This is a genomic window from Desulfosporosinus sp. (genome assembly GCF_014237355.1).
Taxonomy (GTDB): domain Bacteria; phylum Bacillota; class Desulfitobacteriia; order Desulfitobacteriales; family Desulfitobacteriaceae; genus Desulfosporosinus.
On sequence record NZ_JABZFS010000055.1, the window covers coordinates 1 to 47,875 of the forward strand.

Annotated in this window: 36 protein-coding genes; 11 read left to right on the forward strand and 25 right to left on the reverse strand. The window is 40.9% G+C overall.

From position 1 onward, the window contains the following. Nucleotides 1-346 precede the first annotated feature (346 nt). Nucleotides 347-673, forward strand: a complete 327-nt coding sequence (locus HGJ98_RS11660; RefSeq protein WP_291351558.1) for a DUF1992 domain-containing protein — start codon at nucleotides 347-349, stop codon at nucleotides 671-673. 7 nt (nucleotides 674-680) lie between these two features. Here the strand turns inward: HGJ98_RS11660 and HGJ98_RS11665 are convergent, their stop codons facing one another. The 3 genes from HGJ98_RS11665 to HGJ98_RS11675 form a co-directional block, all read right to left on the reverse strand. Beyond that, a complete protein-coding gene (locus HGJ98_RS11665) occupies nucleotides 681-1,661 on the reverse strand; it encodes a metallophosphoesterase (RefSeq protein WP_291351560.1) in 981 nt (326 codons plus the stop codon). 94 nt (nucleotides 1,662-1,755) lie between these two features. Then, nucleotides 1,756-1,905 (reverse strand): hypothetical protein, encoded by a 150-nt coding sequence (locus tag HGJ98_RS11670; protein WP_291351562.1) that lies wholly within the window; start codon nucleotides 1,903-1,905, stop codon nucleotides 1,756-1,758. Between the two features lie 114 nt (nucleotides 1,906-2,019). Continuing rightward, nucleotides 2,020-2,514 (reverse strand): rubrerythrin family protein, encoded by a 495-nt coding sequence (locus tag HGJ98_RS11675; RefSeq protein ID WP_291351564.1) that lies wholly within the window; start codon nucleotides 2,512-2,514, stop codon nucleotides 2,020-2,022. A gap of 396 nt (nucleotides 2,515-2,910) precedes the next feature. Between HGJ98_RS11675 and HGJ98_RS11680 the strand changes: the two genes are divergently transcribed. Further along, nucleotides 2,911-3,720, forward strand: coding sequence for a ParA family protein (locus HGJ98_RS11680; protein ID WP_291351567.1), 810 nt, complete (start codon nucleotides 2,911-2,913; stop codon nucleotides 3,718-3,720). An 84-nt stretch (nucleotides 3,721-3,804) separates the two neighbouring features. Here the strand turns inward: HGJ98_RS11680 and HGJ98_RS11685 are convergent, their stop codons facing one another. The 6 genes from HGJ98_RS11685 to HGJ98_RS11710 form a co-directional block, all read right to left on the reverse strand. Continuing rightward, nucleotides 3,805-4,251, reverse strand: coding sequence for a response regulator (locus HGJ98_RS11685; RefSeq protein ID WP_291351569.1), 447 nt, complete (start codon nucleotides 4,249-4,251; stop codon nucleotides 3,805-3,807). Between the two features lie 18 nt (nucleotides 4,252-4,269). After that, a complete protein-coding gene (locus tag HGJ98_RS11690; protein WP_291351571.1) occupies nucleotides 4,270-5,589 on the reverse strand; it encodes a PocR ligand-binding domain-containing protein in 1,320 nt (439 codons plus the stop codon). Between the two features lie 7 nt (nucleotides 5,590-5,596). Beyond that, entirely contained in the window at nucleotides 5,597-6,913 is a 1,317-nt protein-coding gene (locus HGJ98_RS11695) for a diguanylate cyclase (RefSeq protein ID WP_291351573.1), read from the reverse strand. Nucleotides 6,914-7,093: 180 nt separating this feature from the next. After that, the gene (locus HGJ98_RS11700) at nucleotides 7,094-10,159 is read right to left on the reverse strand and encodes an efflux RND transporter permease subunit (protein ID WP_291351575.1); all 3,066 of its coding nucleotides are present in this window, start codon (nucleotides 10,157-10,159) and stop codon (nucleotides 7,094-7,096) included. Then, on the reverse strand, nucleotides 10,159-11,244 hold the full coding sequence (locus HGJ98_RS11705) for an efflux RND transporter periplasmic adaptor subunit (RefSeq protein ID WP_291351577.1): 1,086 nt from the start codon (nucleotides 11,242-11,244) through the stop codon (nucleotides 10,159-10,161). The genes HGJ98_RS11700 and HGJ98_RS11705 overlap by 1 nt, the downstream gene beginning before the upstream one ends. Further along, complete coding sequence (locus tag HGJ98_RS11710; protein ID WP_291351579.1) at nucleotides 11,241-11,816, reverse strand: TetR/AcrR family transcriptional regulator; 576 nt, start codon at nucleotides 11,814-11,816, stop codon at nucleotides 11,241-11,243. Before HGJ98_RS11710 ends, HGJ98_RS11705 begins: the two co-directional genes overlap by 4 nt. A 259-nt stretch (nucleotides 11,817-12,075) precedes the next feature. Between HGJ98_RS11710 and HGJ98_RS11715 the strand changes: the two genes are divergently transcribed. Both HGJ98_RS11715 and HGJ98_RS11720 read left to right on the forward strand, forming a co-directional pair. Continuing rightward, nucleotides 12,076-13,956: an LTA synthase family protein gene (locus HGJ98_RS11715; protein WP_291351581.1), complete on the forward strand. Its 1,881-nt coding sequence runs from the start codon at nucleotides 12,076-12,078 to the stop codon at nucleotides 13,954-13,956. Between the two features lie 60 nt (nucleotides 13,957-14,016). Beyond that, entirely contained in the window at nucleotides 14,017-15,285 is a 1,269-nt protein-coding gene (locus tag HGJ98_RS11720) for a M48 family metallopeptidase (protein WP_291351583.1), read from the forward strand. A 244-nt stretch (nucleotides 15,286-15,529) separates the two neighbouring features. On the opposite strand, the gene HGJ98_RS11725 is transcribed toward HGJ98_RS11720, so the two are convergent. Next, nucleotides 15,530-16,795: an MFS transporter gene (locus HGJ98_RS11725; RefSeq protein ID WP_291351585.1), complete on the reverse strand. Its 1,266-nt coding sequence runs from the start codon at nucleotides 16,793-16,795 to the stop codon at nucleotides 15,530-15,532. Nucleotides 16,796-17,272: 477 nt separating this feature from the next. Here HGJ98_RS11725 and HGJ98_RS11730 point away from each other — a divergent pair, with 477 nt between their 5' ends. After that, nucleotides 17,273-17,446: a DUF3787 domain-containing protein gene (locus tag HGJ98_RS11730; protein WP_291351587.1), complete on the forward strand. Its 174-nt coding sequence runs from the start codon at nucleotides 17,273-17,275 to the stop codon at nucleotides 17,444-17,446. Nucleotides 17,447-17,504: 58 nt separating this feature from the next. Here HGJ98_RS11730 and nifJ read toward each other — a convergent pair whose 3' ends face one another. Next, complete coding sequence (nifJ, locus tag HGJ98_RS11735; RefSeq protein ID WP_291351588.1) at nucleotides 17,505-21,032, reverse strand: pyruvate:ferredoxin (flavodoxin) oxidoreductase; 3,528 nt, start codon at nucleotides 21,030-21,032, stop codon at nucleotides 17,505-17,507. Nucleotides 21,033-21,322: 290 nt separating this feature from the next. Here nifJ and HGJ98_RS11740 point away from each other — a divergent pair, with 290 nt between their 5' ends. Beyond that, complete coding sequence (locus HGJ98_RS11740) at nucleotides 21,323-21,769, forward strand: demethoxyubiquinone hydroxylase family protein (RefSeq protein WP_291351590.1); 447 nt, start codon at nucleotides 21,323-21,325, stop codon at nucleotides 21,767-21,769. A gap of 179 nt (nucleotides 21,770-21,948) precedes the next feature. Continuing rightward, a complete protein-coding gene (locus HGJ98_RS11745) occupies nucleotides 21,949-22,539 on the forward strand; it encodes a VTT domain-containing protein (protein WP_291351592.1) in 591 nt (196 codons plus the stop codon). A gap of 203 nt (nucleotides 22,540-22,742) precedes the next feature. Here HGJ98_RS11745 and HGJ98_RS11750 read toward each other — a convergent pair whose 3' ends face one another. The 9 genes from HGJ98_RS11750 to allE all read right to left on the reverse strand — a co-directional run bounded on the left by HGJ98_RS11750 (nucleotide 22,743) and on the right by allE (nucleotide 34,862). Beyond that, complete coding sequence (locus HGJ98_RS11750; RefSeq protein WP_291351620.1) at nucleotides 22,743-24,344, reverse strand: hypothetical protein; 1,602 nt, start codon at nucleotides 24,342-24,344, stop codon at nucleotides 22,743-22,745. A 360-nt stretch (nucleotides 24,345-24,704) separates the two neighbouring features. Beyond that, nucleotides 24,705-27,119: a cyclic nucleotide-binding domain-containing protein gene (locus HGJ98_RS11755; RefSeq protein WP_291351594.1), complete on the reverse strand. Its 2,415-nt coding sequence runs from the start codon at nucleotides 27,117-27,119 to the stop codon at nucleotides 24,705-24,707. 844 nt (nucleotides 27,120-27,963) lie between these two features. Then, on the reverse strand, nucleotides 27,964-28,155 hold the full coding sequence (locus HGJ98_RS11760) for a ferredoxin (RefSeq protein ID WP_291351596.1): 192 nt from the start codon (nucleotides 28,153-28,155) through the stop codon (nucleotides 27,964-27,966). Between the two features lie 160 nt (nucleotides 28,156-28,315). Further along, nucleotides 28,316-29,266, reverse strand: a complete 951-nt coding sequence (locus tag HGJ98_RS11765) for an ADP-ribosylglycohydrolase family protein (RefSeq protein ID WP_291351598.1) — start codon at nucleotides 29,264-29,266, stop codon at nucleotides 28,316-28,318. A gap of 90 nt (nucleotides 29,267-29,356) precedes the next feature. Continuing rightward, nucleotides 29,357-29,989, reverse strand: a complete 633-nt coding sequence (locus tag HGJ98_RS11770) for a LysE family transporter (RefSeq protein ID WP_291351600.1) — start codon at nucleotides 29,987-29,989, stop codon at nucleotides 29,357-29,359. A 42-nt stretch (nucleotides 29,990-30,031) separates the two neighbouring features. After that, entirely contained in the window at nucleotides 30,032-31,642 is a 1,611-nt protein-coding gene (locus HGJ98_RS11775; protein ID WP_291351621.1) for a gamma-glutamyltransferase family protein, read from the reverse strand. Nucleotides 31,643-31,652: 10 nt separating this feature from the next. After that, complete coding sequence (locus HGJ98_RS11780; protein WP_291351602.1) at nucleotides 31,653-32,000, reverse strand: cupin domain-containing protein; 348 nt, start codon at nucleotides 31,998-32,000, stop codon at nucleotides 31,653-31,655. Between the two features lie 373 nt (nucleotides 32,001-32,373). Then, nucleotides 32,374-34,050, reverse strand: coding sequence for a PucR family transcriptional regulator (locus tag HGJ98_RS11785; RefSeq protein WP_291351604.1), 1,677 nt, complete (start codon nucleotides 34,048-34,050; stop codon nucleotides 32,374-32,376). Between the two features lie 50 nt (nucleotides 34,051-34,100). Then, nucleotides 34,101-34,862 (reverse strand): (S)-ureidoglycine aminohydrolase, encoded by a 762-nt coding sequence (gene allE, locus HGJ98_RS11790; protein WP_291351622.1) that lies wholly within the window; start codon nucleotides 34,860-34,862, stop codon nucleotides 34,101-34,103. Between the two features lie 263 nt (nucleotides 34,863-35,125). Here allE and HGJ98_RS11795 point away from each other — a divergent pair, with 263 nt between their 5' ends. Next, complete coding sequence (locus tag HGJ98_RS11795) at nucleotides 35,126-35,647, forward strand: ureidoglycolate lyase (RefSeq protein WP_291351605.1); 522 nt, start codon at nucleotides 35,126-35,128, stop codon at nucleotides 35,645-35,647. 237 nt (nucleotides 35,648-35,884) lie between these two features. Here HGJ98_RS11795 and HGJ98_RS11800 read toward each other — a convergent pair whose 3' ends face one another. Next, a complete protein-coding gene (locus tag HGJ98_RS11800) occupies nucleotides 35,885-37,114 on the reverse strand; it encodes a Zn-dependent hydrolase (protein ID WP_291351607.1) in 1,230 nt (409 codons plus the stop codon). 265 nt (nucleotides 37,115-37,379) lie between these two features. On the opposite strand from HGJ98_RS11800, the gene allB (HGJ98_RS11805) reads away from it, so the two are divergent. From allB (HGJ98_RS11805) to HGJ98_RS11815, 3 genes are read left to right on the forward strand one after another with little or no spacing between them, the layout of a single operon-like run. Next, nucleotides 37,380-38,738, forward strand: a complete 1,359-nt coding sequence (allB, locus tag HGJ98_RS11805) for an allantoinase AllB (protein WP_291351609.1) — start codon at nucleotides 37,380-37,382, stop codon at nucleotides 38,736-38,738. A 22-nt stretch (nucleotides 38,739-38,760) separates the two neighbouring features. Next, nucleotides 38,761-40,113 carry an allantoinase AllB gene (allB, locus tag HGJ98_RS11810; RefSeq protein WP_291351611.1) on the forward strand — a complete coding sequence of 451 codons (1,353 nt, stop codon included), beginning with the start codon at nucleotides 38,761-38,763 and terminating at the stop codon, nucleotides 40,111-40,113. Between the two features lie 49 nt (nucleotides 40,114-40,162). Continuing rightward, nucleotides 40,163-41,551 (forward strand): NCS1 family transporter, encoded by a 1,389-nt coding sequence (locus HGJ98_RS11815; protein ID WP_291351613.1) that lies wholly within the window; start codon nucleotides 40,163-40,165, stop codon nucleotides 41,549-41,551. A 128-nt stretch (nucleotides 41,552-41,679) separates the two neighbouring features. Here HGJ98_RS11815 and HGJ98_RS11820 read toward each other — a convergent pair whose 3' ends face one another. The 4 genes from HGJ98_RS11820 to rarD all read right to left on the reverse strand — a co-directional run bounded on the left by HGJ98_RS11820 (nucleotide 41,680) and on the right by rarD (nucleotide 47,723). Beyond that, nucleotides 41,680-41,892 (reverse strand): LysM domain-containing protein, encoded by a 213-nt coding sequence (locus HGJ98_RS11820; RefSeq protein ID WP_291351615.1) that lies wholly within the window; start codon nucleotides 41,890-41,892, stop codon nucleotides 41,680-41,682. Between the two features lie 181 nt (nucleotides 41,893-42,073). Continuing rightward, nucleotides 42,074-43,423, reverse strand: a complete 1,350-nt coding sequence (locus HGJ98_RS11825; protein ID WP_291351617.1) for an APC family permease — start codon at nucleotides 43,421-43,423, stop codon at nucleotides 42,074-42,076. A 258-nt stretch (nucleotides 43,424-43,681) separates the two neighbouring features. Further along, nucleotides 43,682-46,648, reverse strand: a complete 2,967-nt coding sequence (locus HGJ98_RS11830) for an FAD-binding and (Fe-S)-binding domain-containing protein (protein ID WP_291351618.1) — start codon at nucleotides 46,646-46,648, stop codon at nucleotides 43,682-43,684. Between the two features lie 148 nt (nucleotides 46,649-46,796). Further along, on the reverse strand, nucleotides 46,797-47,723 hold the full coding sequence (gene rarD / locus HGJ98_RS11835) for an EamA family transporter RarD (RefSeq protein WP_291351619.1): 927 nt from the start codon (nucleotides 47,721-47,723) through the stop codon (nucleotides 46,797-46,799). Between the last annotated feature and the right edge of the window lie 152 nt (nucleotides 47,724-47,875).

The window sequence follows — 47,875 nt, forward strand, 5'->3', positions numbered from 1 at the left end:
CAAACTCTCCAAAAAAAGTTATTTCACTTCTAGAAGAAGATGATTGACTCATGATTTATTTTGAAACTCTTTCGAGTCTCTCTCATTGGCTGTCCTTGTTGTTTAGTTTTCAAAGACCATCATTTTCAAGACCGATTCACATATTAGCATTTTCAACTCGCGTTGTCAACTACTAATTTTGGTTAGCTACTCAGTCAAGGTGCGTCGTTTTGGCGCTTTGTTAGAATACACTTTTTAGCTCAGCTTGTCTACTGTTATTTTTATCCATCATTCTCTTACACGTAGTTAAAAGCTTATGGTATACCGATATTTATTGAGATATATTATAGGTAAGGAGTTGAGGCTTATGTCTAGCATTTTTGAAAGAATCGTTGAAGATAGAATTCAAGAAGCCATGAGAAACGGCGAATTCGAAAATCTCCCTTCTCAAGGCAAACCTATCAACCTTGACTACTGGGCAAGCCTTCCGGAGGGAATACGCGCAGGATACATCTTATTAAGGAATGCTGGTTTTGTACCAGAGGAAGTTCAACTTTTAAAGGACATCGATGAATTACGTGAGCAGTTAGCCTGTTGTCACAGTCTAGAAATAAAAGCTGCTATTAGTAAAAAGCTTGAAGAGACCAAATTGAAATACAATTTAATTACGGAACTGAAGAAACGAGAAAAGTAATCCAGTCTTAGCGAGGGAATTTGAGTATAACTTCGACGATCTCAGAATTTGTGCCAATTCTTAACGGTGGCCCCCAAGTCCCATAGCCGGAGGACACGATAAGATGATAACTACCCCTGGTAAGCAATCCCCAGTCTATGGCATAAAGTTGGCGAGTTATAATATGACTAGGAAAGATCTGCCCCATGTGGGTATGTCCAGATAATTGAAGATCGATTCCATTTTTTTCAGCTTCTTCTAAATTAATAGGCTGATGATCCAATAATATGAGGGGCAGAGATTGGTCAACTCCTTGCATTAACTCTTCCAAACCTTTACGTCCCTGATCACGTCGATGCCCTGGATCATCCCTCCCTATGATGTAAAAACTATCTCCCACGTTTATATGTCGGTCTCTGAGAACTACTATCCCCGCTTCCTCCAAATCACGGACCGAATCAACGCTGCTTATCCAACGATCGTGATTGCCTGGAACAATGTAGGTCCCAAAGTTTGAGTTCATTTGTTTAAGGATGTCGATGAGTTTTTGAAATTCCTCCTGATTAACCCTCCCATCAACGATGTCGCCTGCCATTACAATGACATCTGGCTGAAGTTGGTTGATTGCTTCAAGCATTCCATTCAAACGAGGTTCATCAATAATCTCTCCGTAGTGAATATCGGAGACCATTACAATCCGAAGTTGCTTCAATGTACTAACTTCTTTATCGATTGAAAGTTCATAGTGCGTGATATCAGGATGACGAGCATTCCAAGAACCATATATAAGGGTAACAATAATCAAGCCAAGGATTAACAAGGCCACTGCTTTCGGAGTCCGGTCGTGATCCCTAATGATTCTAGGAACAATGGGAATACGTCTATCCAGCAACCTCACTGAATCAACGATCATCAGCAAAAAAAACAGGTATACTACTGCAATCATGGCGTACCAACCAGTAATACTAACTCCCGGAGCGAATGTTTGAGGAAGCCAATTTTGTACCATTTCTGTCATGGGAAACGCAAAGATTAACAATCCGAGAACTATTCCATAAATAATCTTGCTTCTGGTTTTTGTCTTACCAAGTATCTGCCAACCCCTACGTCCAATATAAAAGCTCATTAGACAATAAATCACTAAGAAAGTCGTTGTGATCAAACCCCACACGCTTAGTATCCTCCGTTCCTATCAAAACAAAACCTATATAAGTATTTTCTACTTCATCATTAAAAAATCCTTCTATACCCATCTTTAACTCCCAATCAGAGATCTTCCTGACAGTAGAGCTGCATGATTGACTCGAAAAAATAATCCCCACCTTTGCCGAATAGGTAGGGATTATTTAAAGGAATTCAATTCAATTCTAATACTTGATGAATTTCGTTCCCGGAACTCCGCAAATAGGACACTTTTCAGGTACTACTTTCTCAATGTTTCCGCAAATAGGGCAAAGATAGTAAAATACTTCTTCCTCTTGATCTAGATTATCTAGTGCCTCTTGATATAATCTTGCATGGACCTCTTCAGCCTTTAGAGCATATGTAAATGTTCTCACGGCAGCTTGATTTCCATCTTCTTGAGCCACTTTCAAAAACTCTGGATACATACTTTGATATTCATGATTTTCTCCCATGATTGCATCCTTCAAGTTCTCAACTGTTGACATGATCTTACCCGCAACTTCAAAATGCTTTTGAGCATGAAGGATTTCGGCATCAGAAGCTGCTTTAAAAAGCTTTGCGGCATTCTTTTTACCATCGGCTTCTGCTTTTTTAGAGTAAGCGGAGTATTTTCGATTTGCCTGTGATTCACCCGCAAAAGCTGCCATTAAATTTTCTAAAGTTTTTTGGTTATCCATAATAATCCCTCCATTATCGTTTGTTCTAATCGTTAAGCAGTTCCAATGACGTCTGGCCAACATTAAATTCAGTTACCGCCTAAGATTGATGGTCATTGATTACTATAATATACCATAAAAGAAACCTTATTCAAGCAGGTTCATTCGAAAAAGCCGGTTTATAGTAACACCTCATGTTGACTTAGAACGAGCCAAGTAAAAATAAGATTAAAAGTCATAACTAAAATTATATAGAAGGTTGAAAATCTCTTCCGATTATGGCGCATTACTCTATTTAATTATGCTAAACGACAATAAATGTCGTGTTATCAAACAACGCCTAGTATATACTCTTTTGGTATTATATGGTAATATTTAATTAAATATTACATATTTTTGAGAAAGGGTTGTTGTAACATGGCTAAACGTAATAAAACTATCAATGCCGCTAGAAATACTCAAACTGCACGAATCATTGCCGTTGCTTCACAAAAAGGTGGAGTTGGCAAAACGGCAACCGTTACAAACATGGCCGTAGGGTTAGTTAGTCTTGGATATAAGACGGCGATCATCGACATGGATGCTCAAGGACACATTGCCTTATCCTTCGGCATTAAGAAGACTGATTTAAAGAAAACAATTTATGATGTTTTAATTGGTGAAGCGAGAATGAAGGATATTAAGCAGCATGCTTACGGGGTTGATCTCTACTTATCAAATGGATCACTTTCGGATCTCAGCCCAAAAGTCACAGCTCAGACAAATTCGAAGCTATTCCCAGCCCGTAAATACCTTCTAAGAAGAGCCATCAGTGAGATAAAAACACAATACGACTACATTCTCATCGACACTTCTCCAAGCAATGACATTCCAACTATGAATTCCCTGTTAGCCTCTACAGATATTATCATTCCTGTCCTTCCAGAGGGTCTATCCATCGATGGTATTTATGAAACAATTGGTCTAATAAAAAGCATTCAGGAAGAAGGTACTAAGGTCAATATTTTAGGAGTACTGCCCACTATGGTTCAAGACCATACTAATCTTCATCATGTAAAGCTCCAAGAACTGCGAAAAGAATTTGCTGAAACCCCAGACATAAAAGTATTTGAAACTGTTATCAAACGTGCTATACGTCATGGATTAGCGCAGACTCATGGTGAACCCGACATCAATAAAGCACCCGAATACCTTACGTTTGTAAAGGAAGTTTTTGCAATAGCATGAAGGGAGTCCTCGCATTCTGTTACCTCATTAATTCCTGCTTTGACAGTACAAAGCAGGAATTTGTTACTTTTATTTTCTTTTTAATTATCCTTGAGTGGGTAATATAGCAATCTCAAACCAATATTCTTTGAGCTTTTTTATTGCAAGAGTGAAACCCTCAAAGCTGACTGGTTTCTGAATATAACTGTTTGCACCGAGTTGATAGCAATTTTCGATATCTCTGAGATCGTTTGAAGTAGTTAATACAACAACTGGAATCTTCTTTAAGTTTACATCTGATTTTATTATTTTGAGCACGTCTTTCCCACCTGTTCCGGGTAAGTTTAAATCAAGCATGATAAGTCCTGGCAACTCATTCCTTTTGCCCTCATATTCTCCTCTTCCCATTAAATAATCTAAACACTCATCACCCATTTCAAATCTAAGAATGTTGTTTTTCATCCCTGCTTTTTTGAACGCTCTTAATGTAGTGTCAAAGTCTTCAGGGCTGTCCTCCACAATAATAATCAATGAAGTTGGACCATTTTTCATTTGCAGCCTCCTCGGAAATCATGAAAACGTTCCTTCTGTGACAGTAAAGTAAAACGTTGTTCCCTCATTTAATTTTGATTCTATCCATATTTTACCTCTTTGTAAGGTGACACACTTCTTAGCAATGGTTAGTCCTGCACCTGTGCCCCCTCCATACTTGTCTCTGGGATGCAGTCGTTTAAAAATCATAAAAACATTGTCAAAATGTTTTTCTTTTATGCCTATTCCATTATCTTTAACATAGAAGAATGGTTCATTAGATTCAGTGAATAAACATCCTACTTCAATATGCCTTTCAGGTTTATTATTATATTTCAAAGCATTTCCAATCAAATTCTTAAAAACCTCAGTTGTTCTGAATGGATCGCAGTTAACGACAGGTAAATTCTCATTAACGGTTATAACCGTAGGCCTTTCTCTTATGGATAGCTCTAAGGAATTGATTGCATCATCGATAATATCCTTTATTGAGACAGCTTTTTGATCGGTGGATGTTCTACCAAGTCGTGAAAAAAATAAGAGAGAATCAATAAACTGGTCTAGTCTATGAGTGAGTTTACTTACGGTCATAAGCATACTTTTTCCTTCATTATCTAGCTTATCCGCATAGTCTTCTAACAAAAAATCGGAATAATTGTTGATACCCCGCAAAGGTTCTCTTAAGTCATGTGAAGCAATATATGCAAAATCATCAAGTTCTTTATTACTTTTTTGCAATTCTTCCGTTAATCTTTCTAACTTTTCTTTTTCCTGGACTAGCTCTTGGTTCAATGTCTCTTCTATCTCCAACAAATCCGATATTTGTTTGTTTCTTTCCAACTGTTGCTTCTTTGCTAATCCCAAGTTACCAATCATCTTTGCTAATTTTAATAAAAACTCCATTGTCTGTTTAATCTTTTCTTCTGTAAACACTGGCATTTTATTTAATGCCTCAAGATAGAAGGATTCATTAAACCCAAATTCCTTAGCTTGCTTTTTAAAATATTCTACATTAGGAACTTCAAACAAGATTTGTCCAATGAAGAGGTTTCCCATATGAGTTCCTTCAATAATAATCGGAACTGCCACATCAATCAAACCGTTTTTGCACTTGTAGATATTATAATGTTCCCCTCTATTAAGTTGAGCTGCCAATACAGTGTCACTTTCCGTACACCGTTTACTCGTTATCGGATGAATTCTATGAAATTTCGTACATACATCTGACCAACCAGCGGACGTCAGAATTTTCCCTTCTAAGTCAAGTATGGCAGTCGAAAATTCCGTTGCTATAGTAAAGCTCTCCATAAGTGACTGGAGCTCTTTTATGTCGAAAAGCTCTGAAAATTTATATTCCATTAATACATTAACCCTCCTCGCCTTCCTCCTGGTTATTATCATAAACACTCAAACACCTTATGGTGTTTCTACCATTTTTCTTGGCCTCATATAATGATTGATCTGCATTCCTTAAACACTTATCAACAGTATCATTAATATCACTCATTTCTGCTATTCCTTGACTAAGGGTTACAACATCACTCACTGCAGAAGCCACATGTTTAATCCCCCTATTAATGATGTTTTGTCTAATTCTTTCTGCCACTCGATATGCTCCATTTAGTTTCGTATTAGGAAGAATCACCACAAACTCTTCTCCGCCATATCGTACGGCTATATCAGAAGGACGTAGTAAGGATAGTTTAATTTCCTGTGCGACGTTATGTAGACAATTATCCCCCTCCTGATGCCCATAAGTATCGTTATAATTTTTAAAAAAATCTATATCGAGCATTATTAAACATAATGGCTCATTTTTTCTCTTGCATTTTTTCCATTCAATCTCAACGTACTCATCAAAATAACGTCTATTGAAGATCCCAGTTAGAGAATCGTAATAGGTCTTGGAGGTTAATTCTGTCTCACGTTCTTTAATCTCAGTTATATCGTTGACTATTCCAATAATACCACTTACGTTTCCTAAAGAATCACGATAGGTGACCTTCTTGAAAATGACATATTTCCTCATATTATTAGGGTTAACGTACTCATGTTCATAGGTTTGTGTCGTGCCCGGATTATCCAATAACTGTCGATCCCTATTTGCATACGTTTCTGCATCATTTTTCTCGGAGATATCATAGACTGTTTTGCCAATAATCTCATCTTTGTTTAAACCAATGAACTCTTCGAAGGCCTTATTACACCCAAGATAGATTCCGTTTTTATCCTTATAGAACAAAGGCACGGGTATAATATTAGTCATTGTCTTAATGAACTCATTGTAGGATCTTTCTTTACGGTCTAAATCACTCTTTAGAATTCCTTTAAGAATACAGTTATGTAGTGATTCTCCTGAGATTTCACTCTTGATAATGTAGTGAAAGGCTCCCGCCTGAATAGATTCAGCAGCTACATTTTCATTTCCTTGCCCTGTCAGAAATATGATGGGAGTATCATCATTATAGCTCCTAAATTCTTTTATGAACTCAAGTCCATTCATCAATGGAAAATAATAATCTAAAATAATGCAATCAACCTTATCTTGCCTTAGTTTAACTAGAGCGTCTTCGGGATCTGTAAAGTCAACGATTTTATAATCACTATTCTGTTTCAAGATCATTTTCTTAATTGCAAAAATGTCATCTTCGCAATCATCAACAATTGCTATTATATTGTTCATTTCGACTTCCTTTCCCGGATATCCGCATCAATTTAACTTGAACTTACCTTTCTCCGAATTTTGCCCGTTTCCTTCTTTATAAATAAAGTATTTTCAAAAAGCAATTAAAAACGCTTTAATAATTAATACAACCAAACCTCCTAGACTTATTATACCTAGGAGGTTTGGTTTAGATGATATCTAAATTGTCGCATTTCCTGTAGTAATGGATACCTCTCTCTTTTCAAACCAAATGCTATAAACTACGGGAATAATCACTAAGGTCAGTAAAGTTGAGGCTATTAATCCACACATAATCGCTACAGACAACGGTTCAAACAGGTCACTCCCAGAGAGGGCTAAAGGAACAAGACCAATGACTGTCGTCATGGCGCTCAGAAAAATGGGTCGATAGCGTTTGCTCACGGCGTCAAAGCAGGCTTCCGTTACTGACATCCCTTCTTTGCGGGCGATGTTGATATATTCTATCAATAGAATGGCATTTTTAATCACAATTCCCATGAGGCTGACAACCCCAACTAGTGCAGTAAATGAAAGGGGCTGGCCGAAAGCAAACAGACCGATGATAACACCAAAGAGTGAGAGGGGGATCGTGATAAAGATGATGAAGGGCTGCAAGAAAGAGCGAAACTGGAGCATAAGAATGACATAAATAGCTAAGAGGGCAAATAAAGCTGCTGTTCCCAGATCGCCGAAATTATCACTGATATTTTTCGCTTCCCCCTTATAGGAAAGGCTGACCCCTTTTAACACCTCTGGGTTTTGGGCAAGGATTTGTTTGAGGTTATTTTCGATGGTAACAGCACTGTAGCCTGGTTTAACCTGGGAAGAGACAGTGATGGCCAGCTCACGGTCGTATTTGCGAATCGTGGGAATAGATGCTTCCAGGCTAAATGTTGCAATTTGTTTGAGCAGGACTTTCTGGTCACTAAGCGAGGATTTGATGACCAGGTTTTCCAAGGCTTCTTTGGACTGAATATCACTCGTTACTAAGATGGGGTATTCATTACCAGCTTTACGCAAAACGGTTGCTTCTGCTCCCTTTAGAGCAATATTAATTTGGCGTTCTATGTCGTATTTGGTGATACCCGATTGAGAAGCTTTATCATGATCAATATTAACCTTAAACTGATATTCAGAACTGTCTAAGTCATCCTCCACATTCAAAGTCCCTGGGATAGCTATCAGTTGATCATGGATATAGTTAACTGCCTTGGTCAGGGCCTGCTGATCGTTACTGTTAATTTGGATACCTATGGGGGTACCAGGGAAAGCCTTTTCCAGCAACTCAACCCGAGCCGTTCCACCAATCAAGCGTTCGTTCAAATGTTCTTGCATATAAACGGCCATTTCCTCATTGGACTTAAACCGACCGCCTTTGGCTAAGTCCACTTTCAGCAGAACCTGGGCAAAATCTTGGGATTGAGTTGATTGTTCCACTGTTAAATAGAATTTAGGAAGTCCTTCCCCTACGGAGGTTGTATAATCCAAGACTTCTTTTTGGGCAGAAACTAGCTTCTCTACCTGTTGAGCTACGCGGTCTGTGTTGTCCAGATCAGCAGAAGTTTCAGCATGGATATTTATATAGAACATATTAACGTCTGCCTTTGGAAAAAACATTACTGGTAGCTTAAGGGCTAAAAGAGCAGTAAGCCCGAATATGGAGAGGGCTATAAGAAGGGTCAGTTTCTTATACTTCATGCTGATAGCCAGAAAGCCCTGATAGAAGTTTTTCACCGGGGATCGCTTGTAAGTTTTCCTCTGTTTGAGTTGATCAAAAAAGATATAGGCTAGGACGGGAGTGACAAAGATAGCGACGATAAACGAGGCAGCAACAGCTAGAATCACAACCTCAGGCAAGGAATGCAGGAACTCTCCCGCTGGACCTGGTACAAAAAGCATGGGAGCAAAAGCTGCCCCAGTGGTTAATGTAGCCGTAAATACAGGTAAGACAGCTCGCTTTGTGCCGTTTACACAGGCGGACATTTTTTCCATTCCCTCGTCGATCAGGACCTGAATGGAATCAATAATTACGATAGCATCGTCGACCAGTATACCTAAGGAAATGATCAATGCGGCAATGGAAATCTCATGCACTTTAATTTCAAGGAGATACATGGCAGAAAAAGCAATTAGAATAGAAAGTGGTACGGCGGTCGAAGCCACAATAGCATTTTTTAGACCCATCCCAAGGAAAACCACGGCCAGTACCAAGGCAATCCCTTCCAGCAGGTTTTCAAAGAAATTAGTCACACTTTTATCAACATTAGCCGGTTGATAAGTGACCTCATCAACAATTAAGCCCGGGGGCAATTGTTGTTTCAACTGATGAAGTATTGTCTGAACCTCGTGACCAATCATGACAATATTATCATTTTCAGAGAAGAATGCGCTTAACAAAATAGCATTATTTCCATTTTCTCTGATGCGGGTCGTGGAATCTGCTAATCCCCAGGATACCTTGGCGATATCCTTTAAATAAACTATAGCTCCCGTAGCTTTTGAAATAGATACTACACAATTTTCAATGTCCTGAAGGGAGTTAAAACTGCCAGAGATACTGACATTGATCTTGGAAGTTCCATCACTTAGGGAACCCGAAGGAATGTTGACATTTTGAATTTTTAAGGCATTGACTATATCCTCTAAGGACAGGGCAAGTTGATTGAACCTTGAGGTATTGACTTCAACTTGAGCTTCTTTTGTTTGTACCCCGTCAACTTCAAAACGGGTAATGCCCTTGATTTTGCTTAACTCATTTTTATACTGATCAGCAAAATCGGAAAGCTGTTCATAAGAATATTGATCGCCAGAAAGGCTTAGGATCATGCCGGGAGTATCTGCTAAATCTGTTTGAACCTCAATCTTTTGGCACTCAGATGGAAGAGTGCTTTGGAGATCATCCATATAGCGCCTCAAATCCAGCCAAGCTTTATCAACATCTGCGTCATTTTGTAGCTCTAAGACGACGATGGAAACGCTGTTTCGGGAATATGAAGAGGAAGTTTTATAACCTGGGACTTCAATGGTTTTATCTTCGATAACTTTAGTGACGAGTTTTTCTACATCCGCAGGTTCTGCGCCTGGATAAATCGTCTGTATAATGGCAAAGGGGGCGTTCACCTTCGGGCTTTCCTGTTTAGGTATGACATAAAAACTATAAATTCCCAGCAATAAGGCTATGAAGGTGAAAAAAAGGGTAAACCGGCGATTATGGATGACTTGGTAAATTATCCCCTTATCCATCATTGTCCTCCTGCCGTCTGAGTCATCGTAACCGTCATGCCCTCACTCAATTCCTTCATACCCGAAGTAACCAGGTTATCTCCCGGCTTGAGCCCTTCGACCCGAACATTAAATCCTTGACTGTTTTTTAGGCTGATATTTCTCTTGACAGCCCGATCACTTTCGACGATAAATACGTAATCTTCACCGTCATTCATCACCGCAGAAATAGGGATCCAGATTCCTTGCTCTGTACCAGAAGCCAAGGAAACATCGGCTGTGGCACCAATAAAATAGGCCTCGGCCGGAATTTCTTTCGATAATTTAATCTCGGTGTTATAGGTACGAGTCTCGCTATCCGGCAATTGATCAATGTGGGTTACTTGACCCTCTCCCGTAAAGTTACTAACTTTAACCTTAACTCTTGTCCCTAACTTAGTCTTCGCAGCATCGGTCTGGTCAAGGCCGACATTGATCACCTGCTCTTGGCTGCGGACGACGATGACAGGGTATCCTGCGGCTAGATTTTCTCCTTCCTTATACAGGATATCTGTCACATAACCGGCCATATCCGAATAGAGTTTCGTATCGGACAAGGCATTTTGTTTAACTTCTACATCGAGTTGAGCCTTCTGGTAAGTGGACTCCTTTACGTCCATATCCAGTTTGGCTTTATCCAGATCCAACTGAGCCAAGGCTCCAGCCTTAGCGAGTTCCAGATACTTAGTATATTGATTTAAGGCATCCTGATAGACTTGTTCAGCCTGAGAGAGATTAATTTGCGAATTACGCAAAGCTAGGGAAAGATCCGTCTGATCTAGGCTAGCCAACAGTTCTCCCTGCTGAATGGCTTTCCCTTTATGTACATTCAGCAGAACCAGTTTTCCTGTGACTTTAAAACTGTACTTTTTTAATTCCCCATAGCCGATAACGCCTAGGTACTCCGACTGGACTGGCTGGGACTGTTCGCTCAACGAAGAAACCGTTACTGGTCGGGTAATCTCCACCGGATTCGTATCCGTCGGCTGAGAACCACAGCCGGTTAATAAGGCGGGAAGCAACAGAAACGCTAGAATGGTAATAGACAGTTGCTTACGTTTCATCATTTGTTTATCAAATCCCCTTCACAACGATTTAGGATGCCATAAAATAAAAGCTTTTTCATTTGCTCAAGGAGTTGATGAATCGTGATATCATTAGCATTTAGAAATTGGTCTTCCATTGGTGACAGAACTGTCTTAGTAAATGTCAGCAACATAATAGCCGGATCAAGATCATCCCGAATGTCCCCTCGGGAGATACCCTCTTCTAAGGCGGCCATAGCCATTTGTTCCCGAAAACGGCGAATTTCATCAATCGTCTTTTGTTCCGCAGGAAAGTAACGCTGCAGTTCATTGAGGGTTCGGAAGGGAATGGCCGGATAAGAGTATACAGAGAGGATAGCATTCAGCTTTTCAAACCATGTTGGACAACGATCAACTTCTTGTAACACTCGTTGTTTTTCGATTTCAGCAGCTCTTTGCACGATTTCTGAGATCAGTTCATTTTTAGAGGTAAAATACTTATAGATGGTTTTTTTACTCATGCTAAGTTCGCCGGTAATGTCATCTAATGTAAAGCCTCTTAACCCATATTTTTTGATAGACTCTGTAGCAGCCTGGACAATTCGCTCACGCATGATTTAACCCCCTGATTCCCATTCGCTGGCACAGCTTACGGTTACGAAGGAAACTATACCAGTATCTTTAGTTTACTATTAGTAAGACATAGGATCAAGAGAAAAAAACTCAGCCACTAGTTCCGGCGGGTACATACCTGAAGTCTGTATGTCATAGTATTACCTTAGTTACAAACTAGACAATTAAACGAAAGGAACTATGTACATGCGTCTTCCTCATTTATACCCCCTATTGAGGGGAAGAGTTACAATATTTATAATGATTGTATTGCTTAAAATCTTCCTCCTGCGCAGCTTTGTATTCCCTCAGACGACGAATATACAAGTTCTTCTCTGGGAATTAGCGTCCTTAGTAATAATTTTCGGCCTATTAGAGCTAACCAAACCTCGTACAACCGCTTTGTTTTGGATCATTAACCTTCTACTATCTACTTACTTTATGGCCAATGTTATATACTATAGTTATTTTGGTCAGCTCCTTAATTTCCATGCCATCCTGCAGTTCCGTTTAATCAACGAACTTAATACAAGCATTTTTGATCTGTTCTCCCCGGCCTACTTTGTTTTCTACGTTGATTTTATTCTTTTATTTATTCTGCAGCCTTTCATCAGTCTCTCAAAAAGAGTACTTCCCTTTTCTAGATTCGAAAAATCGCCTAAAGTGACAACCTTCTTCCCCTCCCTTACACATCGTCACAAAACCACCTCTGCTTATTACCACAAAACTATCCTTATAGTTATTTTACTAGCTTTGTTTCTTTCTCTCCTGAATATCGGCTTTTATTCTACCAAAGATAACAGGATGGCAATGACCCGCGATGTTGGATTGTTTAATGCCCAGGGTTACGAGCTTTACAAGTATTTAAGCAAAAGCAACGAGACCTCCTTGAAATCGGAACAGTTCAACCAAGCTGCTGTTAACCAGCTTAAGCAAATCGAGCCCATCCTCTGGCCAAAGTATTTCGGTTCAGCTTCAGGTAAAAACGTCATCTTAGTACAATTGGAGTCAACCCAAAACTTTCTCATTGGCCTATCCGTTAATAATCAAGAAATCACCCCCAATCTAAACAACCTCGTAAAACAAAGTCTGTACTTTTCTCATTTTTATAGCCAGATCGGCCAAGGAAACACCTCTGATGCCGAATTCATTACTAACACTTCGATCTATCCCCTGCAAAAGGGAGGTATTTCTACTGATTATGTTGATATAGACTATCCCTCTTTACCACGTCTTCTTAAAGCTAAAGGCTATACATCGTTCACCTTCCATCCCAACGATGTAACTTTCTGGAACCGAGATAACCTTTACCCTGCTCTTGGATTCGATAAATACTTTGATAAAGATTACTACCGAGACGAAGACCGTCTTGGTCAATGGGGTTCTTCTGACGAAATACTTTTTAAAAAAGCTCTGCCGATTTTGATTGATTACCGGAATAGGAATCAACGGTTTTACGCCAGTCTTATAACCCTTACCAATCACCATCCTTATGTCCTACCCCAACACAAAAAACAAATCATGCTTCCATCTAAACTCGAAGGAACTACTATAGGGAACTACCTATCCTCCGTGAATTATCAGGATTATGCTTTAGGGAAATTTATAAACGATCTTAAAGTAGCTAACCTCTGGGAGGATTCAATCTTTATCGTCTTTGGGGATCATTTTGGGGTTACCAAGGTCATGGAAAGAGAACACAAGGATACTCTAACTCATTTATTGGGGAGAGAACATGATGTAATCCATGCTCTAAATGTACCTTTGCTTATCCGAGTTCCTGGTCTAAAGCCTCAAGTGATTGATTCTCCTGGTGGGCAAGTCGATCTCCTTCCTACCGTTGCAAATTTACTAGGCGTCACCTTAGGTCAGCAGATCACTTTTGGCCAGGATATCTTGAATCATCCTCAAAACTTGCTTGGTTTTCGTTTTTATCATCCTGAAGGAACATTTATAACGTCAGATTTACTGCATATGTCTGGAAGCAAGATTGGGCATTCCTTAGACAATCGCACTATCACGAGAAATGACGAGTTTTTCCTTAAAGAAGAACAACGAATCAAATCACTCATGCAGCTTTCCGATGGCTATCTCCAATACTTAGACCATAAAGAAAATGCTTCGGTTTTGTTGAATCAGTAGCTGCTCTCTTAATTAATAACTCCTAAAGGATAGTTAAATTTAAAGGTGGAGAATTTGAAAATGTATTATCTTGATAACGGCATACGTCGAAGCAAAAACGGCTGGTTTTTCCTCATCGGATTAACCCTGATTTTTGCTCTGCTATATCTTGGGTCCGCTCTCTTTCCTGGGCCTATCGATCCCTCGGTTACTAAGTATTTTTCCTTAGCTATGGCTGACAAGGCCAGATTATACAATTCAACACCCCGCCTCCTCTTTATATTGAAGTTTCTCCTGCAGATTGTCCTATTATTTTGGTTACTCTTTAGCCACAAGGGACAGACTCTCTTCCATCGCCTACAAATGATTTGCAGGGATTATTGGTTGACCTCCGCAGTATCCATACTATGCATATGGCTTTTATCCAAAGCTCTGTCCCTTCCCTTTTCTTATTACATCGGGTATTACTGGCAAAAAGCCTGGGGTTTTAGTACACAAAACCCGGCAGGTTGGTGGATCGACTATCTGAAAAATTCCGGAATTGAGCTCCTGATCACTCTGGTGGGAGGTCTACTTTTTTTCTGGCTCGTCAGTCGGTTATCACGCTATTGGTGGTTGGTGGGGGCTATTCTCTTTAGTCTCTGGCTCGTTATTGCACACTTTTTTTTGCCCATCATTATCTCTCCACTTTTTAACAATTTTGAACCTTTAACCGATTCTGCTGCTATAAGTATAGTTGATGATCTTGCTCAAAAAGCCGGACTAACCATTGATGATGTATTTGTCATGGATGCCAGCAAGCAAACGACTTTGGCCAACGCATATTTTACCGGGGTAGGTAGGACTAAACGAATTGTCATTTACGATACTCTCCTAGATAATTACTCTTTACCTGAGGTCAAAGCAGTCATTGCACACGAAATGGGACATTGGAGACAGAACGATATCATCCATGGGCTCTTCTACGGAATAGTAGGAACTTTCACTGTCTTTGGTTTACTGACAGTCCTTTTAAAACCTTGGCTAACTAAAAACAGAGAAAAGCCGCCTCAGCTCTGGGCAGCTTTACAACTGGCACTACTCCTTATTCTTTTTGTAAGCAGTCCTCTGCAAAGTTCTATCTCCAGAGGAATGGAATTCCGTGCGGACCGGTTTTCACTTGAACTGACCAGAGACCTCTCCGGAGGAATCCAATTGCAGAAAAACCTTGCCAGTCGGAGTTTATCTGATTTGTCTCCTCCCCCCTTCATCGTCTGGTTCAGTTATAGCCATCCCCCAGCCCTGTCCAGAATAAACTCCTTAGAAAAGGCATACGCTCAGACTCTAGATTCCTTAAATCCCAACAGATAATGCTATATATTTTCGGCACTGCCCTGCAAATATGTTTAGGTTTATGTCATCCTGAGCGATAGCGAAGGATCTAGATCCTTCAGTCGTTCCTCCTTCAGTATGACATAGCGATGTTGCTTTTATAGCAATGACAAAAGCTGGCTGGAGTTTTGATTCATCAGTGGTCCCCCAAACTGCATAGGGGTCTGATAGTCCAAAAAGAGTCGTGGGGCCTGCTCAGTTCAGGCCCCACGACTTTATTAATTTAATTATGAGCTTCTTCTGGGGCAGGCTTCCCTGCCTCAATCAACACTTTACTGCCTAACAAGAAAAATCCCTGTATAAACAACAATATGCCCGTTCCTATAAGAAGCCACTCTATTTTAATAATGTCGGCAATTGGTCCGAAGACGAGCATCCCCAGCGGCATCATCGAGGTTGCTATCATTCCTAACACCCCGAATACTCTGCCTAAATAATCCCCTTCAACTTTCTTTTGTAATAAAACTGTAGAAGGGGTATTAAATACCGGCATTGCTACTCCAGTCAAAACCATGAAGATCAAATAAATCCCAAAAACAGGAACAAGCCCCAGGGCCAAAGTACAAGCACCGATCATAAAACTCGCTAATGCCATGGTATGAATCTTATTTTTAAAACCACCCCATGCAGCAATAAGGAGTCCCCCAGCGGTCATACCTATTGAGAAAGTAACTTCTATGGCACTCAAACGCCAAACCTCCTCACCGAAAGTGCGCGTAACCTGTAGTGGGGTTAGAAAGGCGGCAGGTGCAATTAGGACAAAGAAAAAAGCAAAAAATACAAAAAAGCTCTTTAGAAAGCTGTGGTTATTAATATAGACCAAACCTTGTTTGAAATCACTGAAATAGCTGGTTGTTTGCTTTTGTAGGGCCTTCGCATGAACCGGAATATCTAAAAATACCAGCAATGTAATTATCGCTATAGCAGCCGTAATTACGTCGATAAAGAAAATGGTTTCAAGAGAAGCTATTGTAAGAAGTCCAGCACTAACCATGGGAGAAATGAGCAGTACAATGGATTGAATACTTGCATTCGTCCCGCTCACCTTGGTTAGCTTTTCCTCAGGCACAATCTGCGGAAGGATGGCCCCAACCGCTGGTGTTTGAATACCTGTCCCAATCGCCCGAACGGTAGACATCACAAATAGCAGCCAAAGCGCCTCGTATCCCATTAAAAACAAGATGGCCAATATTAGTGTTGCAATCGCGATCAGTGCATCCGACAGAATGATAAGCATTTTGCGATTATAGCGATCAGCCCATACACCCGCCACTGGAGACAGTATAAACGCAGGCACAAAGCCGCAAATAATCGATATAGTCATCATAACGCCCGACTGAGTGGTTAATGTGATATACCACATGATGGCATGCTGAACTAAAGCAGATCCAAAGAGAGATATGCTCTGGCTTCCTAAAAACAAAACAATATTCTTTTTGAAGGTTTTCTCTTTGTTAAGGTCTCTTGCCTGACCATTAGACTCTTTCAAACTATTCACGTCCTTTTTTATCTCTAACTCTATATCTAACCTCTATTCATTCTATAGTAAATTTGGTTAGCAAAAAGCACAGGCTACCTGCCTGTGCTTATTGTAAGAGATAGTTCATTTTATGAAAAATATTAGGTCTTAACGCAACTAGCCTTATTACAAAATTGTAGAATAAGGTTCCTAAAAATAGACAGACCAATCCCATTTACTCTGCAAGCAAGCAGATCCTTTGAACGTATTCAATTAACGGTTCAAAGTTTGTAGTCTTAGTCTAATCGATGAAGTCACTAGGAACCCTCCATTTCTTTAAAGAGAACTTAATCATAACACAAATCGAGTTTTCAATCAAACTTAGCATCTTAATTTTTTCTATTGGAAAAAACTAAGAATACTAATTCAAACATTGATATTGAAACTAAACAAAATATATCACAAAAACTTGGGAATAATAAACCAAATCTTAAAGGAGGTTATATGATGGCGGAAAATCAATCAAAAGAAAAGTTCTTAGGGAACCCCATTGAAAGGCATGACACGGCTGCATGGCGAGGACATATCGAAAGTGTTAAACCCGAATCAAATGTTCCTATCCCTAGCGAGGAATCCGTGCACAATGCCAAGGAGTGGGTTGATTCTAATTCGCTCTCATAATTTGCAAACTAAAATGGCTCCCGTCCAGTTATGGATGGGAGTCATTTTAGTTAGTAGACTAATATTGCATCTCTGCAAAACGTTTTAAGGTCTGATATTTTTCTCGCGCATGTCCTTCTGCCGCGTCGAACATTTCTTGAGCGGCATCTGGAAATACATTCAGGAGAGACGAATAACGTATTTCACCTTTTAAGAAGTCTTGGAAAGAAGCCGTCGGTTCTTTCGAATCAAGTATAAACGGGTTCTTACCTTGATCTTTAAGCCTGGGATCATGTCTCCAGAGATGCCAGTACCCCGATTCAACAGCTTTTTTCTGTTCAAAGATGCTCGTACCCATACCAGATTTGATTCCGTGGTTTACACAAGAGGAGTAAGCAATGATGATAGACGGCCCACGATAGCTTTCTGCTTCAGCAATTGCTTTAATCGTTTGATTCATATTTGCTCCCATAGCGATTTGGGCAACATAGACATAGCCATAGGTTGCAGCAATGAGACCTAGATCTTTTTTACGAACTCTCTTTCCTGCAGCCGCAAATTTAGCAATGGCGGCAGTTTGGGTTGCTTTGGAAGCTTGGCCACCCGTATTCGAGTAAACTTCAGTATCCATTACAAGAATATTGATGTCATCTCCGCTCGCGATGACATGATCAATCCCATTATATCCAATATCATAAGCGAAACCATCCCCGCCGAAGATCCAAACAGAGGGTTTGATGAGATAGTCTTTCTTTTCCTTGATTTCGGAAAGGATTGGATTGCCCGCGATATCTTCCGCTTGCATTGCTTCAAGCACTCTGGCTGAGGCTCTCTTAGAACCTTCTCCGTCCTCCATATTTTCCAGCCATTCTCGGAAGATTTCTTTGAGATTTTCGCTAATCGAGCTCTCTAAGCCTTGTTGCATTAGTTGAGCAAGTTTAGCTCGAATTTGCTTTGAACCAAGATACATACCATAGCCAAACTCTGCATTATCTTCAAAGAGTGGATTCATCCAGGCGGGTCCTTTACCTTCTGCATTAACTGTATAAGGAACAGAAGGTGCACTTCCGCCCCAGATGGAGGAACAACCCGTAGCGTTGGCAATCATCATCCGGTCACCATACAACTGGGTAATAAGTCTAGCATAAGGTGTCTCACCACAGCCTGGACAAGCTCCATGGAACTCAAGCAGTGGGCGGGCGAATTGACTTCCTTTTAAAGACTTAACATCCATCAGATGCCGTTTTTCAGTCACATTTTTAATAGCATATTCCCAGTTTTCCGATTCCATTTCAATCTCATGGTCAGCGGGTTTCATAATAATTGCCTTCCCTGGTGCAGGACATATATCTGCACAGTTTCCGCAACCAGTACAGTCAAGGGGCGTAACCTGAATCCGATAATGATAACCTTCCAGGGCTTTGCCAATCGGTTTCTTAGTCTTGAAGGTATCTGGGGCCTTTGCTAACTCGCTATCATCTAAGAGGAAAGGACGAATGGTTGCATGAGGGCAGACATAGGAACACTGATTACATTGAATACACTTGTCGATTTGCCATTCGGGTATGTAAACGGCTATACCACGTTTTTCGTAGCGTGTTGTGCTTAAGGGGAAGGTTCCATCCTCTACCCCGACAAAAGCACTACATGGCAAATCTTCTCCTTCATGACGGGCCATTGGACGTTGAATGTTTTTTACAAAGTCAGGCTCATCTTTAATAGGCATAGTCTCATCAGGAACCTCAGCCCAAGAACCAGGAACCTCAACCCTATGTAAAGCTTCAATTCCACGATCAACAGCCTTATGATTCATCTCTACAATATTGGAACCCTTCTTGCCATAAACTTTCTGTATGGAGCCTTTTAAGTATTGAATGGCCTCCTCGACAGGGATCACCTTAGCTAGCTTAAAGAAAGCGGACTGCATGACCATGTTGATACGTCCGCCGAGCCCGATTTCCCCAGCAATGGAAACGGCATCAATAATATAGAAATCAATGTTGTTCTTAGCAATATAGCGCTTAAGGGCAGCTGGCAAATGATCTTCTAGTTCATCTGCTCGCCAAGGACAGTTTAGAACGAAGGTTCCGCCCTTTTTCAGACCCTTTAAAATATCGTAGTGATAAATAAACGACTTATTATGGCAAGCAATATAATCTGCATCAAATACCAAATAAGAGGATTTGATGGGCTGCTTACCAAAACGCAGGTGAGAAATTGTCGTTCCACCGGATTTTTTACTATCATATTCAAAGTAGCCTTGTACATTAAGGTCAGTATTATCACCAATGATTTTTATCGCACTTTTATTTGCTCCAACTGTACCATCAGAGCCAAGTCCCCAAAACTTACACCGGATAGTTCCTTCTGGCGAAGTGTCAATAGTCTCTTCGATTGGTAAAGAGGTGTGGCTCACATCATCAATAATGCCAATGGTAAAGCGGTCCTTCGGCTGAGCCTTCTTTAAGTTTTGGTAAGCAGCAAGAATTTGAGAAGGAGTAGTATCTCTAGAACCTAAACCATAACGCCCTCCCACGATGATTGGTTTTGAGGTCTCGTGGTTAAAAATTTGTAAAACATCGAGGTATAGAGGTTCACCAGTAGATCCAGGTTCCTTGGTTCGATCAAGGACAGCAATCTTCTTAACGGATTTAGGCAGTACATCAAAGAAGTATTTTTTAGAGAATGGACGATATAGGTGTACTTTTATCAGCCCGACCTTTTCTCCCCGTTGCGCCATAAAGTCGATGGTTTCTTCAATGGTGTTACAAACAGAACCCATGGCCACAATAATAGTTTCAGCCTCGGGATTCCCATAGTACTGGAAAGGATGATACTCGCGTCCGGTAATTCTCTTAATCTCCTTGAAATAATCTTCAACAATATCAGGTACAGCCTCAAAGAAAGGGTTTGAAACCTCACGACCTTGAAAATAAATGTCCGGATTTTGGGCTGTACCCCTTAGGACGGGATGGTTAGGATTTAGAGATCTTTCTCGAAATTCTTTTATTTTTTCAAAGTCTACTAGACCAGCAATTTCATCATAACTTGTGGTCTCGATTTTTTGCACTTCATGAGAGGTTCTGAAACCATCAAAAAAATGCAAAACCGGTACCCTTGATTTAATCGCTGCAAGGTGAGAAACAAAGCCTAAATCCATAGCTTCTTGAACATTGTTCGCGCAAATCATCGTAAAGCCTGTTTGACGAGCGGCGTTTATATCTTGATGGTCTCCAAAAATTGACAAAGCTTGTGTTGCTAAGGCCCTAGCACTAACGTGGAAGACTGCCGGCACTAGATTTCCTGCCATTTTATACATTTCTGGAATCATCAGTAGTAACCCTTGGGAAGCCGTATAGGTTGTCGTCAGTGCACCGGCTTGAAGTGAGCCATGTACTGCTGCTGCAGCTCCAGACTCGGATTGCATTTCTACAACTCTTACCGGTTGGTCAAATAAATTCTTTTTACCATGTGCCGACCATTCATCAACTCCCTCAGCCATTGGGGAAGAGGGCGTTATAGGGAAGATAGCTGCAACCTCAGTCAGAGCATAGGATGCTTCGGCTGCAGCCTGGTTTGCATCCATTGTTTTCATTTTCTTAGCCACATATAGACCTCCTCTAAGAGAACTTTAATCATAAGTTTGAATTAGTATTCGTCAATGGTGTAGAAATCATTCTCAGGCCCTTTTTTTATTTGATTCTTAACTTCACACATAACTTTATCGGCTCTCTTAATCAAGTCAATCGAATCTCCAACTTGCGGGAATTTTACTACCCATACTGACACCTAAAACCGAACCTATTGTTACTTTGTTAGGAAGCAGCTTAAACTAGTCATAGTTTGCTTATTATCAGTAAATTATAAGTATGAATAGTATCATAGAAGGAGTAAGTAATGGATAATAAATTCATCTTTCGCTTAAAAGAATTTTATACCTTAGAGACCTTTCAGGTTGCTTTTTACAATGCACAAGCTAACTCTGCTACAGACGAATATTACAAAAAAGCCTTTGAAAAAATGGTGCAAATAGAACAAGGACATGCTGACTATTTTGCCAATATAATCGACAAAGCCAATGAGGAGGTTCCTTCTGTCGTCGGTTCAGTTTTACAACTAGCAGGTAGTTTTGTAGGTGAAACCGTTGAATCTATTGGTCAACATAATACGTGCAAATTAGGCGTTCTTCTAGAAAATGAGGCAATGAAAGCATATCGTAAGTTTATTCAGGAATTGGAAGAAAAGGAATACCGAATAATCAAAGATATTCTAATGGAATATCTTCTCGACGAAGAATTTCACACCTATTGGCTTAGGAATTATATTAACAACCATCCAAATTAAGAAACGGGGGTAAGAAACGGGGGGAAACGGGGGGACAGGTTCAGTGTTTCAAAACACTGAACCTGTCCCCCTGTTTCCCCCCATCAATTCTCAACATTATTGGGAAAATCCTATATTAATTGATCATTTTATTGTACATTAAAAGAAATACATCAAGCTATACGAAAGGAACTAGCTCTATGTCTTCACAATTTTTTGCAGATTCAATAAATTATTGGGGTGCGTATGGAATTATAGCAAGCTTATTCATTAGTATTCTTATTGCTGTTGCTGGTATTATTCCTTCAATTTTTGTCACAGGTGCAAATGTTATTGTATTCGGTCCTGTTAATGGCTTTATAATCTCCTGGGTCGGAGAGGTAATTGGTGCTTTGGTTTCGTTCTACCTTTACAGATTAGGCTTTAAAAAGAGACTTGAACGCTTGGGTAGAAAACACATTATGTTAGATAGGATTGTCTCTGCAAAGGGATTCAAAATTACTGTACTACTTTTTCAAGCAAGGCTTTTGCCTTTTATTCCTTCAGGTTTTGTAACGTTAGCAGGTGCGGTAAGTAATATTTATATGTTACATTTTTTAATCGCCACTGCCCTTGGAAAACTTCCTTCTCTTGCTCTTGAGGCTTTAGTAAGCTTTGATATTATAAATATCAATACAAACTGGATAAGGTTAACAATTACTATCTTCGCGCTCGTAAGTATCATCTTACTCTTAAGAAAAAGAAATTTTGGGGTGATGCCGAACTGCGAAGCAAAATCAGGGAAGAAATAAAAATAATTTTAAACCAGACGCAAATAAACGTAATATTTGTAACCCATGACATGCCAAGAGCATTGCTGACCGAGTTACGATACTCAAAGAAGGAAAATGGTTGATGTTGTATGAAAACAGGGGGACAGGTGCAGTGTTTTGAAACACTATACCTGTCCCCCTGTCGTTCGTTCCTGTTTCGTTTGCCCCTGTTTAGTTTCGCTTTAGATTATCTTTACAATATTATTGACCTTTGCCTTGTCTTCAATATATTTCACGCGGATCACATCACCGATTTTAAGGAAGGGTAATCTTTCTGATTTAGAGATATTGGCAGTAAAGATATCCTCCTGTCCCTCTAACAGAATGTAGTAATACGTGTTCCCTTCGATCACAAGGTTTTGGATATCTGTAATCTTAGCTGTTAGTTCAAATTGTTCTTTAAGGTCGTATTCCTCCTTTTCCGTTTTTGCAATACCTTTATTCGTAAACTCACTTACCGTTTCTTCTACGGTAACACCTATGACGACTTTTTGATAATCCGCAGCATCAACTAAAGCATACAGCTTAATAAGCCCGGCGTTGTCTTTTAAAGACATAAAATACGTTGGTTTTCCGTTGATATTCAAAAGAATAGGGAATGTCGAGACATAACCTTTCTCTTGTACCGCACCTTGGGCGCTATCCATAGCAGAATACTCCTCAGCTGACGGAATACTGTAAAACGTTGTTTCCTTGGTACGTAAATTGACTAAAATAAAACCAATATTAGATTCATCTCGCACCACAGAGGTTATTCCAGTATACAAATATACATCATCATTTATGGCCAGATAGTTGTATCCATCTGTTGTCGCCAGAACCCCTTTTTGTCCGAATATAGAATTAATAAAACCTCCTTGATATTTACCATTATAATTAACTTGTTTTATCACAAGCTCGGACCCAAAGACTGTATCTACCCATGAAGGAACCTCTTCAATCCCCATTTTCTGGTACTCTCCTGTTGAAGCGTTCAACATAATCACTTCTTTAACATCCGCTCCACCAAAAAGACCTATTTTCTTTACATGCACAGCTACAATCCAATATGGAGTTCCTTGATCGTCGACTTCAAAGCTAAAGTCGCCAAAAATATTGGTCGGATACTTAAATCTTAAATATCGTTTTGCATAACTTCCGAACCGTTCACTTTCAGAATACATGATGTTCTGGTTTGGTTTTTCCAGAGTTACTTCACCATTAATCATATTGACCACAATATAATTTGGAATTCCGGCCTTCTTATTATTCAGCCACTTAAAAAACCCAGCATATTCCAAGGGAGAAACTCTAACCGGTTTTCCTTGGTAATTAATTTGTGTGTAATCCGGAGCTACGCTAAATTGCGAGACCAATTCAACAATCTCACCCATTTTTCTGTCCCCGAGTCTTTGAGCCGTGTCTCTATCAACAGTTGGGACTTGATCAAAGGTTATTTCAGTAACATCTTCAGTAAAACTCCCTTCCTGCTTTTCAATTAACTTGGCATATTGTTGAGCATGGAATATTGGCATTGAATAAATTACCATTATTCCTCCCGCTGCTATTACAAGCACTGACAGAATCAGTAGATAAGACCATAGTTGATTCTTCACGATCATCTTTTTTTGGACGGCTACTTGAGGCAACATGAATAATCCTGCACCCAAAAGAAGCATTGTGGAGACGTAAATCCAAAAGCCTCCAGATTGAATGTTGATGGGTACTAGGACAAAGTAATATGAAATTAAGATAAGTGCTGCCCATAAAATAGCAGGAACAATTATTCCTCTTGAATTTTTCATAGTTTTGGTTCCTTTCTCTTTTCTGGTTTTAATACTCATGACACAATAAACACTTCGCTAGAATTCTTAAAACTCCTCTTTACGTACTTAAACCCAACATGCCGATCTCCCTTGGCAATCTGGTTGGATACTAATGTCTGGCAGGAACTAACATAATTGTGGTCATACGACCATAATTATGTTATTATTTCCCTTAAATCATACATGTTATAAATATCTAGCCGAAGGAGTAATTGTGATGGTGCTAAAAGGCCTTAGCTCAAACTAACTGAACTAAGGCCTTTTATTACAAATTTTAAATCTATTCCAGGATAATAGGCCCACCAGTACTAATTCTAGGGGCTGTTAATTAGATCTTATTTAAGCTTTTAAGCGAACTGCTGGTTTTTCTTTGGTTCGCAACAAAACTAAAGCAATGGTTATCCCTGTTAACAGTAAGCCAAATATAGTGGCAATACCCTGTACTATCACTGTGGCCGGAATATAAAAGGATTGCAAGCCTGACTGTACTTTATAGCCTAAACCCAAGAAAAGCGAATGAATTCCGGGAATATAAGCGACTTGATACATAATATGCCCTGCCAGAACTAAAGGAGTAAAGGCAAAAACCAGCTTGACACGTAGGGATGCGGCTTTTGTTTTAAAGGGTTTTGCGATCATCCAAGCAAGTATTCCACCAGTAATACCTGCCCCCCAATAACTAAGACTAAACAAAGCTTTCCAGGAGGTAGTAGCCCCTAATATCTCAGACGATGAAAAGTAGTTAAGTGGACCTAGGATACCCAACATTACTCCAATAAAAACTACATAACCCTGGTTAACTCGAACTAAATGCCATACTTCCCGGCCTGCAAGTCTTAAATTAACTTGCACAGAACCATTCGGACAATTTCGCACACAGTTGAAACACAGTTTACAATCCAGGTTATTGTCTAAGAAAGGAAGATGTTGAGACATTGGACAGCCTGCAGCATTCTCTGTGCCGACGTAGCACTCGAAGGTTGTACACTTATTCAGACATACCGAGGCATCTGCTCGAATCTCTAACATTGAACCCACCGAAGCCGTCCCGATAAATCCTCCCAAGGGACAAAAATGTCGGCACCAAGTATGGCGTGGATAAAGGACTGCGATCAAAATCGCACTAACTTGGATCCCTACTAATAAGATAGCAGTATAACTAGGATTAAAGCGCATATCCGTAATTACTTCAACCCAAAAGATCATGAGAAACAAGAAACTAACCAGGAGATAATCGTATTTTATAATAAATTCAGGAATCCCCCGGTTCTTATGCACCCTTTTTTGCACAAAATCCATGATTGTTGAAAACGGACATACCGTGCACCACAATCTACCTAAGAAAGGAGAAATTAATGCCAAAGCCGGCCACCATAACCCCCACACTAAAGCAAAGATCTTAGTGGAGACCGCAACTTGAGGATTAAATAGCAATAATAAGACCAAACCGATAAACAGTGCAACGGCTGCCCCCCTTAACCAACCTATCATAGTTCCCTTCTGTAGTATCCTTTTAAAGGTTGGCCAGCTTAAAAGGTTAATCGTATGCCCATTTTGTTCAGCCGTGGGACCAAAAAAGATCTGTTCTAAGCCAATAACATCATGTTCAGTAATATGAAAGGCTCTTTCGATAACTTGAATTAATTCTGTGACATTTCCCTGTTGGTAATGATGAGAGAGTAACAATTGGGTCGCTTCCTGATTCAGTTTTGGTACCTTTCGTTGGTTCTTCTGAGCTAATTTTTCTAGAAAACCTTGTGCTAAAATAGGAATATCCCGTTTGCGTTTTCGTAAAGGAGTTATTTCATAAGTGTGAGCAAAAGATTTCCGCAGTTCAGGGATGATAATACGTTCCAATTCATCTGGTTCAGAGTTTAAACTACCGATGACAAAGCATTTTTTTTGAGCGTTAATCGCTTGGGCAAGTAATAGCTGAGTATGCGGAGATATAAGATTAATTTCCTTTATCATCAAGGTTCCACCCTCAGCTATATCGAAAAGATTCGAATTAGCTACGGCTGAGGGGGCCTCCTGACCTGCGGGCTCCATGATTAAGTCTCTCCACTGCTGATCAAAGCGCCGTCCGGACACCACTACAAAAGGGGCTTCCACCCCCGATTGGCGTTGATGGACATACCAAGCCATCATCTGCCGACCAGTACCTCGTTCTCCAGTTAATAGCAGATGCCCTTGAGGATTAGAAAGTTCCTCAAGCTTCCTTTCAACCTCAGCCGTTGTGCGACGGCCTCCCCAAAGTCCATAGAACTTATCTTTATATTGGTTAAGCTGTAACGCCGAACGTAAAATTTCCTTATATTTAGCTTCTGAAAGTATAAGGTTTGCTTCATTGAGATTTTGAGTTAAACGACCAATAAACGTCTGATAAAGTTTAGGCCACCGCAAAAGCATACGGGCAAAACCTTCCGAATCCATTGCAAGAACCTGACACTCCTCTATGCATAGAATGGTTGTAGCAGCAGGTTTACCATCGAGCAACGAGAATTCTCCAAAGGTCTCTCCCTTGTCCAAGGATCGGACACGCTTTACACCTTGTCCTTCTTTGCGGATCATAATATCCGCTTTTCCTTTGATCAAAATATAAAAGACATGCTCTTCTTGACCCTGTTTAATAATCTCAGAGCCTTGAACATAGTTCTCCCATTGGAAATCTTCGGCAAGCTCTGCTAACTCGGCGGAGGTTAAACCTGAAAACAACTCAATTTTTGATAGACTATAAACTTTGTCGTCAATCATAAGCCCTCCATACGTTTAGACGTACCCTTCCAAATACTTCGGTTCATAAACTATAACTTATCTGAATCTTTCTGACAATATAAACTTGTTTCCAATTTCGAAGAAGCTCGTTTGTTAAAACGAAGTCCCCCTGTTTGCTTTCTTAACAAAACAGGGGGACAGGTGCACTGTTTCGAAACTGTGCACCTGTCCCCTTGTTTCATCTGCACCTGTCCCCTTGTTTCATCTGCACCTGTCCCCTTGTTTCTCCCCCTGTTTCATACCCCTTGTTCAAAAACAACTACCTAAAATTTCCAGTATAAGGAGCACCTTAAAGAACCATAATATGATCATAAGGGTACGTAATGGTTGAGCCAAGATTTATATATGCTCTTAACCGGGTGTATATGGGTCGGCCAAAGATTATATGCAGGTGGTAAAACGCTTGTATATAGTCGGAGGGAAGATTCTTTATGGTGGGGAAAAGCTTTAGGGCAGTCTTTAAGATTGTTTTAAGGTTCTAACTTATCGTAAAGGGTCGAGCTAAGATTTTGCTGGGTGTTGATTTTTTTTCTTACGCAACCATATGTCAGAAGATGTATGCATGGGTAAGAAAATCTGGTTATTTGCAGCCGAGAGGTTGTCTATAGCTGGGTAGATATCTTGTAAGGTCGAACGAATCATGAGTATAGGTGGTAACCTGCTTGATTATGGTCGGAAGATCCTAGTCAGGTAATCAGCGATCTATATTTGTGTTAGGTAGATCATTACGTGCTCTTATTATTACAGAAATTATCTTAAGACATAAAAAAGAATTGCTTTGAAACTGAATAAGCAATTCTTTTTTATGTCTATTAATATGTGCCTATTCTTCAATAATAATGCAGTGTGCCGGACAGCCCTCGGCAGCTTCTCTAACTGCTTCCTCAAACTCAACTGGAACCGGGTTTGTATAAGCTATTGCTAAACCGTCGGGCTCCATCCTAAACACCTCGGGGCAGAATTCCGGGCATGATTCACACCCAATACAATCTTCTTGGTTGACTTCAGCAATCACTACCATTTCCTCCTCATCGTATATTTTTTATGACTAAGATTTATCCTTATTAAGAATATCACAAATTACCTTTATTAGAATTTATATTTATACATTTTCTGAAATTTATTCAACAACTAATTATGTCAATGCCTTCGAACAAACTCTTAGTCCCTAATTGTTATTGAACTATAGGATCACACACAACAGCAAATCTTCGGCTCAAATCCAAGATCCAGTCTTTTTTTACAATCTTAGATAGCCATTCCTCTGGGATCCCCCCCAGTCCGTAGTACGCCCCGGCCAACCCGCCGGCCACTGCTCCAACTGTATCCGTATCTAAACCTAGGTTAACTGCCTTTAGCACAGCTTCTTTATAGCTTTCGGTCATCATAAAACACCAAATTGCTGCTTCGAGAGTGTACACCACATATCCGGTAGATTGAATCTCGTCCTCGAATAGCATCGGTAAACTACCATTAGTTATGCGTTGATAGTAGCTTAACTCCTTTTCCAATTCAGTACCCTCAAAAACCCTAGGCGCCTTAACTTGCAAACTCTGATAAGCCGTTTCCATATCTTCACCAGCTAATAAAGACTTTATATACAGCCCATAAAGGGAACATCCCAACTGACTGCGCAGGTGACCATGGGTGATTTTTGAAACTTCACAGACTCTCTCAATAAACTGGGAATCCGGAAGGTGCGCAAAGAACATGACCGCCGGGAGGATGCGCATAAGAGACCCGTTTCCATTATCATCTTCCTCTGCAGGGCCAGCCTCTAAGGGGGCCACTCCTTTTATCAAACGTCTCATGGCATCTCTTGTGGCATAACCAATGTCAAAAGCGTGATCGAAGGGTGTGCAATAGCCGTCTTGAAACCAACGTACAAATCTCTCCGCAATATCGGATACATCATAGCCCTTCTCAATTAGACTTTTCACTAGACAAAGTGTCAAGGAGCTATCATCCGACCAAGTTCCAGGTGGGGTATCAAACGTTCCGCCACCGCGCATACCTATAACTGGACTCTGACGAACTTCGGCACGTGTTAGAAATTGTACCGGTAACCCCAGTGCATCACCTACCACCAAGCCGAGTATTCCCCCGATTACTCTCTCCTCGTTCATAATAGTCCTCCCCTACAAACGTAGATTACATAAACAATAAACGACAAAATCTAAACTTTGAATAATACATTCCTCGATAATGAGGAGAATTTATCCAGCATTGTTTATCATAGCAACTGACATTTGCAAGAAGTGATACGCTAATTTAATGCCATAAACGATAATGACGCTCCCACAAACAACATTGATAACACGTAATACACGGTCATTGAATCTATCGCGAATAATTGGAATTAGAGTTGATATTCCAAGAAACCATAAGGTGGATCCAAAGGCAACACCTAGAATAAATCTGCTCCCCTCGTCTCCTGAGAGGGTGGCCTTAAAGGCACCTAGCATCATGCTTCCATCAATTAGTGCTTGAGGGTTAAACCATGTTACGACACAGGCAGTTGTTATTACTTTTAATATGTTTACATTAACATCCGTCGAAGCATCTAAAGAGCTTTGAGTACGAAGAATCCCTATACCCATATATATTACTATAATACTACCAATCAAAAGCACAGCCATCTCTAACCACGGGGATTGCTCCATAATAGCCCCTACTCCGAAAAAACAGGCTAAGGCTAGGGTTACATCAAAGAATATGACAATGAGTGCTGTCAGATAGATACGGCTTCTCTTCTGGGTAAGAGCTGTATTAATAATAAACAGATTCTGCATTCCGATGGGTGCAACATAGGCCAATCCCATAGTTAAACCCTGTAAAAAAATATTCAAAGGTAATGCCCATCTTTCGTTTAGCTTTAATTTCGATTCCGCTTACCACATGGCAATATGCCCATCCGCTCGAGGTTCTGTCCCTCCTGCTAAGATTCCATCTGAAGTCCGCCAAATTATTTGACCACGTCCAAAACTGGTAGAATCTTGAACCCATCTAATCTCATGTCCCCTACGTGCCAGGTCTTCCGCGATATGCTTGGGGAAGGAATGTTCAAGCTCAATAGTTTTCCTGTTAATCCATTGCCAACGAGGCGCATCAAGAGTTGCTTGAGGGTTTAAATCAAAATCAATGGCATTCATAAGAACCTGAAGATGACCCTGGGGTTGCATGAAACCTCCCATTACACCAAAGGGGCCAATAGGACAACCATCCTTGGTTAAGAAACCAGGTATAATCGTATGATAAGGCCGTTTACCTGGTTCAAGGCAGTTTACATGATCCGGAACCAAAGAAAAGTTGTTCCCACGATTCTGCAGGTTAATTCCTGTCTCAGGGACAACTAAGCCTGATCCAAAGTCCATATAGTTGCTTTGAATGTATGAAACCATGTTTCCCTCGCCATCTGCAGCTGCCAGATAAACCGTTCCCCCTTTGGGCGGACTTCCGGGTTCAGGCATAAGGGCTCTTTCTCCGATTTCTTTTCGTCGTTGCATTGCATAATTATCCGCAAGCAAATCTTTGATGTCCATTTGCATTTTTGCTGAATCGGCAATATATTTCTTTCCGTCCATAAAAGCAAGTTTTAGGGCTTCAATTTGCCGATGATAGGATTCAGGGCTCACTTTCATTTCAAAATCAAACCCTTTTAAAATATTTAAGGCAATAAGCGTTATGAGACCATGTCCATTAGGAGGAATTTCCCAAACGGTATACCCTCTATAATTTACATTAATAGGGGTTACCCATTCCGGTATGTAAGCCTCTAAGTCCTCCTTACGTAGAAAGCCGCCATACTTTTTAGAAAACTCGTCAATCTTGTCTGCGATGGCTCCGCTATAAAAAGATCGAGCATTGGTTTCTGCGATAGCTTGTAAAGTACGGGCGTGATCAGGAGAACTCCATAGTTCTCCTATTTTTGGAGCTCGCCCTTGAGGTGCAAAGGTACTAAACAACGATTTATATAGCTCATCTTTTAAGTCTAACGCGAAGGTGTCGAAGGCTTTTCCCCAGTTTCTCCCTACCGTCGGAGAAAGAGGAAAGCCCTGCTCAGCATAAGCAATTGCGGGTGCCATCACTTCAGTTAGAGGAAGCTTACCGAAGCGAGCCGACAATTCTGCCCAGGCGGCAGGTGCCCCAGGTACAGTGACAGGGAACCATCCGTATGTGGGCATTTCCTTATATCCGGCACGTTCCAAAGCTTGCAAGGAGAGACGTTGAGGGGCAGGTCCACTGGCGTTCAAGCCGAAAAGCTGGCCCTTTGTCCAAACTAAAGCAAAAGCATCTCCCCCTATTCCATTAGAGGTTGGCTCCACAACCGTGAGACATACTGCTGTCGCAATAGCAGCATCAATTGCATTTCCACCTTTTCTTAATACGGACAACCCAGCTTCTGCAGCAAGGGGCTGAGCTGAAGCAACCATCCCATTTTTGGCGAAGGCAGTCAATCTGCACGAAGCATAAGGATTATGAAGTGTATCAAAGTTTAGCATCGGCATTACCTTACTTATCTCCTTCTTCGGGCACGATACAGATGAAAGCAAATTTATCATTGCCAGTATTTTTGAATTGATGCAACTTATTGCTGGGAGCAAAGGCAAATGAGCCAGCTTCCATTACATAATCCTGCCCGTCTAAATGCAAAGTTCCCTCCCCTTCAAGAATATAAATTATGTGGGGCCAAGGATGAGTGTGGCGAGGAGTGTAGCCTCCTGGACCTAGCTCAAATTCGCGCATAACATAGCCTTCCCACCCTTGGGTTGGGGAAATGAGTACTCTCTTAACAGCATTTTTGATTTGGTCATTGTCTACGCGTGTGCCTAAAACCTCCCGTTTATGACTTACAATCATACCGTTTACCTCCAAAATCATTCCAATATTTACTTTTTAGTTTTCGACGCGAACTTGCTTTTTTCCTTTTTACCACTTCATAAGCCCAAGGATCAATGAATAATAATTTTTTAAATATTCTGATACTTAGTTCAAAAAATGATTTTTTTAAATATACTATAGCAAAAGGTTTTATTCATTTGAGAGGAGTGGATCTTATGTTGCTCAAGAATTTATGTTCGAGTTGCGACGTTTGTGGTGAAGAAAAAAAGACTGAGTTGTTCTGTTGGAACTACAGGTTTAACGATGAGCTAGAGGATAGTTCAATTATCAAGGAGTCATGCTGGAGTATCTGTGACGAATGTTGTCTCTCATTGAACCAGAAGAGCCGCTCCTAAGAGTGGCTCTTTTTAATCCATTGTTTATTCATAAGATGCAGCATCTTCAAGCCCATCTCCAATTCAAGGCGGTTCTTATTGTCTTCTAAATCCAATTTAGTAACTTCTCTGATTCTCTCTAAACGGTACAGCATAGTTTTATAATGGATGAATAGTTCTTTAGCGGCCTTACTGGCATTTCCATTGCATTCAAGAAACACTTGCAAAGTATTGAGCATATCCGCTTTGTTCTCCTGATCATAGTTTAGAATCTTGAGTAAAGATTTCGGGAGAAATTCCTCAAGGGAATTCCGTTCAGCAAATTTACATAGAACACGAAAAACTCCCAGTTCAGAAAATCCTATCACTGAACTTTCCTTGTGAAGCATTGACCCATAGGTCAAAGCGTCCTGTGCTTCCTTATAGCTGCGAGGTATATCCTCAATACAGATTGCTTCATCTCCGATTCCCACTTGGATTATAATCTTTTTCATTCTCTTTTTAATCTGTTCTTGGACTTCCTTACCCACATTTTTTATTTTTTGTAATAAATTTTCGTCGTTCTCTGTAACCGGCCAAAGAACAACAACAGTATCTACCTTATTGCCAATAATATAGTCCTTAGTATGGTTCCTTATGGCACTTGAGATAATCGAGGTGATTTCTGATTTCAAACCCTGGATAGCCATTCTACTTTGATCGCGATTTTCCAAGAGGTGAGAATCTAAATTCTGAAGATCAAAAACAATAATTCGATAGGGCCGATTTAAATCCCATTCCATAAAGTTAGCCCGTTCTAAAGCAGTAGCGGAACTCATCGCACCGGTCAAGATCTGTTCAATAAGGTCATTTCTAAAACGTTGTTCAACTTCGCTAACTGCAAATCGCTTGACCCAATCCAACGTGACGACAGTAGCTGCATTTTCTAGACAGATAAAATCCATTTCCTCAAGAGGACTATTTAATTCTGCTATTGTCAAAAAAGCTTTAACCTGACCAAAAGCTCTAATTTCAACGACAACTTGCGGAACGAGGCCTTCTCCCAATGCCGGGTAATTAACTTTCTGTCGATAATAAGAAAACTTTTCATTCAAGTTTTCGCGCAGTTCACGCTCTTGAGACTCCTGAAAGCTCTCGATCCGGGAGTCTGTTGCTTCAATACATTTAAAATTTTTATCATAAACTGCCACCGGGTTTCCTACTAATTCTTCGAGGGTTCGAGTAATGGCTTCTAACCCTTCACATTGTAAAGCCAATGTTGTAAAGCGTTCTTGAATATCTTTATAGTACTTCAACTTAACTACTTGTGAATTAAACAACTGCTCCATTACCGGATACATTATATCTACAAATCGAGTATTTCCGTCCAATTCGATCAGCGGCAAACCAAACTCATTAGCCGCATCGATCACCTCTTGGGGGATATCTTGCACGAAGCGCCGTATTTTAACAGCTAAGGCACTGACCTTTTTTTGAGCTAATAATTGAATAAATTCTCGGTAACTTTGTCCTTCCCCAGGACCGGCATATAAACTGGTTAAGAGGAGTTCTCCACCCGAGAGCCAATTCACGATATCAGGAGCTTCGATGATGGTAACACCTTTGACAACGTTATCCAGCATTTGGTATCCTGCAACCACTTGAGAAGTTTTCAAGGGGCCGATTCTCAACAAACTTTTAACTGTAATCTCCACTGTTACCACCTCTTATCCTTTCAGACAACTGACTTTTATGGGACCACACCTTAGAGCTGAATATCTCTGTTACAATCTTTTGTATAGATATAGGTAAAGGGTGTGCGCCCTACTCCATAGCAAGCTTGAGGGACATAAGGGCCAAACCAGATGAAATCTTCTTTCTTCACAGGGATCCAGTGATCATCGATGAGATAGACACCTTCACCTTCCAGAAGATAGAGACCGTGTTCCTGGACATGGGTCTCAATAAACGGATGGCAACCTCCCGGATAAAAGCTCAAAGTATGGAAGTTAACATCAAAACCTAGATCACTTGGAAGCAAATTCTTAATTCGAACATTCTCCATGCCATCGTAAGCTTCATCTGGCATGTCATTAAGTCTAGCAACCACAACTCTAGCCTCATGACCATCTACTGCACGATAACGCTGCTTGTAAAGAAGCAGCTTCCAAGGTTCGTCAGACTCGTTTCGGAGGCTCATTTCCAGTGATGCAGGAGCAAAAACGTATCCGCTTTCATCGACAGAATACTCTTCTCCTTTAACAGTAACCTTTCCTCTTCCACTCATACAGTAAACAAAGGTTTCAATGCCTTCTTCTTGAAAAGGTTGAACAGTACCCCCGCCTGGAAGAACTTCGACAGTATACATTGCAAACTGGGGGCCATAATGAGGAGAAGCGATAATGCTGACATTGCACTGTTCGAGATTCGGAAGGACATTCTTAACCCGTCCTTCGGGAGGAATTAGAGCATACCGTCCGTGTTGAATAATAGCCCGAGTCGATAATAAATCATTTGGATAACCCATGGTTATATCTCCTTTCTTAATGACAGAACTATTGTAATATCCCTTAATATTCTTAATGTTCGACATCTTAAATTGTTTACCTTTATCCATACTAGATAAAGGTATAACCTAATAATTATCAGGTTTTCCTCTCATTATACTGCGATACTCAACCATCTGCCTAACCAAACTCATATTATTTATCCCATATAGCTAAAGGAGGAAACTAAAAAATAGAGAACTTATCTCTGAATGAAAATTCCTTAAAGGAGAGATGAATTTCGATGAACCGTCTACTTAAAGTAGAACCCTTGACAAAAGAAGCTTTTAGCCCCTTTGGACACCTCTTATGCCCCAATCCAGGGATACCACCGTTTAAAACCACTCCTCCAATCTTTACAGATCGAATGCCCTTTGAGGTCGATGATGGGGAAGCAGAATTTGTCTATGCCCTCCTCGATCGGAAAGAGTTCAAATTCACCGGATTAGAGCGCCACCTCAAAGTAACCCAAGGTTTTTTTATGATGACGGGTGGACAGGCTATTATCACAGTAGCTCCTGCAACGGACCCAAATAACCCTGAATCCTTACCGGCCCTTGATTCTGTTCGTGCGTTTCTTTGGGAACGGAATATGAGTTTTGTGCTTCATCGTGGTGTTTGGCATGGAACAATACTGCCTTTAGAACCTCATTTTGCCTATATCCTTGCCACACGAAAACAAACGTCGGATGAATCGAGTGCACCACTCTATGACGGAGATGTTCAAATTCGAGATCTTGGAGTTACCTTCGAACTTAAGCTATAACCTATTTCGCATTTTCACTTAATCAAAACTATTTGTATCTACTTCCAACTTCAACTGGATCTTTAAGCCTAGTTTTGCTTAAAGATCTTTTTTGCATCCTAAAAACAAAAGACGCGCAAAGGATTTCGAAGAAATCTTCTGCGTGTCTAAATGATCCCAAGGATCCTTAATAATACAACTAAATCTCAACAATGCTCATAACCTCAACTGCTGCATCACCAGGAAGTTGGTTTCTCCCTAATGCTTGACTGCCAAATCAAGAAGGTTATAGTATAACACGTTTACACCATCAGCACAATCTTCTAGCGAACTCCATTCGGCTGGATTATGACTAATCCCATTCTTTGATCGAACAAAAATCATCCCGATCGGGCAGATATTGATCATTTGCATGGCATCATGACCGGCGCCACTAGGAAGTGTGAAGGGCTTAAGGCCTATTTGACTACACGCCTTTTGTGCTGCCTGTTGAAACTCCTCTGAACAAGGCGCTGGGGGTATGCGCTGTAAAATCTCCGTTTGAAGCTCAACACCTCTCTCTTCGCAGATTCTTCCAAATTCTTTCATGATTTCCTTTTCAACCTGCTCACTCACGTTTTGAGAAAGATCCCGAAGATCTAACGTAAATTCCACGGTTCCTGGAATAATGTTGATCCCGCCCGGTAAAACCTTCAGTCTACCCACCGTAGCAACCGTCGTACCGGTCTTTTTGGCCTCCCGTTCAATCACTTGAACCATCTCAGCAGCTGCGACTAGAGCATCCTTGCGCAGGTCCATCGGAGTAGCCCCCGCATGTCCTGCTTCCCCTTTCACGGTGCATTTCAGCCAAAGTTCATTAACAATCCCGCTAACGATACCCACAGATAGATTATTGCTTTCCAAGACTCGACCTTGTTCGATGTGGAGTTCAACAAATACTTTTAGAGATTCTTTAGGTCGTATAGCTTCTCCGACTTTCTCAGGTTCTAGCCCATTCGCCCTCATGGCTTCGGCTACTGAAACCCCATCTTGATCTTTCATCTCAAGATCTTTTTGTTCAATAGTTCCAATAACTCCACGACTTCCGAACATACTAAAGCTAAAACGGCAGCCCTCTTCATCATTAAAAGCATAAACCTCAATAGGATGTTCAACTTCTATTCCTTGTTCATTAAAGGTTTGTAGAACTTCGATTCCTCCAATAATCCCTAGTGCTCCATCGTAGATTCCCCCATTACAAACCGTGTCGATATGAGAACCCGTAAGAACGACTGGTGCTTCTGGATTTCTCCCTTCCTTACGACCAATTAGATTTCCGACAGAATCTTCTCTTACTGTCAAACCCGCCTCTTTCATAAACGAAGCGACTAGTTCTTTAGCTGCTTTGTCCTCTGCAGTGAATGAGTGACGAGTAATTCCACCTGTTTCTTGTTTACCGATGGCTCCTAGTTCTAATAAACGATTATATAGTCGTTCCTTGTTAATCACTAATTACCACTCCTATCCCACGGTACCTAATTTCGAAGGCTGAACTTAAGCGAAAGTCTGATATCAGATAAGTACTTTTTAATAGTTAAAACCTATATTCATATTTTTCAGTATTTCAGCGTATCTGTCTTTGGCAATATCGGATAATAATCCTTCGTTATTTATAGCACAGTGAGATAGTGAAAAATATCAATTTTCTATATATTCTAAGCATAGGCTTACATCGCGTTACATTACAAATTTTAGTATGAGAGAAGGCATGAATATGTTTAATCTAGTTATTAAAAACGGTAAGGTTGTAACATCAGAACGGGTCTTTGAAGCATCCATTTGTGTAAACGATGGAAAAATTGCAGCCATCGTTGAAGCTGGTAGTCCAATAGAAGCGGAAGAAGTCATCGATGCCCAAGGAACCTATATCTTCCCGGGCGCAATTGACAGCCATGCACACTTAAATGATCCCGGTTACTTATGGAGAGAAGACTACTCCCATGGTACAGCTGCTGCAGGAGTTGGCGGTTGTACGACTATAGTGGACATGCCTCTTCAGAACGAACCGGCATTGACAGATGCTCAGATTTTCGATACAAAAGAAGAATCTGTTTCTCCGAACGCTTATGTTGATTATTGTTTTTGGGGCGGCCTGGTAGACTATAATCTTCAAAACTTGAAAGAATTAGATAAAAAGGGTTGTGTTGCTTTTAAATCGTTTATTGGGCCTGTATCCCCTGATTATGTATCCCTATCCATTGGACAGGCTAAAGAAGCTCTAGAAATTTTAAAAGAATGCGATGCTCGAGCAGGTTTCCATTGTGAAGATTATTCCATTATCAAGTGGGAAGAAGCAAGAGCTAAACGTAAGGAAACTAATGATTGGAAGGATTTCCTAAATTCAAGGCCTGTAATCGCAGAATTGATCGCTACACAAAATATCATTGACCTAGCAAGAGAACTAAATGCAAAAGTACATATCTGTCATGTAAGCCACCCTAGAGTCGCAAAACTCATTAAGGAGGCTCAGTTAGAAGGTATCGACGTAACTGCAGAAACCTGTGGGCACTACCTTACCTTTACTGATGAAGATGTCATCAGGAATGGCAGTCTGTTTAAATGTGCACCTCCCTTAAGAGAAGCCGCTGCAGTCGAAGAAATGTGGAAATATGTCAATGATGGTACCCTATGCTGTATTGGCTCGGACCACTCTCCTTGTGAATTAAGCGAAAAAAGTGAAGAAAAGCATGGAATCTTTGGAGCTTGGGGGGGTATCAGCGGTATCCAAAATGTTATGCAAGTTGTATTTAGCGAAGGTGTTGCAAAGAGAGGCTACAATCCTACCTTACTGGCTAGATCCTTAAGCGAAGGCCCCGCTAAGACCTTCGGTATCTATGGTAAGAAAGGTGCGATAGAAGTCGGATTTGACGCAGACCTAGTGCTTCTTGATCCAGATAAGGAGTGGGAAATCACCTCGGATTCCTTGTATTATGTCAACAAAATCTCAGCTTTTGTGGGCTTAAAGGGTAAAGGTCTCCCTATATGCACCCTTGTAAGAGGTCAAGTCGTAGCGAAAGATGGTCAATTGGTCGGTCAAAAAGGCTTTGGCGAACTTGTTAAAAAATCCAAATAAGGAATCAGGAGGGGAATAATTCATGAGCAAGCATTATGATCTAATCCTTCGAAACGGGACTCTCGTCTGTCCAGATGATGTAAAAAAAGCCGACGTTGCCGTTTGTGATGGAAAAATTGTCGCCATAGCAGAAGAACTATCCGGCGATGCCAAAGAAATCATTGATGCAACGGGCAAATATGTATTTCCCGGAGCCACAGACGGGCATGTACATTTTAATGACCCAGGAAGAACTGATTGGGAAACCATCACAACAGGTAGTAGTGCTCTGGCAGCAGGCGGTGGGGTTGCGTACTTCGATATGCCCCTTAATTGCAGCCCCTGTACACTCGACGCCAAGAACTTCAATGCAAAGCTTACGGTAGCTCAGAAGGACTCTCTAGTCGATTATGGATTTTGGGGCGGGCTTACTCCCAAAAATTTAAATAATCTCGAAGAGCTTGCAGAATGCGGCGTAATAGGGTTTAAAGCCTTTTCCTGCAATAGTGGTATCGACGAATTTGAACGCATGGACGATTATACAGCGCTTGTGGGCATGGAAAAATTAGCCAAGCTTGGATTGCCGCTAATGGTGCATTGTGAAAACAATGAAATTACCCGAGATCTAACGTCGATCGCCCTTTCCAACAACAAAACTTCAGTGCGGGATTATTTTGCCGCTCGTCCCCCCATTACAGAAATAGAAAATGTCTCGCGCATGATTTCAATTGCTGAGCAGACAGGCTGTAAATTAATCATCGCTCATATCAGCACAGCAAAGGCGGTGGAGCTTGTAACCCAAGCCAGAAGCCGAGGGATTGACGTCTGCTGTGAAACCATTGGACATTACCTAATTCTAACAGATGATGATGTAGAGCGTATGGGAACCGTAGCAAAATGCTCGCCCCCTATTCGCGATACTGAAAACCAAACCAAAATGTGGGCAAAACTATTAAACAAAGAAATTGCCTTCGTTTCCTCTGATCATTCCCCCTGCGACCCGAAGCTTAAGGACGGAGAATTCCTAAAGGTTTGGGGCGGAATCTCCGCTTGCCAAACAACCCTTCCCGCCCTGCTTACACACGCCTATCACGGTAGAAAGGTTCCGCTGGCGGATATTGCGAACTTGACTTCTCATAATGTGAACGAAATCTTTAAAATTCAAGGTAAGGGGAAAATTGCGGTTGGCTACGATGGGGACTTTGCCCTGGTAGACCTAGCTAAGGAATTCACCTTGCAGGCAGAGGATCTGTTCTATAAGCACCAAGTAAGCCCTTATGTTGGGGATCACTTCCGTGGAACAGTAACTCAAACCATTCTCCGAGGAACGACTGTTTTTAAAGATGGAAAGATTGTTTCAACCCCTATCGGCAAACATCTACGACCTAATCTGTAACCAATTATTCTAATATAAAGCCAAAAATAAAAAAGGAGTTGGGTGTTCAATGTCTGCAAATACAGTTACAAATGAGGCACAGATCCCACAGGCTTCAAGCCTGGATGAATCACTAGCACCGAAAACCGAAGCAGGTCGAACAGTGGGTCCAATAGACTATATGTTTATGTGGATTGGAGACGGAGTTAATTTAGGCAATATGACCCTTGGAGCTAGCTTAGTTGTAGCGGGAATCGCAACGTTAAATCTCTTTCAAACATTTGCCGCAGCAATCATAGCTATTGGTATTATTTCAGCGGTTTTCGCTTTAAATGACAGACTAGGTTACAGAACAGGAATACCTTATGTTGTACAGCTAAGAATGTCCTTCGGAGTCAAAGGCTCCATCATATCATCACTATTACGCGGTATCCCCGCTATCGTTTGGTATGGTTTCCAAAGTTGGATCGGCGGTACTGCCCTAAATGAAATTGCGAAGGTTTTCACGGGCGGCGCCTTTGATAATGTTGTCGTTTGCTTTGTACTCCTTCAGTTGGTACAAATTGGTCTTTCCCTCTACGGCTTCCATGCTATTAAATGGGTTGAATCACTTACCTCAATCGTAATTATGGTAGCACTTCTTTATGTATTCGGAGTCCTCCTAACCTCTCATAGCGCTGTCATTACAGAAAAATGGATTCATGCCCAAGGGTCATGGGGCTTGCCGTTTTTTGCCTTCATCATGATGTTTATGGGAAATTATGCAGCTATCTTTTTAAGTGCAGCGGACTATTCAAGAGAGCTAAAATCTGGTATTAGCGACGTAAAACGTGGTTTCCTGTACTTCTTACCAATTTTAATAGCCTACGGCTTCGTACTTGCAATCGGTGCCATGCTTGCTTCCACAACCGGCATCTCTAACCCTGTGAAGGCTTTTGCAATCGTCGTCGATAATTCGTATATTACCGTCTTTGTATCCGCCTTTATAGTCATGGGTGCAATTGCAGTAAACATGGTTGCCAATATTATTCCCCCGACTTATGTCATTACCTTAATTACTAAATTAAAGTATAAAGTTGCTGTTACTATCACCGGACTACTTGCCTTAGGCTCCTTCCCTTGGGTGCTTGTACAGGATTCTTCGGCAAAAGGCCTTGGGATGTTCATTCTAATCTATTCCGCGTTTTTAGGCCCTATTGTTTCAATTCTACTCATTGAATACTATATCTTGAGAAAGCAAAACGTTAATGTTGCAGATCTATACAAGGAAGACGGTCCATTTGCTGGATACAACCCAGCTGCAATGCTCGCTTTGCTCATCGGAGCCGGCGCTGCCTTTACAAAAGTAGAACTGGCTTGGATTATCGGTGTGGTTGTCTCGGGAGTTGCCTATATTCTTCTAATGAAGTATGCCTTTAAAGACTCCCCCTTCAAAAAGGGTACGATCTTCGAGAAATAAGTGTAACCATTTATTCTGCTAAGAGTACATTTAGCAAGGAAAGGTATGATCCTCATAAACTGAGGTATCATACCTTTCTGCATTATAAGTGATAACTATCCAGCCGCTCCTAGGAAGGGCATTGTGCCTCAACCATCCCACGGAGAAACGGTCGGAATGCAAATCACCTGTCCAATAAAGATGAGATTTGGATTATTGATTTGTGGGTTTACATCTCGAATCTGCTGAACCGTTACTCCAAATCGACGAGCAATCAAAAAGAGAGTATCCCAGGCCCGAACAGTATAAAACAGACCTTGACAAGTCCCAGTCGGACACCACCCATTTTTATTATCCCCCATAGTATTCCTCCCTGCTTATGATGTTATTAAGCATATGCAGGAAAATGACAGATAAAAATAAGCATGAGCTTTTTTCTTAGTTTATTCATATAAATCCCTCAAAACGTCATTTTATAACGGAATACATACGCGCATAAAGATATCCACGACATAAGCCGTGGATATCTTCAAAGTAAAACGACTATTTCTTTTTGGAGGGAATCATCATCCCAATTGTCATAATACCAACGAAAAGAAGAAGGTAGTATACGACTGCCTCGCCATGAGCATAGTATGCAGCAATCACCATAAAGACACAAGCGCAGATCGCAAGAAACGGCATGAGAAAACGCTTAAAAAAGCCCAAGGATTGTTCTTTTATCATCATCATAAGGAAAATAGGAATATACATAGCGTAAATGGTAACAATGGGAAGTTCAGAGCTATCAAAACTAAACGGACCAAACCAAGGAGTTGTCAGATTTGCGCCGAAGAAGTACAATAGCCAAACGCCGCTTAGGAGAACCCCCAGGATAGATGAGTTCGTCGGCATATTGGTGTTTTCATCAATAACTTTAAATATCTTTGGCTGGGGGCCCATGTCTCTAGCTGCTAAAGCGTAGAAACCGCGAGTGCAACCCATCATTAAACCATTTAACGTTCCCAAGCAAGAAATTACAACGAATACGAACAGAACTGTACCTCCCAAGTTAGAGAATATGGTGGAAAATGCCAGCTTTGCTCCCGCTTCGCCGCCTTCCATCATAACGCTGTTATTAACAGCCCCGGCAAGTCCTGTATAATATAAGATGTAGATCAAAGCAACAAACAAGGTTCCAAAGGTAAGTGCACGAGGCAAGTTTTTCTTTGCATCCTTCAATTCAGCATTGATACTGGTGGCAATAATCCATCCTTCATAAGCGAAGGAGGTAGCCACAACAGCGGTAAAAAGAGGGTAATCACTAGTCACATCAGCAATGACACCACTCGTGAAGTTACTCACCAAAATACCGTTGCTTAGGCCGACGATTGTCCCGACAATGGCCATGAGAGCAAGGGGGATAATCTTGATTATAGTGGTAGAGACCTGGAACTTACCAGCAAGCTTTGGCGAAAGGGCATTCATAGCAAAGCTTCCAATCAGAAAAAAACCAGCAATGGTCATCGCTTCACTGCCTACAATATTCCATCCTAACAATACACAAGTGTATCGTGCAGAAACCCATGCCAAGACAGACGTAAGACTGGGATAATAAATGGCCGCCATAAACCAACCCATAAAGTAAGCGTACTTACCACCAAGAGCTGCTTCAGCATAGTCAACGATACCATTCACTTTCTCATATCTTGTAGCCAGGGTTGCAAAAACATAGGCACAGACAATCATGATCAAGCCACCAATAATCCAGGCCAAGATCCCCTGGGGAAGATTGCCTCCAGTAGCGTTTAATACTTTCTCTGCTTTAAAAAACACACCGCTGCCGATCACTATACCAATAACCATGGCTATAGCCGTCAATAGGCCATACTTTTTTTGTAGTCCGTTTTCCATAATCAATCTCCTCGTATTAGTAAATACTTTAGAAAACTATAAACAACAACTTTATTACTCTAGCATAAAGCAAATAAAAAATAAATGCCTTTTTTAAGTTATTTGGTTGAATCTTTTTTAACCCCATTAACTATGTAGAAGCCTCAAGTTAAGAGTTTAAAGAATAAAATCCCCCTACAGATAAGGAACTTAACAATGCTGTTAAATCCCTTATCTGTCTTTTATCAAGTGCCTATTCTTCTCAAAAGCCAATCTCGGTTAATGAAGTGGGCGTGGAGATGAAGAGCGATCTACAAGGTACATCAGGGATTGATAGCCGATTCCACTATGTTGGGAAAGCCCGATCTCGCAGGTTCGGCTGTTGGAGTAACCCGAAGTGCAATCTTTAGGGAGTGAGGCTTTGAGTCCAGCTAAGGCGGATTGATTTAACTCAGGGTAAGAAAATCCCTTATCCCCTGCAAATCCGCAGCAATGTACGTCATCAGGCATCACGACCTTTTCAGCGCAGGCTTCTGCTACCGCTTTTAATTTATCGCTGATGTGCATTTTAACGGAACTACAGGTTACATGAACAGCGACGGTTTCAGGAACCTGCCTAAACAACAAGCGATCCATTAAGAAATCGTGAGTAAACTCTACGGCTTCGTAAAGCTTAATGTCTGATTTAAAAGCACGTTTCATGCGATAGAGACATGGACTGGTATCACAAAGTATAGGAAGGGTTCCATTTTCACTTACCTTGATCAGTACTTTTTCGAGTTCCTCACTTTTCTCATCCGCAATCTCGAAGAATCCTTTACTTTCCCAAGGCATACCACAACACAATTCCCCCATGTTCGGCGGATAGATGACCTCATATCCTGCTTTAGCAAGAATAGAAAGCATCACTTCATTGAGAGGCCTTTGATCCTTATCCAGGCGATCAGGACCCATCGAGCGACTAATACAGCTCGGGAAATAGACTACCTTTAAGGGGTTTTCTCCTGTTGAAGCAAAACCAGACGTTTTCATACCTCGAGTTGATGATCTGACTGGCATCTTAGGGGTAGATCCTTTACCAGGCATGGAGGAATTCCATAGGGGAATTCGATTTTTAGAGACGAGGTGTGCCTTTGTTGCAAGTGAATCCATCACTCGTGTCCCAAGGAGTGAATGGACAGCATCCACTGCGCCAAGTCCAAAGCGCATCATGGTTGTAACCCCATTCATATTCTTGGCCAGACGTTCTGCAAGGAAGCGAGTGGTTGGTGTAATGGCCTGCGAGCGAAGATATTTAGAATTATCTCCGGTATTAATGGAGAGTGGACAAGCTTTAGCACAGAGTCCATCTGTAGCGCAGGTGGCATTCCCCGCATAATCATAATCCTTAAGCAAGCGCATTAAACGCTGAGGATCTTTCCCAGTCCGTTTTAAAAAGGATATCTCACGTTGCAGAATAATCCGCATCCGTGGAGTAGTTGTGATATTTTTGGAGGGACAGATATCTTGACAGAAGCCACAGTTTGTACACCGGTCAATTGTTTCATGAGACTGAGGCATCATTTTTAAGTCTTCAAGATAAACATTCTTATTATCATTGATTATGACGCCCGGATTTAACAGACTATGGGGATCAAAGGCAAATTTAATCCGTCTCATAAGCTGATACGCCTTACTTCCCCATTCGAGTTCAACAAAGGGAGCCATGTTCCGCCCGGTTCCATGCTCAGCTTTCAGCGAACCCTTGTATTTGTTGACAACGAGTTCATTAACCTCCTTCATAAGTCCCTCATATTGATGAATTTCTTCATCCGTTTCAAACTTCTGAGTAAAAATGAAGTGCCAATTCCCATCTAAAGCATGCCCATAAATAATAGCGTCCTGATAGCCATATTTATTAAGAATCGTTCTAAGATCTATGGTAGCCTCAGCCAGTCGGTCTAAAGGAAAAGCCACATCTTCGATAATAACTGCCGTCCCCTGTTCACGGATTCCACCCACTGCAGGAAAAATTCCTTTACGGATTTTCCAGAAGGTTTCATACTCAGATTTTACAGAGGTAAAGTCAATGGGTAAAACCGTCGGAATGCTCTTAAGTCGTTCTTTTACTTCCTGAATCCGTTGTTCTAGAACCTCCCGATTTTCCCCACGAACCTCAACTAAGAGTGCAGTTGCTGCTTCTGAAAGAGTCCGTAAATACTCAGGCATGCCCGGGCTCTCTTCCATGGTTTTCAAGGAAACCCGGTCCATCATCTCCGCGGCAGATACTAAATCTCGATTCAGCTTCATAACAGCACGGCAGGCATGGTCCATATCCGGATAAATAATTAAGGCTGAGGCTTTGTGGTCATGTTCGATGACGGTTTTATAGGTAATCCGTGAGATAAACCCTAGAGTCCCTTCTGAACCAATCATAGCATGCTTAATAATCTCAATGGGATCCTCGAAGTCAACAAAGGCATTAATACTATAGCCTGTGGTATTTTTGATTTTGTATTTCCTTTTGATCATTGACGTAAGGTCTGGATCGGCCTTAAGTTCATCCCGAATGCTCTCTATCTCTCGGATAAGCTCGGGTTTACTCTGAAGAAATGCTCGTCTGGATTCGGAATTTTCGGTATCAAGAATCGTCCCATCATCGAAAATGATTCGCATATCTTCTACAGTTTTATAGCTGTTATCCGCAGTGCCACAACACATACCACTTGCATTATTGGCCGCTATCCCTCCAATCATGCAGTGATCGATGGAGGCCGGATCTGGGCCAATCTTTCTACGATAAGATCTTAAATACCGATTTGCTTCAACCCCAAGAATGCCTGGTTCGAGTGAAATCTTCTTTCCATCTTCATGAACCTCATAGTGTCGCCATGCGCCTTGGACCACCAGTAAGACTGAATCGCTTAAAGCTTGGCCTGATAAACTCGTTCCGGCACAACGGAAAGTAACCGGAACCTTTAAGCTTTGAGAGGTTTTTAAAATAGCCGACATTTCCTGATTATTAACAACTTTAACAACGACCTTAGGGATTAATCGATAAAAACTAGCATCAATGCCATAGCCTAATGTGTAAAGGGGGTCAATAAAGACCCGTTGATGAGGAATTAGACGGGTAACTTCTCGGTAGAAATCTTGATAGACTTTAGGAAGTGAGCTCAAATCCTTTTGTTTCTGGGCAGGATTACGGGAGTCTTTAGGATTTAGAGGATATAATATTTGTCGTGTTCCGCTGCGACGATGAGTCAAAGTCGTCACGTCCTTTCGTGATCATTGTTTTATAGTCTTTGCAGAGTTAACGTGTACAATTCAAAACAGGGGCAAAACAGGGGGACAGGTTCAGTGTTTTGCCAAAACACTGAACCTGTCCCCCTGTTTCCCTCAAGTTCGCTCTCGCTTAAACTCGAGAAAATCTAAGTAGTCTTTTATTAAACCTAGAGTTGAGGAATTCCTTCCTCGAAAAGGAGTATATCCCTAACGCCATCCATATTAGACCAAAGCTAATAAAGTCAACCTTACTAAACTCTTCTTTAAACAAAAAGATACCCAGCAGCAGAGCAATACTTGGAGCAAGGTATTGGAAAAAACCTAGGGTTGATAAGGGCAAACATTTAGCGGCTTGTGCAAATAATAAAAGGGGTATGGCGGTTGCTACTCCCGTAAGTACCACTAATATTAGAACACTCAAAGGCAGAGAAACTAGTGAACTTGTTCCTTGGACCTGATTATAAACTACGTACCCCAAGGCTAGAGGAGTAATAATCATAGTTTCCATTGTTAGAGCAACAATCGAAGTAAGATTCGAAAGTTTTTTAACCAGTCCATATAAACCAAACGATATTGCAAGTAACAGGGACACCCAAGGGATCTCCCCATATTGAACCGTAATGAGAATTACACCTAACAACGCCAATAACAACGCGGCAATTTGCCATCGATCAATTCGCTCTTTTAAGATAATGACACCTAACAGAACCGTAAATAATGGGTTAATATAATACCCTAAACTTGTTTCTATGACCCGATTGCTGTTGACCGCCCATATATAAGTAAACCAATTGACTGTTATGAACAAAGCTCCCAAAGACACGGTTAATATGGTCTTGCCGTTTGACAAAGCCTTTCTGAGGTCTTTAAAACCTCCAATGATTAAAAGAATTAGCAGTGATACTACGAAAGACCATACTATTCGAGAAGCAAGTATTTCACCAGCACCTATTTGTTTCAAGACTTTCCAATATAACGGAAGAATTCCCCAAATTCCGTATGACAATATAGCATAGAGAATCCCTTTACTTTGAGACCGTTCACTTAATCCTCTCATAAACCCATTCACTACAAACATCCCCAATCACAACGTTCAACTTATCCATTGTACATGAAATACGGTTTGTTTTATATACACCCATGCAAGTTTATACAGTAACAGTCTGTCATCCTGAGAGATAGCGAAGGATCTAGATCCTTCGCTATCTC

Excerpts from the sequence above, each read along its gene's own strand:
- HGJ98_RS11660 (WP_291351558.1), top strand. The coding sequence starts at position 347 with ATGTCTAGCATTTTTGAAAGAATCGTTGAAGATAGAATTCAAGAAGCC.
- HGJ98_RS11665 (WP_291351560.1), bottom strand. The coding sequence starts at position 1,661 with ATGGTACAAAATTGGCTTCCTCAAACATTCGCTCCGGGAGTTAGTATT.
- HGJ98_RS11670 (WP_291351562.1), bottom strand. The coding sequence starts at position 1,905 with ATGGGTATAGAAGGATTTTTTAATGATGAAGTAGAAAATACTTATATA.
- HGJ98_RS11675 (WP_291351564.1), bottom strand. The coding sequence starts at position 2,514 with ATGGATAACCAAAAAACTTTAGAAAATTTAATGGCAGCTTTTGCGGGT.
- HGJ98_RS11680 (WP_291351567.1), top strand. The coding sequence starts at position 2,911 with ATGGCTAAACGTAATAAAACTATCAATGCCGCTAGAAATACTCAAACT.
- HGJ98_RS11685 (WP_291351569.1), bottom strand. The coding sequence starts at position 4,251 with ATGAAAAATGGTCCAACTTCATTGATTATTATTGTGGAGGACAGCCCT.
- HGJ98_RS11690 (WP_291351571.1), bottom strand. The coding sequence starts at position 5,589 with ATGGAATATAAATTTTCAGAGCTTTTCGACATAAAAGAGCTCCAGTCA.
- HGJ98_RS11695 (WP_291351573.1), bottom strand. The coding sequence starts at position 6,913 with ATGAACAATATAATAGCAATTGTTGATGATTGCGAAGATGACATTTTT.
- HGJ98_RS11700 (WP_291351575.1), bottom strand. The coding sequence starts at position 10,159 with ATGGATAAGGGGATAATTTACCAAGTCATCCATAATCGCCGGTTTACC.
- HGJ98_RS11705 (WP_291351577.1), bottom strand. The coding sequence starts at position 11,244 with ATGATGAAACGTAAGCAACTGTCTATTACCATTCTAGCGTTTCTGTTG.
- HGJ98_RS11710 (WP_291351579.1), bottom strand. The coding sequence starts at position 11,816 with ATGCGTGAGCGAATTGTCCAGGCTGCTACAGAGTCTATCAAAAAATAT.
- HGJ98_RS11715 (WP_291351581.1), top strand. The coding sequence starts at position 12,076 with ATGATTGTATTGCTTAAAATCTTCCTCCTGCGCAGCTTTGTATTCCCT.
- HGJ98_RS11720 (WP_291351583.1), top strand. The coding sequence starts at position 14,017 with ATGTATTATCTTGATAACGGCATACGTCGAAGCAAAAACGGCTGGTTT.
- HGJ98_RS11730 (WP_291351587.1), top strand. The coding sequence starts at position 17,273 with ATGGCGGAAAATCAATCAAAAGAAAAGTTCTTAGGGAACCCCATTGAA.
- HGJ98_RS11740 (WP_291351590.1), top strand. The coding sequence starts at position 21,323 with ATGGATAATAAATTCATCTTTCGCTTAAAAGAATTTTATACCTTAGAG.
- HGJ98_RS11745 (WP_291351592.1), top strand. The coding sequence starts at position 21,949 with ATGTCTTCACAATTTTTTGCAGATTCAATAAATTATTGGGGTGCGTAT.
- HGJ98_RS11750 (WP_291351620.1), bottom strand. The coding sequence starts at position 24,344 with ATGAAAAATTCAAGAGGAATAATTGTTCCTGCTATTTTATGGGCAGCA.
- HGJ98_RS11755 (WP_291351594.1), bottom strand. The coding sequence starts at position 27,119 with ATGATTGACGACAAAGTTTATAGTCTATCAAAAATTGAGTTGTTTTCA.
- HGJ98_RS11765 (WP_291351598.1), bottom strand. The coding sequence starts at position 29,266 with ATGAACGAGGAGAGAGTAATCGGGGGAATACTCGGCTTGGTGGTAGGT.
- HGJ98_RS11775 (WP_291351621.1), bottom strand. The coding sequence starts at position 31,642 with ATGCTAAACTTTGATACACTTCATAATCCTTATGCTTCGTGCAGATTG.
- HGJ98_RS11780 (WP_291351602.1), bottom strand. The coding sequence starts at position 32,000 with ATGATTGTAAGTCATAAACGGGAGGTTTTAGGCACACGCGTAGACAAT.
- allE (WP_291351622.1), bottom strand. The coding sequence starts at position 34,862 with ATGGGTTATCCAAATGATTTATTATCGACTCGGGCTATTATTCAACAC.
- HGJ98_RS11795 (WP_291351605.1), top strand. The coding sequence starts at position 35,126 with ATGAACCGTCTACTTAAAGTAGAACCCTTGACAAAAGAAGCTTTTAGC.
- allB (WP_291351609.1), top strand. The coding sequence starts at position 37,380 with ATGTTTAATCTAGTTATTAAAAACGGTAAGGTTGTAACATCAGAACGG.
- allB (WP_291351611.1), top strand. The coding sequence starts at position 38,761 with ATGAGCAAGCATTATGATCTAATCCTTCGAAACGGGACTCTCGTCTGT.
- HGJ98_RS11815 (WP_291351613.1), top strand. The coding sequence starts at position 40,163 with ATGTCTGCAAATACAGTTACAAATGAGGCACAGATCCCACAGGCTTCA.
- HGJ98_RS11820 (WP_291351615.1), bottom strand. The coding sequence starts at position 41,892 with ATGGGGGATAATAAAAATGGGTGGTGTCCGACTGGGACTTGTCAAGGT.
- HGJ98_RS11825 (WP_291351617.1), bottom strand. The coding sequence starts at position 43,423 with ATGGAAAACGGACTACAAAAAAAGTATGGCCTATTGACGGCTATAGCC.
- rarD (WP_291351619.1), bottom strand. The coding sequence starts at position 47,723 with ATGAGAGGATTAAGTGAACGGTCTCAAAGTAAAGGGATTCTCTATGCT.